The organism is Nonomuraea sp. NPDC003709, assembly GCF_040610775.1.
Classification (GTDB): domain Bacteria; phylum Actinomycetota; class Actinomycetes; order Streptosporangiales; family Streptosporangiaceae; genus Nonomuraea; species Nonomuraea angiospora_A.
The window spans coordinates 1-56511 of the sequence record NZ_JBEXMW010000026.1 but is presented as its reverse complement, the minus strand read 5'-3'; the positions used below and the strand labels follow the sequence as shown (position 1 = coordinate 56511).

At 68.8% G+C, this 56511-nt stretch carries 56 protein-coding genes and 1 pseudogene (1 of these 57 only partly in view); 29 read left to right on the top strand and 28 right to left on the bottom strand.

All coding sequences use genetic code 11. The features are described 5' to 3' along the window. A protein-coding gene (locus tag ABZX61_RS52095) for an erythromycin esterase family protein (protein ID WP_355207096.1) crosses the window boundary here: on the bottom strand, positions 1-1122 show its 5' portion. Its footprint begins 138 nt before the window's first position; the window shows 1122 of its 1260 coding nt (coding positions 1-1122); its start codon is at positions 1120-1122; its stop codon lies off the left edge, out of view. Between the two features lie 297 nt (positions 1123-1419). On the opposite strand from ABZX61_RS52095, the gene ABZX61_RS52090 reads away from it, so the two are divergent. Next, positions 1420-2829, top strand: coding sequence for a glycoside hydrolase family 6 protein (locus ABZX61_RS52090; RefSeq protein WP_355207093.1), 1410 nt, complete (start codon positions 1420-1422; stop codon positions 2827-2829). Between the two features lie 43 nt (positions 2830-2872). Here ABZX61_RS52090 and ABZX61_RS52085 read toward each other — a convergent pair whose 3' ends face one another. The 4 genes from ABZX61_RS52085 to ABZX61_RS52070 all read right to left on the bottom strand — a co-directional run bounded on the left by ABZX61_RS52085 (position 2873) and on the right by ABZX61_RS52070 (position 6765). Then, a complete protein-coding gene (locus ABZX61_RS52085; protein ID WP_355207090.1) occupies positions 2873-3601 on the bottom strand; it encodes a class I SAM-dependent methyltransferase in 729 nt (242 codons plus the stop codon). 31 nt (positions 3602-3632) lie between these two features. Beyond that, positions 3633-4511: a CoA ester lyase gene (locus ABZX61_RS52080; RefSeq protein ID WP_355207086.1), complete on the bottom strand. Its 879-nt coding sequence runs from the start codon at positions 4509-4511 to the stop codon at positions 3633-3635. Next, entirely contained in the window at positions 4501-5724 is a 1224-nt protein-coding gene (locus ABZX61_RS52075; RefSeq protein WP_355207083.1) for a CoA transferase, read from the bottom strand. Before ABZX61_RS52075 ends, ABZX61_RS52080 begins: the two co-directional genes overlap by 11 nt. A 111-nt stretch (positions 5725-5835) precedes the next feature. Then, positions 5836-6765: a LysR family transcriptional regulator gene (locus tag ABZX61_RS52070; protein ID WP_350730264.1), complete on the bottom strand. Its 930-nt coding sequence runs from the start codon at positions 6763-6765 to the stop codon at positions 5836-5838. Between the two features lie 149 nt (positions 6766-6914). On the opposite strand from ABZX61_RS52070, the gene ABZX61_RS52065 reads away from it, so the two are divergent. The 4 genes and pseudogenes from ABZX61_RS52065 (at position 6915) to ABZX61_RS52050 (ending at position 11935) form a co-directional block, all read left to right on the top strand. After that, a complete protein-coding gene (locus ABZX61_RS52065; protein ID WP_355207079.1) occupies positions 6915-8219 on the top strand; it encodes a citrate:proton symporter in 1305 nt (434 codons plus the stop codon). A gap of 17 nt (positions 8220-8236) precedes the next feature. After that, positions 8237-10200, top strand: a pseudogene (locus tag ABZX61_RS52060) (DUF6351 family protein). Between the two features lie 173 nt (positions 10201-10373). Next, complete coding sequence (locus tag ABZX61_RS52055) at positions 10374-10700, top strand: hypothetical protein (RefSeq protein ID WP_355207367.1); 327 nt, start codon at positions 10374-10376, stop codon at positions 10698-10700. Then, complete coding sequence (locus ABZX61_RS52050; protein WP_355207357.1) at positions 10607-11935, top strand: CocE/NonD family hydrolase; 1329 nt, start codon at positions 10607-10609, stop codon at positions 11933-11935. Before ABZX61_RS52055 ends, ABZX61_RS52050 begins: the two co-directional genes overlap by 94 nt. Before the next feature lie 138 nt (positions 11936-12073). Here ABZX61_RS52050 and ABZX61_RS52045 read toward each other — a convergent pair whose 3' ends face one another. The 8 genes from ABZX61_RS52045 to ABZX61_RS52010 form a co-directional block, all read right to left on the bottom strand. Continuing rightward, positions 12074-12904, bottom strand: coding sequence for a DUF4429 domain-containing protein (locus ABZX61_RS52045; RefSeq protein ID WP_355207077.1), 831 nt, complete (start codon positions 12902-12904; stop codon positions 12074-12076). A 68-nt stretch (positions 12905-12972) separates the two neighbouring features. Then, positions 12973-13371, bottom strand: coding sequence for a PIN domain-containing protein (locus ABZX61_RS52040; RefSeq protein WP_355207074.1), 399 nt, complete (start codon positions 13369-13371; stop codon positions 12973-12975). Further along, positions 13368-13646: a hypothetical protein gene (locus ABZX61_RS52035; RefSeq protein WP_355207071.1), complete on the bottom strand. Its 279-nt coding sequence runs from the start codon at positions 13644-13646 to the stop codon at positions 13368-13370. Before ABZX61_RS52035 ends, ABZX61_RS52040 begins: the two co-directional genes overlap by 4 nt. A 576-nt stretch (positions 13647-14222) precedes the next feature. Next, a complete protein-coding gene (locus ABZX61_RS52030) occupies positions 14223-14561 on the bottom strand; it encodes a hypothetical protein (protein WP_355207068.1) in 339 nt (112 codons plus the stop codon). A gap of 235 nt (positions 14562-14796) precedes the next feature. After that, the gene (locus tag ABZX61_RS52025; protein ID WP_355207066.1) at positions 14797-16869 is read right to left on the bottom strand and encodes a hypothetical protein; all 2073 of its coding nucleotides are present in this window, start codon (positions 16867-16869) and stop codon (positions 14797-14799) included. Between the two features lie 26 nt (positions 16870-16895). Further along, positions 16896-17147 carry a hypothetical protein gene (locus ABZX61_RS52020; protein ID WP_355207063.1) on the bottom strand — a complete coding sequence of 84 codons (252 nt, stop codon included), beginning with the start codon at positions 17145-17147 and terminating at the stop codon, positions 16896-16898. Between the two features lie 175 nt (positions 17148-17322). Beyond that, positions 17323-17574 (bottom strand): winged helix-turn-helix domain-containing protein, encoded by a 252-nt coding sequence (locus ABZX61_RS52015; RefSeq protein WP_355207061.1) that lies wholly within the window; start codon positions 17572-17574, stop codon positions 17323-17325. A gap of 189 nt (positions 17575-17763) precedes the next feature. Continuing rightward, positions 17764-18135, bottom strand: coding sequence for a hypothetical protein (locus tag ABZX61_RS52010; RefSeq protein ID WP_355207058.1), 372 nt, complete (start codon positions 18133-18135; stop codon positions 17764-17766). Between the two features lie 192 nt (positions 18136-18327). Between ABZX61_RS52010 and ABZX61_RS52005 the strand changes: the two genes are divergently transcribed. Beyond that, positions 18328-18600, top strand: a complete 273-nt coding sequence (locus ABZX61_RS52005; protein ID WP_355207055.1) for a hypothetical protein — start codon at positions 18328-18330, stop codon at positions 18598-18600. A 267-nt stretch (positions 18601-18867) separates the two neighbouring features. Here ABZX61_RS52005 and ABZX61_RS52000 read toward each other — a convergent pair whose 3' ends face one another. From ABZX61_RS52000 to ABZX61_RS51985, 4 genes are all read right to left on the bottom strand, one after another. After that, entirely contained in the window at positions 18868-19641 is a 774-nt protein-coding gene (locus tag ABZX61_RS52000; protein WP_350730292.1) for an ABC transporter ATP-binding protein, read from the bottom strand. Positions 19642-19738: 97 nt separating this feature from the next. Further along, a complete protein-coding gene (locus ABZX61_RS51995) occupies positions 19739-20545 on the bottom strand; it encodes an ABC transporter permease (protein ID WP_355207051.1) in 807 nt (268 codons plus the stop codon). After that, complete coding sequence (locus tag ABZX61_RS51990) at positions 20542-21357, bottom strand: ABC transporter permease (RefSeq protein ID WP_355207048.1); 816 nt, start codon at positions 21355-21357, stop codon at positions 20542-20544. The genes ABZX61_RS51995 and ABZX61_RS51990 overlap by 4 nt, the downstream gene beginning before the upstream one ends. After that, a complete protein-coding gene (locus tag ABZX61_RS51985; RefSeq protein ID WP_350730298.1) occupies positions 21354-22352 on the bottom strand; it encodes an ABC transporter substrate-binding protein in 999 nt (332 codons plus the stop codon). Before ABZX61_RS51985 ends, ABZX61_RS51990 begins: the two co-directional genes overlap by 4 nt. Before the next feature lie 625 nt (positions 22353-22977). Between ABZX61_RS51985 and ABZX61_RS51980 the strand changes: the two genes are divergently transcribed. From ABZX61_RS51980 to ABZX61_RS51955, 6 genes are all read left to right on the top strand, one after another. After that, positions 22978-25713: a nitrate- and nitrite sensing domain-containing protein gene (locus tag ABZX61_RS51980; RefSeq protein WP_355207044.1), complete on the top strand. Its 2736-nt coding sequence runs from the start codon at positions 22978-22980 to the stop codon at positions 25711-25713. Between the two features lie 67 nt (positions 25714-25780). Beyond that, entirely contained in the window at positions 25781-26203 is a 423-nt protein-coding gene (locus ABZX61_RS51975; RefSeq protein ID WP_350730302.1) for a roadblock/LC7 domain-containing protein, read from the top strand. Positions 26204-26253: 50 nt separating this feature from the next. Then, positions 26254-26622: a DUF742 domain-containing protein gene (locus ABZX61_RS51970; RefSeq protein WP_192790731.1), complete on the top strand. Its 369-nt coding sequence runs from the start codon at positions 26254-26256 to the stop codon at positions 26620-26622. Next, the gene (locus tag ABZX61_RS51965) at positions 26603-27190 is read left to right on the top strand and encodes an ATP/GTP-binding protein (RefSeq protein ID WP_350730304.1); all 588 of its coding nucleotides are present in this window, start codon (positions 26603-26605) and stop codon (positions 27188-27190) included. Before ABZX61_RS51970 ends, ABZX61_RS51965 begins: the two co-directional genes overlap by 20 nt. 121 nt (positions 27191-27311) lie before the next feature. Then, a complete protein-coding gene (locus ABZX61_RS51960) occupies positions 27312-28685 on the top strand; it encodes an aldehyde dehydrogenase family protein (RefSeq protein WP_355207039.1) in 1374 nt (457 codons plus the stop codon). 6 nt (positions 28686-28691) lie between these two features. Then, positions 28692-29135: a hypothetical protein gene (locus ABZX61_RS51955; protein WP_355207036.1), complete on the top strand. Its 444-nt coding sequence runs from the start codon at positions 28692-28694 to the stop codon at positions 29133-29135. A 1-nt stretch (position 29136) separates the two neighbouring features. Here ABZX61_RS51955 and ABZX61_RS51950 read toward each other — a convergent pair whose 3' ends face one another. From ABZX61_RS51950 to ABZX61_RS51905, 10 genes are all read right to left on the bottom strand, one after another. Then, on the bottom strand, positions 29137-29919 hold the full coding sequence (locus ABZX61_RS51950; RefSeq protein ID WP_350730310.1) for an ABC transporter permease: 783 nt from the start codon (positions 29917-29919) through the stop codon (positions 29137-29139). Further along, the gene (locus ABZX61_RS51945) at positions 29916-30695 is read right to left on the bottom strand and encodes an ABC transporter permease subunit (RefSeq protein ID WP_355207032.1); all 780 of its coding nucleotides are present in this window, start codon (positions 30693-30695) and stop codon (positions 29916-29918) included. The genes ABZX61_RS51950 and ABZX61_RS51945 overlap by 4 nt, the downstream gene beginning before the upstream one ends. After that, a complete protein-coding gene (locus tag ABZX61_RS51940; RefSeq protein WP_355207029.1) occupies positions 30692-31645 on the bottom strand; it encodes an ABC transporter substrate-binding protein in 954 nt (317 codons plus the stop codon). The genes ABZX61_RS51945 and ABZX61_RS51940 overlap by 4 nt, the downstream gene beginning before the upstream one ends. 58 nt (positions 31646-31703) lie before the next feature. Beyond that, positions 31704-32483 (bottom strand): ABC transporter permease, encoded by a 780-nt coding sequence (locus tag ABZX61_RS51935; RefSeq protein WP_350730315.1) that lies wholly within the window; start codon positions 32481-32483, stop codon positions 31704-31706. Continuing rightward, positions 32480-33253, bottom strand: coding sequence for an ABC transporter permease (locus ABZX61_RS51930; RefSeq protein ID WP_355207025.1), 774 nt, complete (start codon positions 33251-33253; stop codon positions 32480-32482). Before ABZX61_RS51930 ends, ABZX61_RS51935 begins: the two co-directional genes overlap by 4 nt. Continuing rightward, the gene (locus ABZX61_RS51925; protein ID WP_350730319.1) at positions 33250-34233 is read right to left on the bottom strand and encodes an ABC transporter substrate-binding protein; all 984 of its coding nucleotides are present in this window, start codon (positions 34231-34233) and stop codon (positions 33250-33252) included. The genes ABZX61_RS51930 and ABZX61_RS51925 overlap by 4 nt, the downstream gene beginning before the upstream one ends. 92 nt (positions 34234-34325) lie before the next feature. Then, a complete protein-coding gene (locus ABZX61_RS51920; RefSeq protein WP_355207021.1) occupies positions 34326-35774 on the bottom strand; it encodes a dihydroorotase family protein in 1449 nt (482 codons plus the stop codon). Positions 35775-35788: 14 nt separating this feature from the next. Next, complete coding sequence (locus ABZX61_RS51915; RefSeq protein WP_350730322.1) at positions 35789-36565, bottom strand: ABC transporter permease subunit; 777 nt, start codon at positions 36563-36565, stop codon at positions 35789-35791. Beyond that, a complete protein-coding gene (locus ABZX61_RS51910; RefSeq protein ID WP_350730324.1) occupies positions 36562-37371 on the bottom strand; it encodes an ABC transporter permease subunit in 810 nt (269 codons plus the stop codon). The genes ABZX61_RS51915 and ABZX61_RS51910 overlap by 4 nt, the downstream gene beginning before the upstream one ends. Further along, positions 37368-38249, bottom strand: a complete 882-nt coding sequence (locus ABZX61_RS51905) for an ABC transporter substrate-binding protein (RefSeq protein ID WP_355207017.1) — start codon at positions 38247-38249, stop codon at positions 37368-37370. Before ABZX61_RS51905 ends, ABZX61_RS51910 begins: the two co-directional genes overlap by 4 nt. A 656-nt stretch (positions 38250-38905) precedes the next feature. On the opposite strand from ABZX61_RS51905, the gene ABZX61_RS51900 reads away from it, so the two are divergent. The 16 genes from ABZX61_RS51900 to ABZX61_RS51825 all read left to right on the top strand — a co-directional run bounded on the left by ABZX61_RS51900 (position 38906) and on the right by ABZX61_RS51825 (position 53747). Then, the gene (locus tag ABZX61_RS51900; protein WP_355207014.1) at positions 38906-41644 is read left to right on the top strand and encodes a nitrate- and nitrite sensing domain-containing protein; all 2739 of its coding nucleotides are present in this window, start codon (positions 38906-38908) and stop codon (positions 41642-41644) included. Then, positions 41641-42063: a roadblock/LC7 domain-containing protein gene (locus tag ABZX61_RS51895; protein ID WP_185071550.1), complete on the top strand. Its 423-nt coding sequence runs from the start codon at positions 41641-41643 to the stop codon at positions 42061-42063. Before ABZX61_RS51900 ends, ABZX61_RS51895 begins: the two co-directional genes overlap by 4 nt. 146 nt (positions 42064-42209) lie before the next feature. Next, positions 42210-42518, top strand: coding sequence for a DUF742 domain-containing protein (locus tag ABZX61_RS51890; RefSeq protein WP_319719344.1), 309 nt, complete (start codon positions 42210-42212; stop codon positions 42516-42518). A gap of 7 nt (positions 42519-42525) precedes the next feature. Then, a complete protein-coding gene (locus ABZX61_RS51885; RefSeq protein WP_350730330.1) occupies positions 42526-43086 on the top strand; it encodes an ATP/GTP-binding protein in 561 nt (186 codons plus the stop codon). Positions 43087-43143: 57 nt separating this feature from the next. Next, complete coding sequence (gene ffh / locus ABZX61_RS51880; RefSeq protein WP_355207011.1) at positions 43144-44691, top strand: signal recognition particle protein; 1548 nt, start codon at positions 43144-43146, stop codon at positions 44689-44691. Positions 44692-45365: 674 nt separating this feature from the next. Continuing rightward, on the top strand, positions 45366-45806 hold the full coding sequence (gene rpsP / locus ABZX61_RS51875; RefSeq protein WP_350730334.1) for a 30S ribosomal protein S16: 441 nt from the start codon (positions 45366-45368) through the stop codon (positions 45804-45806). A 1-nt stretch (position 45807) separates the two neighbouring features. Beyond that, a complete protein-coding gene (locus ABZX61_RS51870) occupies positions 45808-46053 on the top strand; it encodes an RNA-binding protein (protein ID WP_113699978.1) in 246 nt (81 codons plus the stop codon). Between the two features lie 64 nt (positions 46054-46117). Continuing rightward, positions 46118-46618 (top strand): ribosome maturation factor RimM, encoded by a 501-nt coding sequence (gene rimM, locus ABZX61_RS51865; RefSeq protein WP_355207353.1) that lies wholly within the window; start codon positions 46118-46120, stop codon positions 46616-46618. Then, positions 46618-47397: a tRNA (guanosine(37)-N1)-methyltransferase TrmD gene (gene trmD, locus ABZX61_RS51860; RefSeq protein ID WP_350730336.1), complete on the top strand. Its 780-nt coding sequence runs from the start codon at positions 46618-46620 to the stop codon at positions 47395-47397. Before rimM ends, trmD begins: the two co-directional genes overlap by 1 nt. Before the next feature lie 137 nt (positions 47398-47534). Further along, positions 47535-47897 (top strand): 50S ribosomal protein L19, encoded by a 363-nt coding sequence (gene rplS, locus ABZX61_RS51855; protein WP_185071559.1) that lies wholly within the window; start codon positions 47535-47537, stop codon positions 47895-47897. Positions 47898-48090: 193 nt separating this feature from the next. Then, the gene (gene lepB, locus ABZX61_RS51850; RefSeq protein WP_350730338.1) at positions 48091-48897 is read left to right on the top strand and encodes a signal peptidase I; all 807 of its coding nucleotides are present in this window, start codon (positions 48091-48093) and stop codon (positions 48895-48897) included. After that, positions 48897-49493: a signal peptidase I gene (lepB, locus tag ABZX61_RS51845; protein WP_355207006.1), complete on the top strand. Its 597-nt coding sequence runs from the start codon at positions 48897-48899 to the stop codon at positions 49491-49493. Before lepB (ABZX61_RS51850) ends, lepB (ABZX61_RS51845) begins: the two co-directional genes overlap by 1 nt. Before the next feature lie 52 nt (positions 49494-49545). Then, entirely contained in the window at positions 49546-50214 is a 669-nt protein-coding gene (locus ABZX61_RS51840) for a ribonuclease HII (RefSeq protein ID WP_350730342.1), read from the top strand. 39 nt (positions 50215-50253) lie between these two features. Beyond that, positions 50254-50577, top strand: a complete 324-nt coding sequence (locus tag ABZX61_RS51835; protein ID WP_026215037.1) for a DUF2469 domain-containing protein — start codon at positions 50254-50256, stop codon at positions 50575-50577. 1274 nt (positions 50578-51851) lie between these two features. After that, on the top strand, positions 51852-52211 hold the full coding sequence (locus ABZX61_RS51830; protein WP_355207002.1) for a YraN family protein: 360 nt from the start codon (positions 51852-51854) through the stop codon (positions 52209-52211). Then, positions 52212-53747 (top strand): YifB family Mg chelatase-like AAA ATPase, encoded by a 1536-nt coding sequence (locus ABZX61_RS51825; RefSeq protein WP_355206999.1) that lies wholly within the window; start codon positions 52212-52214, stop codon positions 53745-53747. Between the two features lie 799 nt (positions 53748-54546). Here ABZX61_RS51825 and ABZX61_RS51820 read toward each other — a convergent pair. Continuing rightward, positions 54547-55185, bottom strand: coding sequence for a hypothetical protein (locus ABZX61_RS51820; protein WP_355206996.1), 639 nt, complete (start codon positions 55183-55185; stop codon positions 54547-54549). Between ABZX61_RS51820 and dprA the strand changes: the two genes are divergently transcribed. Beyond that, a complete protein-coding gene (dprA, locus tag ABZX61_RS51815; protein ID WP_355206993.1) occupies positions 55184-56443 on the top strand; it encodes a DNA-processing protein DprA in 1260 nt (419 codons plus the stop codon). The two genes, ABZX61_RS51820 and dprA, sit on opposite strands and share 2 nt — an antisense overlap. Positions 56444-56511 lie beyond the last annotated feature (68 nt).

The window sequence follows — 56511 nt, the reverse complement described above, 5'->3', positions numbered from 1 at the left end:
CAGGTCGGTCAGGGTGACGGCCCCGCCGAGCCCGGCGTCGACGAGGGCCCCTTCCACGCTCCCGGGAGCCGGGGCCTCGAGGCTGACGACGTCGAGCGTGAACCCGACAGGGGAGCCCTCGGCGGGGACGATCATCTCCGGCACCTGGCCGGCGGTGTGGGTCAGCGCCACGGCGCGGTAGCGCGGGCCGAGGTCGCGTGCCAGGTAGTGGCCCATCGGCAGGCCGGCCAGGTGGCCGCCGAAGGTGACGGGGGTTTTCTGTATGTGGTTGTTGTGGGCCACCAGCACGACTCGCGCGCCGTTGCCGGCCCTCTCCAGATGCCACTGCACGGCCGCGGCCATGTAGTGGTCGCGAGCCGACGTGTCGCCCGGCAGGCCCGCGCCGGAGAACAGGTCGTTCATCGCCCGGAGCATGTAGTCGGTGTGGCAGGCGGCATCCAGGTGGCGGCGGGCCGTGTCGTAACGGTGCCGGCCGGCGCGGGAGACGTAGAGCGGTTCGAGCGCCCGCAGCCGCAGCGACAGCCGGGACAGGCTCGCCGTGAGGGAGTCCCGGAACGCCGGGTCAAGAGCGCCCCACGCGGGCGCCGACACGGCGGCCGAGCCGCCGGTGATCTCGTCGGCCGCGCGCAGGACGCCGGCCACGAAGTCGTCGAGGTCCGGGTCGACCAGCCGCAGGTATTCGGCGACCGGGTCGAGGTCCGGTCGCAGGGTGAGGGTGTTGGGCAGGTCGATCCCCACGATCCGGACAGGCTGGGACCTGCTCCGGTTGTAGTGGCGCAGCCAGAGCAGCAGCTCTCCGAACACGCCGCGGGTCAGGGGCCCGGCAAGCCGGCGGAGGTCGGCCTCGTCGCCCTCGCCGGCGAGCCAGGCGTTGACGGCGGTGGCGTCCGCGGATCCGAGCTCGAACGCCACGTCGGTGAACCCGCAGCGTTCGAGGAGGAAGCGCAGCAGCCGCGCACGGGCGAGGTTGAACTCGCGGACGAAATGGGCGCCCTCGCCGACGGCCACGACCTGGGCGTCACCGACCACGCCGCGCAGCGGCTCGAGGTCGTCGAGGACGGGGTCGGCCGGGTCGAGGGTGTTGAGGACAGTCGTGTGCCCTGACAGGGAACGGGAAGTCATGGAAATGCACTCGTTTCTCGGTGGATGCCGGAAGCCGGCGGTCAACGCGTCGAAGAACGCGGAACAGAGCGCTCGGCCGGACCCGTGCCGACGGGTCGCCGGAGGCGCTGCGATGTCCGCTCAGGGACGCGGATCAGAGAAACAAGGTGCCAGGAACCATGCGGCCGATCATAGCGGAGCCGTAGCACGTACGCTCCGTCACCGCCGGTGCCGGTGCGTACGTTCATACTTCGCCTCTTGACCTTGTCAGACGGGGTCGGTAATGATCAACCGCGACTCCCGCCGAAAGGTGCACACGTGCGATTCATCGCAGCCAAGACCGCGGCTTTAGCCGCCGTCCTGACAGCAGTTCTCGTCGTCCCCCAGCCCGCCTCAGCCGCCGCCCAGCTCATCGGGAACGGCACCTTCGACAGCTCCACCGCCCCCTGGGCCGCGATCGGCCAGACGACCGTCGCGCTCGACGCCCAGCGGCTGCGGGTGGATGTGAAGGCCGTCGTCGCCAACCCCTGGGACGCCATGGTGGCCGCCCCCACCACCGCCGCCCTGAACCCGGGCAAGAGCTACACCCTCTCCTTCGACGCCTACTCCACCGTCGCCTTCAAGGCCACCGCCACGGTGCAGTACAAGGCCACGCCCAGCGCCAACCAGTCGCTGGCCACGGGCGTGCAGCTCACCACGTCGAGCAAGCGCTACAGCATCCCGTTCACGGCCGCGAGCGCCACGGACACGGCGGCAGAGGTGACGTTCCAGCTCGGCGGGTCCGGCGGGACGCCCGTGATCCGGTTCGACAACGTGTCGCTGATGGAGACGCAGACGACGCGCCCGACCGCCCTGTTCGTGTGGAACCAGTCCAACCCGGCCAAGTGGGTCACGGCCAATCCGAACGCGAGCCAGACCGCGGCCATCTCCGCGAACATCGCCAACAAGCCGATCTTCGAGTGGTTCGGCGGCTGGTTCAGTGACATCACCCAGGCCGTGGACACCTACGTCGGCGCGGCGCAGGCCCAGGACAAGCTGCCGATGCTGGTCGCGTACAACATCCCCAACCGGGACGCGTGCGCCAACCAATCGGGCGGCGGCGCGGGCGACGCGGCCGGCTATCACGCGTGGATCACCGAGTTCGCCAAGGCCATCGGCACCAGGCACGCGATCGTCGTGCTGGAGCCCGACGCGGTCGCCGCCGCCGGGTGCGTGACCAAGATCGGCAAGAACCCCGAGGACCAGTACGCGATGCTGCTGGACGCCACGCAGGTGCTGAAGACCCAGGCCCCCAACGCGTGGGTCTACCTGGACGCGGCCAACGCCACCTGGCTCGCGCCCGACGTCATCGCGCCGCTGCTGGTCAAGTCGGGCATCGCCAACACCCGCGGCTTCTCCGTGAACGTGTCGAACTACTTCTGGACCACCGACTCCGAGACGTACGCCGTCGGGGTCAACGGTCAGCTGTCGGGCACCGTGGGCGCCAAGAAGTACGTGATCGACACCAGCCGCAACGGCAACGGTCCCTACTCGGACAGCACGCCCGAGGACAACTGGTGCAACCCGCCCGGGCGCAAGCTCGGCGCCTCGCCGGTCAGGCAGTTGAGCGGCGCCGAGTACATCTTCTGGGTCAAGGTGCCCGGTGACTCCGACGGCGTGTGCAACGCCTCCACCAAGCCGGCCGGGCAGTTCGACCCCGACCTGGCCGTGGCCCTGATCAACGGCTAGTCCCCGCCGGCCGGGCCTCTCGGCGAGAGGTCCGGCCGCTCTCTCAGACCCGCGGGAGCAGGAGGGTGACGAAGCCGAGCGCCTCCCGGTAGCCGTTGAGCCACAGCTCGCGGTGCTCCCGCGCGACGGCGAGGGCCTGGTCGCCGTCGGGGCCCGGGTTGGCGGCGGCCCATCGGGCCAGGGTGCCGGTCCACGACCATTCGTACTCGTCCCACTCGGCGAGGGTGCTCACGTGGCCGTAGACCGCGAGCCAGCCCTCGGACTCGGCGGCGGCCACCGTGCCCGCCAGGTCGGGGTACGCGCCGATGGCCTCCACGACCTCGGGAGCAGGGGTCCGCTCCCAGAAGCCCTCCCCGATCAGCGCCAGCCCGCCCGGCCGGACGAACCTGGCGACCGCGTCCATCGTGCCCTTCAACCCCTGGAACGCGTGGGTCGAGCCCACACAGAGCACCAGGTCGTACGGCTGCTCCGAGGAGAACTCGGCCGCGGACATCTCGTGCAGCCTCAGCCGGTCGGACAGGCCACGCGCGGCCGCCGCCCGCCCCGCCGAGGACACGGCCTCCGCGGAGAGGTCCACGCCGTCGGCCGTGGCCGAGGGGACGAGTTCGAGCGCGCGGAGCGACCATTCGCCCTCGCCGCATCCCAGGTCGAGGACGCGGGCCCCCTCCGGCAGCGCGGCCCGGAGCAGCAGGCGGTCGAGGTTGCCGGGCGTGATGGGAGCGGCGATCGGATGGTCACGGTGGGCGATGGAGCTGATCAGCGTTCGTTCCATGCCGTCCAGTCTCGCGACGCCCGCAACCGGTTTATGGGCCGTATCGGTCCAGGACGGCCCGTGCCGTGGCGGCCATGGCCTCGTCCACCATCTCGCCCTCGAACGTCACCGCGCCCGACCCGCCGGCCTGGGCCGCCTCCACCGTCGCGATCAGCCGGGCGTAGCGGGCCAGCTCGTCGGGGGAGGGGGAGAAAGCAGCGTTGATGACGGGGACGTGGGAGGGATGGATGGCCATCATGCCTTCGTAGCCGAGCGAGCGGTTCTGCTCGGCGAAGGAGCGCAGCCCGTCCAGGTCGCCGATGCTCGTCCACAGGCCGGCGACCGGGTTGGGGATCCCGGCGGCGCGCACGTCGAGGAGCACGCGGGAGCGCAGGCCGAGCGTGCTCTCCGGGGTCCAGCGGTAGCCGACGGCGCGGGCGACGTCGCCGCCCGGCGCGGTGACGGCGCCGAGGTAGGCGATCCGGGACGGGGCCGCCATGGCTATGTCGTACGCCGCCCGCAGCGCGGAGGCCGTCTCCAGCAGCGGCACCAGGGCGATGTGCCCCCGAGGCAGGCCGCGTTCGCGCTCGCACCAGGCGAGCAGCCGGTCGGCCAGGCGCACGTCCTCCGGGCCGCTCACCTTGGGCAGCACGACCCCGGTGAGCCGCTCGTGCGCGACGGCCCGTAGTTCCTCGGCCCCCGCCCAGCCGTCCAGCGGGTTGACGCGGACGAACAGGGCCAGATGCCCCGCATATCCGGCCACCGCCGCGGCCACCGCGCGGCGGGCCTGCGACTTGCCGTCGGCGGGGACCGCGTCCTCGAGGTCGAGGATGACCGCGTCGGCCCCGGCCGCCTCCGCCTTGGCCAGCCACTCCGTCCTGGTGCCCGGGACGAAGAGCAGCGAACGGAGCAGGGGACGCTCAGATGACACCGTGCTGCTCCAGCTCCGCCAGCTCCTCCTCGGCGAGCCCCAGCCACTCGTGGTAGACGAGGTGGTTGTCCTGCCCGAGCGCGGGGCCGGTGCGCCAGACCTTCCCTGGCTGCCGGTGGAAGTGGGGGATCACGCCCTGCATGCGCACGGGGCCGAGGTCGGCGTCGTCGATGGTGATGATGTCGCCGCGCTCGGCGTAGACCGGGTCGGCGGCGATGTCGGCGGCGGTGAACACCCGCGAGGCCACCACCTCCGCCCGGGCGAACTCCGCCAGGCACTCGTCCGTGGTCCGCGCGGCCACCCACTCCCGCAGGCCCTTGTCCAGGGTCTCCCGGCCCTCGTGCTGCTGCGCGGACGTGGCGAAGTCCTCGTCGGGCAGGCCGAGGAGGCGGGCCACGTTGCGTACCGAGCGGAGGGTCGCGGACGTCACGGTGATCCACTCGCCGTCACCCGAGCGGTAGGTGTTGATCACCGCGGCGGGCGCGACGGCGAGCTGGTTGCCCGCCCGTTCGGGTACGACGCCGAGCTGGTCGTAGGCGATGATCTGCCACTCGATCAGCCGGTAGAGGGGCTCGAAGAGGGCCAGGTCGATCCACTCGCCGTCGAAGCCGGGGTCGCCCGCGCGGCGGTGGAGGGCGGCGAGCACGGCGTACGCGCCCATCAGCCCGGTGACCGCGTCCCCGTGCGAGAACCCCGTGTGCACGGGCGGCCCGTCGGGGAACCCGGTCAGGTTCACCACCCCGCTCCTGGCCTCGCCCATCTTGCCGAAGCCCGGCTCGTTCGCCCGCGAGGACGTCGCCCCGAACCCCGAGATCTGCAGCAGGATCGCCTTCGGGTTGAGCCGGTGCACGGCCTCCCAGTCCAGCTCCCAGTCGCGCAGCCGCCCGGCCCGCAGGGTGACGATCACGACGTCCGCCCAGGCGACCAGCCGGTGGGCGATCTCGCGTCCGGCGGCGTGGTGCAGGTCGAGGGTGACCGAACGCTTGTTGCGACCGGCGACCTTGAACCACAGGGGCACGCCGTCCCGTACCGGGCCCATCGCGCGGGCGGCGTCGCCGGCGCCGGGGGCCTCCACGTGCACCACGTCCGCACCCTGGTCGGCGAGCATGGAGCCGGCCATCGGCCCGGCCACCACGTGCGCGAACTCCACCACCTTCAGCCCGCGCAGCTGCCCCTGGCCGCTTCCGCCCGTTTCCTGACCCGTGCCTGTCACCCGCGCTCCTTCGCCTCCCGATCCGTTTCATCCTGCCGAGGCGGTGAAATGCGTGTCCAGCACAAGAAACCCATCATTCAATGCGCTTTGCGCATGAATCCCGGGGTGGCCTCAGTCGCGGTTCCAGGAGACGCCCGCGGGCAGGTCCCGCAGCTCGCGGCGGAACCCGTCCAGCAGGTCCAGGAACGCGCTCGTCGCCACCGGCAGCGTGCGGCGGGCCCGGACCACGACGTCCAGCCGGCGGTCCACGACGGGTTCGGCGAGCGGACGGTAGACCAGCCGCCCCGCCCCCATCAGCGGCAGCACCAGCGCGGGCATCGCCGAGACCCCCAGCCCGGCCGTCACCAGCCCGCCCACCGTCGCCACGCTCCCCGCCTCGGCCGCCAGCGTCGGGGCCGCCCCGGCCTGCGCGAACGCCGCGTCCGTGAGCCGCCGCACGCTCGACTCCGGCCCGATCGCGAGGAACGGCTCCCGGGCCAGCTCCTCCCAGGTGATCTCCGGGAGCTCGGTGAGCGGGTGGTCCTCGGGCAGCACGGCGTGGAAGCGGTCCTTGATCAGCGGGCGGTGTTCGAGCTGCTCGGGGGCGGCGCCGACGGTGGAGATCGCGAAGTCGGCGTCCCCCGAGAGCACTCGGCCGAGCACCACCTGCTCCAGGCCGTCCATGATCCGCAACCCGGCCATCGGCCGCCGCAGCCGGAACTCGGAGATCACCCGGGGCAGCAGCACCGCGGCCACCGACGGCAGCGTGGCCACGGCCACCACGCCCGACTCGCCGAGCAGGTAGCGCTCCAGCTCCTTCATGCCCGACCGGTGCGCGGACACGATCTGCTCGGCGACCCGCAGCGTCTCCACCCCGGCCGCCGTCAGCTGCACGTTGCGGGTGTCGCGCTCCAGCAACTGCGCGCCGAGCAGCCGTTCCAGCTCGGCCACCGCGCGGCTGAGCGACGACTGCGACACGTGCATCTCGGCCGCCGCCGCCGTGAAGCTCGCCGCTCTGGCCACGGCGGCGTACGCGGCCAGCAGCCGCAGGTTCGCCTCCATGGCGTGAGCATAGACCCGAACTTTTGCGCAGAACGCATGGATAAATGTTGCTTTGATGCTGGACCTGAGATTTCCTCGCTCGGAAACTCTTCCGTAACACTCCGGCACGTCACCCCCCGCGAGCCGGGCGAGGAAGAAGGCGAACACCGATGCTAGCGGCCCTGGGATTCACCACGATCGTTCTGTTCCTGCTGCTCACCATGACCAAACGCGTGTCGGTCCTGATCGCGCTGGTGCTGATCCCGGTCCTGGCGGCGCTGGCCGGGGGCTTCGGCGGCGAGCTGGGGAAGATGGTCCTCGACGGGCTGACCAAGGTCGCGCCGACCGGCATCATGATCGCGTTCGCGGTCCTGTACTTCAGCCTGATGATCGACGCCGGTCTCTTCGATCCGCTCATCCGCGGCATCCTGCGCGTGGCCAAGGGCGATCCGCTCCGCATCGCCGTCGGCACCGCCGTACTGACCATGTGCGTGGCCCTCGACGGCGACGGCGCCTCGACATTCCTCATCACGGTCTCGGCGCTGCTGCCGGTCTACCGGCGGCTCGGCATGAGCCCGCTCGTCCTGTCGGGCGTCGTCTGCCTGGGCGCCGGAGTCATGAACCTCATCCCCTGGGGCGGGCCCACCGCCCGCGCGATGGCGGCGCTGAAGCTGGACAGCTCCCAGGTGTTCACGCCTGTCCTGCCCGCGATGGCGGCGGGCATCGCGTGGGTGCTGGTGGCGTCGTACCTGATCGGGCTCAAGGAGCGCCGCCGCCTCGGCACGATCCCCACCCCCGAGATGGCTGAAGAGCGGCTGGTCGGCGAGGGCCCCGGCACCCAGCGGGCGCCCGTCCACCCGGCTCTGACCGCCTTCAACCTGGTCCTCACGGTCGCCCTGCTGGTCGGGCTCGTGCTGCAGGTGATGCCGCTGCCGGTGCTGTTCGTGGTCGGGTTCGCGATCGCGCTGCTGGTCAACCACCCGACCTGGGAACGCCAGCAGGAGCTCCTGGAGAAGCACGGCAAGAGCGTCGTCCTGGTCACCACGATGATCTTCGCGGCCGGCGTGTTCACCGGCGTCCTCACCGGCACCAAGATGATCAGCAGCATGGCGTCGGCGTTCGTGAGCGTCATCCCCGACTCCCTCGGCGGGCACCTGCCCGTGCTGGTGGCCCTCACCGGCATGCCGCTCAGCCTGGTCTTCACCCCCGACGCCTACTACTTCGGCGTCCTGCCCGTGCTCGCCGAGACCGTCAGCGGCTTCGGCGGCGCTCCGGCCGAGGTGGCCAGGGCGGCCATCCTCGGCCAGATGACCACCGGGTTCCCGCTGAGCCCGCTCACCGCGTCCACGTTCATCCTGGTCGGGATGAGCGGCGTGCAACTGGGCGAGCACCAGCGCTTCATCTTCAAGTGGGCCTTCGCCACCACCCTCGTGATGACCGTGGTCGCGCTGCTCACGGGCGCGTTCTCCCTCTGACCCCCCCGGAGAGTGACATGACCTGGCGCGAGCTTGCCCTCATACCGGCGCTGGTGGCGCTGCCGCTGTCCCCGCCGCAGCCGGATCTCGACATCCACGTGCTCTCGAACCGGGCCGACCTGGTCTCGGGAGGTGACGCGCTGGTCAGGGTCACCGGCTCCGCACGGGTACGGGTCGAGCTCAACGGCGCCGACGTCACCTCCCGCTTCGCGCCCGGGCCGGACGGCACGCTGACCGGGCTGGTCGACGGCCTCTCGCCCGGCGCGAACGTCCTGATCGTCCGGCCGCCGCGAGGACGGGCCGAGCGGCTGACCATCACCGACCACCCGCCGGGCGGCCCGGTGTTCTCGGGCCCGCAGGTGCGGCCGTGGCAGTGCCAGACCGCCGAGAACGGCCTCGGCCCCGCGCTGAACGACCGGTGCGACGCCGCCCCGGTCCGCAACGAGATCACCCTCGGCAACGGCGTCAAGGCCACCCTCGAACGCGGCACCGTCAACCGCGGGATCTACGACGTGCTCGTGCCGGCAAACTGGAACCACAAGCTGGTGTGGGTGTTCGGGGCGGGCACGGGCCAGCAGTACCGGCAGGGCGTCTCCCGCGGGCTGAGCATGCCGGAGGCGCAGGAGGCGGCCGTCAAGGGGTTCGCGGTGGCGTCGTCCACGATGACCGACAACTCCCTGCACAGCAACGACGTCACCTCCGCCGAGACCGTCATGATGGTCAAGGAGCACGTCGTCGAGACGTACGGCGAGGTCCGCTACACCATCGGCCGCGGCGGCTCGGGCGGGGCGCTCCAGCAGTACCTCGTCGCCGACGCCTACCCGGGCCTGCTGGACGGCCTCCTGCCGACCCAGGACTGGCCGGACCAGATCGTCGGGGCCTACCGCGAGTTCGGCGACTGCGCCGCGCTGGTCCGCGCCATCGACGCCTCGCCGCTGTGGAGCGACCCCGACGGCAGGACCGCCGTCTTCGGGCACGGCGGCACCGGCGTCTGCGCCACCTCCGCGGGCCGCGCCCCCGACTACATGAAGCCCGACGACGGCACGTCCTGCGCGGGCGAGGCGAGCTACGACCCGGCACGCAACCCCGGCGGCGTCCGCTGCACCCTCCAGGACTTCATGATCTCCATTTACGGCGCTCGTCCGCAGGGGTGCGCCGGGGTGCCGTGCGCCCGGCGGCCGTGGGACAACGTCGGCGTCCAGTACGGCCTGACCGCGCTGCGCGACGGCCGCATCAGCCCGAACAGTTCGTCGACCTCAACCAGCGGGTCGGCGGGTTCGACATCGACATGACCTGGACCCCGTCGCGGAGCGAGGCCGACGCCGCGGCCGTCGAGATCGCGCACCGCACCGGACGCGTCGTCTTCGGCCGGGGGCTGGCCCAGGTGCCGATCCTCGTGGTCCGCGGCACCGACAACAACGACTACCACTACCCCTGGCGCAGCCTCGTGCTCCGCAACCGGCTCGACCGGGCCAACGGCCACCACCGCAACCAGGTGCTCTGGACGAACGGCAGCGACGGCTCGCCCCTGGACGTCATGGACCGCTGGCTCGCCGCCGTCGAGGCCGACCGCCGGCCGATCCCGCTGCCCGCCAAGGTCGTACGCCACCGGCCCACCGAGGCCGTGGACGCCTGCTGGATCTCCGGCGCCAAGGTCACCGACCAGGCCGCCTGCGACCAGGCGTACCCGCACAAGGCCGACACCCGGGTCGCGGCCGGCGAGGGCCCGACCAGCGACCTGCTGAAATGCCGCCTCAAGCCGCTGCGGCGGGGGGACTACGACGGCGTCGCGTTCACGGGGGAGCAGTGGGCGCGGCTGCGCTCGGCCTTCCCCGCGGGCGTGTGCGACTACTCCCGCCCCGGAGTCGGCCAGACGGACCCGGCCACGGGCCGCCTCCGGCCGCCGCAGCCCTGGCTCACCTTCACCACCGGCCCCGGCGGCACCCCCCTCGGCCCCCCTCCGTCCTCCCACCCCCTCTAACCCACCCCCTCGCTCTTCCCCCGTCTCCCCTCCACTGCCCCGCAATCCCTTGCCCCAGCCCCCGCTCCGGCCCCAGCCCCAGCCCCCGCTCCGGCCCTTGCCCCAGCCCCAGCCCCAGCCCCCGCCTCCGACCCCGCCTCAGCCCTCTCGCCCGCCGCCTCAGAGGACCGAAGATGAAACCCCTCAAGATCATGGCCGCAATGTCCGCCGCCGCCCTGGGCCTGACCTGCGCCCCCACCCTCCCCGCAGCAGCCGAACCGGCCCCGGAGGCCGCGACCGCCGCCACGTCCCTCCCTCCCGACCGGTCCCTCCCTCCCGACCCGTTCTTCGCCTACGACCGCCCCGCCGAGTACGGCGTCCACCGGGAACGCGTCACCGTACCCCTGCGCGACGGCAGCCACCTGGCCTGCGACCTGCACCGTCCCGCCACCGCCGACGGCACCCCCGCCCCCGGCCGCTTCCCGGCATCGTCTACGACTACAACGCCTACAACCAGCTAGGCCCCCAGGGCCAGGCCGCCGCCTACTTCGTCACCCGGGGCTACGTCGCAGCCATGTGCAACGTCCGGGGCTCAGGCGACTCGCCCGGTTACCTCGACCCCTTCAGCGGCCAGGAGCAGCGCGACAACTACGACCTCATCGAGTGGCTGGCAGCCCAGCCCTGGTCGACGGGCCGGATCGGGCAGACGGGCGTCAGCTACGGCGGGCACTCGTCCCTGCTCGTCGCCGTCAACAAGCCACCCCACCTGGCCGCCATCATCCCCGTGGACGGCATCAGCGACTGGTACGAGAACACCATCTACCGGGGCGGCATCTACTCGGCCAGGATCCGCGACTGGCAGCGCTCCGTAGCCCCCGACACCCTCGTCACGTACGCCCAGCACCCCCTCTACGACGACTTCTGGCGCGAACGCAGCGTCAAGTCCCGCTGGAAGAACCTCGACGTCCCCGTCCTGGAGATCGCCGGCTGGTACGACCGCTACCGCCAGGGCATGGTGGAGAACCTCCAGGCGCGCGAGCGCAACGTCTGGCTGGTGTCCGGCCCCTGGGTGCACGGCTGGCCGGCCGGGCAGCCCGCCGACATCGGCAACGGCGCCTATCTCGCCTGGTGGGACCGCTGGCTGGCCCGCCGCCCCGGCACCCCGCTACCCGCCGCCAGGGTGACCTCCTATGAGGTGCCGGGCACGGGCTGGCAGCAGTTCGACAGCTGGCCCCCTGTCGGAGCGCGGCCGGTGAAGCTCGGCCTCGGGGCGGACAGCACCCTGGCCCCCGACCCCGGCAGGCCCGCCACCCGCACCTTCGAGGTCAACACCGAGCCGGTCGCGGGCGGGCCGGGTCAGCGGCTGTCGTTCGCGACCGGGCCGCTCCAGCGCGACCTGGTTCTTGCGGGGGAGGTCCAAGCCAAGGTACGGGCCTCGTTCACGGCGGCCGGCGGCAACCTCGCGGTCGTGGTGCAGGACGTCGCCCCCGACGGCACGTCCACCCGCATCACCCAGGGCTGGCTGAAGGCGAGCCACCGCTCCGGCCACGAGCGCGCGGTCCCGGTACGCCCCGGCAAGACATACGACCTGGACATCCGCACCTGGCCCACGCACTACCGCGTCGCGGCCGGGCACAGCATCAGCGTCACGGTGTCCAGCGACGACTACCCGGAGATCGACTCCGACGCCCCAGCGGGACAGGTGTCACTGAAGCTCGGCCACGGCGGCTCGACCATCCGCCTGACCACCCTCTGACCCATCGCCCGCCCCCACCCGCCCCCGCGCGTCCCCACCCGTCCTCACCCGGGCTCACATGGGTTCCGGGCCGCACCCGGACTCACATGCGGGCCCGTCCTCACCCGGACTCACATGCGGGCCCGTCCTCACCCGGACTCACATGCGGGACAACAGCTCAGCCTTCTTCGCCTGGAACTCCTCCTCGGAGAGCAGCCCGGCGTCCCGCAGGTCGCCCAGCTTGGCGATCAGCTCGGCCACCTCGGCACCTGACGGCGCCGGGCGCACCTCCGGGGCCGCCGGGACCGGAATCGACGCGAGAACGGCGGCCGCGAAGGGCAGGGACTTGTGCGTCGCCCCCCAACCGAGCCCGAAGACGACAGAGGCCGGATCCTTGTTCGGATCGGGATCCGGCCGCCCCCCGCGAACCCTCAACCGCAGACAGCCGCTCGCCCCCTCCGGCGCGTGCCACTCGACGCTCTCCAGATCCGAGACCGAGAACCGCTGGTCACCCGCGGAGTATTTGGCGGTCGACGCCCCCGACCAGAACCACGTGAACGTGATGGCCTCACCGTCGAACGTCGCCGCCCCGTCCCACCCCTTGAACGAACGGGGCACCGAAGGCGCCTCCACCATGAACCGCGTCACCGGCCCGGACTCGCCGATGGCCGCCCGCAACTCATCCGCGTAATAGTCGGCGAGCGTCTCCCGCCCGGAGGGCAGCACGAGCCGGTAGGGATCGGCCGCCTCCTGGAGCTGCCCGGCCGCCGCGGTCATGACCGGATCGGCACCCCGCCTGGGCACCACGCGCAGCACCACGGTGCCCCTCTTACCGGCCGCCACCGTCACCTCGGCGATCGCCGCATGGGGGATGACACGTTCACCAAGCTCGGAAACGAGTTTGGGGACCTTGGCGCCTTCGGGCCGTATCCGCAGCGCATCCGCCTCGAACACCCAAGCGCAACCCTGGCCCGCCAGGACATCATCCACGAAAACAGGCTAGGCGATCGAGGCCGTATATGGCATTCGTACCGTCGCTGGGCATAACCAGCGAGGCTTCAGACCTTCTCGGCTACTACTCGCGGATGATCGGCCATGAGCAGGCGGATGTCCTCGGCGTCGGAGGTCAGGATCGTCACCTGGCCCGGATGCTGGAGGGCAGTCGCGCACAGCATGGCATCGATGGCGTACTTGTGACCGTGCAACCCCGCGCTCCGCAGCAGAGTGGCGGCGGACTGGGCGACGGCCTGCGTGACAGGCTCCACGCGAAGGCGCGACAGTGTCCACTTCAACGCGACGTCGTTGATCTTTGGGTGAATCACCTCGACCAGCACTGCCGCCGAGGTCACAACCGGAAGGTCCGCGTCCCGGGCCGCCGCCAGCCACTCATGCACCTCCCGATCCCGCTGCACGGCCTTCGCCAAGCCCTCGCTGTCCAGGACCAGGGCACCGCTCACGCGGCGGCCCCTGCCCCGGGGGCATCGCCGGTGAGTCGGGCCCGCTTGGCCGCCACGGCCGCAGGATCGGCAGGGCCGTGAACCTCCTCGAAGTCGGCGATCAGCTCGTCCAGATTGTCTCGCTCGATTTGACGCTGAGCAGCCCTCTCCAGGTATGCGGACACGCCCCGCTTGCCGACCCGCTCGCGGATCGCTTGCAGAGTGCCGGCGGTGAGGGTGACGGAGATGCCGCTGGCGGGGCCATCACCAGGGAAAAAGTCAACGTCGTCAGCCATGGAACCATTATGGCATTGGAAATGCTATACGCGGAACATGCTCGTCGGCGGAAGCCGGGGGAAGTATTACGCCAGTGCACGATCACGCTGTCGTCCGATGCCGACGACCTGAGGAGCCGAGGTTCGGGGCGCGCCGGGTAGGCTGGGCCTATGGCGGCACAGGGAGATGTTCGAAGTCTGTGATCGACTCGGATCGTTCGGCGACTGAAAAGTCTGTGGGATGAACTCGGTGGGCTCGTCGAACGCGGAACCGCAGAAAGTGCTCTTGCTGATGTGGTGAGGCAGCTTCCACCGCCCGCCGGGTGCATCGAACCACGCCTCACCACGAGAGTGCGAACGTCATCGGAAGGTCGGCGGCCCCACCTGGACCGGTGCGGCCAAGCGAAGCTGATCCAGACGGCAGGGTGGGCGTCGGCAGGCCCGCCAAGACGGTCATGGAGCCGGCCCGACGGCGGGCGACACGGTGATGGCGATGTCAGGTGGATGAGCGGCCCAGGGAGAGCCGCGACCCCAGTCAGTCAGCATCGGGCCCTTTCCTTCCTCATATGTGGTCAATCGGTCGGCGTCGGCGATGTGTTAACCGGATGGCAGGGCGCCAAGCTTGCACTTGAACATCTCGGCGAACCGGCGCTGAGCGATCTGCATGAGCTGGACGAGGTCGTGGTCCTGGTCCCGAGCTGGATTTTTCTTAACGTAGATGGTGATGAGCGACTTCTCGTTCCCGCAATGGAACAAGGCGCCAGCCGCACGAAACGGATAGCCCCGGACCTCGTAGTTGTCCATTGATCCTATGCCCAGTTCCCGCGGGAGCTTGACTTGGCTGTTCACCTCCCCGCTCCGCATCCACTTCTCGATGACTTCCTGCTCGGTTGAGCGCTCGTAACTTGTGAGGAGGATGCTCTGCACGTCGTTCATAAGCGCGCAGCTATCCGCAATGGAGCGCTTGCTGGGGCCAGTCGTGTATTGGCCGGTGTAACCGGTCAACTCGGCCACTGCGGCCTGTGGGATGAAATTACACAGATAGGGAGGGCGGTCAGCGACGTCGGGCCGCGCAGGCGAGGGTATAGGAGTTGGGCCGACTGATTTGTTCGCCGTGCACGAGACAGTCGGCAGGACCATGACGGCCAGACAGAGCCACACTGCCTGCCGCCTAGTCATCGTCCCCTGCCTTCTGTTCAGGGCCACCGATGTTGATCTTGAATTCGTCCGCCCCCGTTTTGGCTTTCGTTTGGGCACTCCCGAAGTTGTCGGGCACTCTGGAATGACGGTCCAGCCAGCTCACGAAGTTGTCGTACTCGTATCTGGTCATCCGGTGCGGAGCTTTGACCTGTGGCGGGTCGTTCTCCACGAAAGGTTGCTCTTTCAGGCCGCCACGGTCGTAGTACCCGTGGGCGACAGAGGATGACTCGAGCATCTGTTTCACCATCTGCTCGGCGGCCTTCTGGTCAGACGCAGCCGCACCGAAACCCTTGGCCGTCTTCCCGCCGCCGTGTCCGGCCTGTTCCACCAGCCAGTTTCCGGCCTTCGCGTAGCCGTCCTTGACGAAGTTCTCGTAGATGGTGTCGGCCGCCTTGAGTCCCACTTTGCCCACCTGTCCGGCGAAGGGAATGGGGACGAGGCCGATGCCCTCCTCGACCATTTTCCGGAAGGCCGCGTCTGTGGCGTCGGCCTCCTTGCCTCGGCCGACCAGGGCCAACTTGCGTGCCTCGAGCAGGTGCCCCAGCGCCTTGGAGTCATTCGTGATCACGTTTTGCAGAAAAGTGTTGTCGTGCGCCGCGATCGCCTGGTCGATCCTGCCCCGCATGTGTGCGATCTGCCCGAAGAGCAGGGCCTGATACCCCTTCTCATCGGCGGCCACATCGAGCAGGACAAGATCGATGTCCGGCGGGCTGAATTCGGCGATCGGCCGCCCATCGACGATGCCCGTAAACTCCCCGTCCTTCGCCCGCGCGTAGTTCTTGTAGTACGAGCTGACGATGTCACCGGTGTGCTCCGCGAGGATGCGGCCCATGTTGTCGCGGATGCCGGAGAGGCGATCAAGCTCCGACGGGTTCTGGATCTCGAGCTCTCCGGCGTCGTTGAATGACACATGCGGCTGGACCTCGTCGGCGAGTATTTGCGTGGCCATGACCGCCAGCCGCTTGGAGTCGGCGTCGGCGCCCTTCATCGCCGCCTCCATGGCCTCCCCCAGCGATTCGCCGCGATCGCCCATCTCCCACTGCGGCCGGCGGTCGCTCATCAGATACTTCAGCAAGTCCTTGTTGTCGAGCAGCGCCTGCGCGCGCTCTCGCGACGTGCTCGCAACGGTCATCAACGCGGCGATCGGATCGGCGGCGCCGATGACGTCGGAATCCTGGAACGGCCGCGTGTCGATGGGCGCGGGCAGGTTGTAGACGTCGGTGTCCTTCGGCAGGAACCGCGTGCGATGCTCTTTCAGGTAGTCGCGGTCCCACCGGATCATGTCCTGGCCGATGGTCCTCATGAACCACTCGCTGTACGCCTCTTTCGGCGCCGCCGCGAGGATCTGGCCGAGTGACCAATATCCGGGGTTCGTCAGCCCGCCCATGTCAGGAGCCGCGATCTCCGTGCGCCCCTGCCGCTTGAACTCCTCGATGAACTTCCGGTTGAGATGCGCGTTCTTTGTCGGGTCGGTGGCTGCGGCGAGGGCCTTGCTCAGCATGGACAGCACGTCGCGATTCTGCCGCCGGATGGCCGCCGCCGAATCGCGATCGGCGTCGAGCGCCTTGCGTACCCGTGTTCCCATGGTGGCGGGTAGCGCCAAGAGACCCTGCGGGCCGAGTTGTTCGATGAGGGCGGTGGCGAACTGCGGGTCGGACAGTCGCCCCTTGAAGGCGGCGAGCTTTTCCAGCGCGCCCGCGTCCCCGCGCGCGGCGGCTGCGAACAGCGGGGCCGCCTGTGCCGCCTCGGCACGTACCCTGGCCGGGATTATCCTCGACTCGTCGATCTGCGCCATCCCGGCAGGGACGACCGCACCGGCGAGCGGGTTGCCGAACACGTCCACGTCGACTTTCTCGGCCTCGTACGCGAGATCGCGCCGCCGGTAGAGGTCGGGGGCCTGCTCGGTCAGCCACTGCCCGATCCGGGCGATCGCCGCCACTCCCGGGTGGGTGAGCTCGACCTCGTTCAGAATCGCCCGGAGCTGCGCCGCGCATTCGGCCAGGCCTTTTCCCGCATTCTGCACGCCGGAGCCGAGCTGGTGCATTTCTCTGGGGTCGATTGAGGAGAAAGTCATTCGTCTCTCGGCCCCATCACGGTCTGGTCGGAGATCGTTTCGTGGAGATGGTCGATGACCCCGCGAAGTCCGCGCCACAACTCCGCACGCTGCTGCGCCAGGTCACCGCCGAATCTATCGGCGACCGGCCCCGTCCACGTCCGCCCGCTCGACATTTGCGACAGCGGCTGGTTCAGTACGTGCCAGTGCTGGTCAGACAATTCCTGCGCACGGCGCAGCGCGTTCATCAACTCGGCACGAGTAGTCATGAAGACCTCCCACCGAAGTGGTACGCAAGCCGTGCCACCGAAGTCTCAAATTCGTTCCGATTCACTTTGCCACGCCGCCATTCCCGACGTCATGCCGCCGAACAAAACGGTATTTCTGTCAGCCGAGCGCGTCGATCTCCGCGACCAGAGCCGGCTCGGCACCCTGCCTTCGACGTCAGGCCTGTTGGGCGTCGTCGCGTTCGGTGACGAACAGTCCGCGACCGGGTGCGGTGATCAGAAGGCCCTCGTTCTTCAGCACGTCGAGTGCCTTCTTCACGGTGTTCCGGGACAGGCCAGATTCCTCTTCCAACTCCGTCTGAGACGGCACCTTGCGTCCAGGCGGAATCTCGCCGGCCTCGATGCGGGCACGAAGTGCGTCCGCCAGTTGGAGGTAGGGCGCACGCAGCCCATGGGGATCGATTCTCACGATGGGAAGGTTAGGCGGCCAGGATTATCCCGAGATAGGTAGGCCCGGCCACGGCCAGCCATGGCCTAGTTCGTTAAGATGCCTACATCCCTCGATCCTTGAAGTCCGGGCCTACGCCGGTGGAAGCGCTGGAGTGGGGTCCTAAAACGGACACTGGAGGTCCAGTCCATGGCAGGTCCAACCACAGATCTACGATTCGAACCCTTGGCGGCTGAGATCCATGCCCTGCTTGAGAAGCATGGATACCGGCTGCCTCCGGGCGGTGATCACATCCGCGAACTCGTCATGGCCCGTGTCGACCTCGCACTCAAGAACCTCGTCGAGATCTTCGAAGGAAGGGTGTGGTGACATGGCGCGCGAGGTTCCGACTTCCACGGCCCGCACGCCGCACCGCCCCAGCCGGGCCACCTGATATTGGCCTGGCACCAACCAGACCGCTGGGCTTTGCGCATCCGTGTCGTCTCGTGGACGTGCGAATGTCGGCCGACGACGTACGAGTTGCGCGCCGCCGCCGGTCAGGTTTTCGTCCGCCGTACCGACCGCGACAAGCGAACCGTCCACGAAACCGTGTGGACATTGACCGCGACCGCCAGGCACACCTTCGAGCAGATCCTGCGTGGTGAGGCCCGATGAGCAGCTCGATCGGCAAAGGTGATCCTGGTGTTTGCACGCAGGCGACCAGTCGATCCAGCTCGATTGACGTCGGTGCCAATCGGCCCTGTTCTGGAACGAAGCCGAGAGGAAGGAGTGACGATGAGTGCCATGTATGGCATGTCGCTTCCTGCTCGCCCGGATGATAGGCATCCCCTGCGGACCATTCGGGAGATCCGCGAGTCCCTGCCCGACGACCAGTTGGTCCACTTCGACGCCGAGCTCGCCGAGACCGACATCTCCGAGCTGGAGTCCACGCTCACTCGTTGGGCCACGCTCGCCAACGACGGTTTCATGGACTATCTTCTCTCGACTCCCTTCGAGGGTGTGGAGTTCGGCGCCCGCTCCTACGATGAGCGGCAAGGCGGCGAGTGATCTATCTGCTCTGCACCAATGTCGTCGCCGAGCTCACCACGAGGCCGAAGCCTGATCCCAACGCATCGCCTGGGCTCGATCGATCTTGCGGCCGGATCTCTACTTGAGCGTTCTCACTGTTGCCGAGATCGAAGCGGGTGTCGCAGCCGACAAGCATTGCTGATCCAGACGGCAGGGTGGGTATCAGTCGGCCCACCGCCTCTGTTCGGGGCGGGTGTCAGCAGGGCCACCACACAGATGGGCAACGTGTAGGTGAGCCCGGCCCACCTACACGGTGGCGTGGCTGCCGCGGACCAGGCGGCCGACCTCGGCGCGTAGGTGGACGAAGTCCGGGTGTTCGCGGGTCGTGATCTGGTCGCGCGGCCCGGGCAGTTCGACCTTGAGGTCGCCGACCACGTGGGCCGGGGCCTTGGAAAGGACCACCACGCGGTCGCCCACGTAGACGCTCTCGTCGATGTCGTGCGTGATGAGCACGATCGTCATCTGGTGGTGGCCGCGTACCTTGAGGACGAGGTCTTCCAGGTCCTCGCGGGTCTGCGCGTCGACCGAGCCGAAGGGCTCGTCCATGAGCATCAGCGCCGGACGGTAGGCCAGCGCCCGCGCGATCGCCACCCGCTGCTGCATGCCCCCCGACAGCTGGAACGGGTATTTGCGCTCCGCGCCTGCCAGGCCGACCGACTCCAGGGCCTCCTGGGCGGCCTCGCGGCGCTGGCGCTTGTCCATGTTCTTGCGGCGCAGCGGCAGCGCCACGTTGTCGGCCACCGACATCCACGGGAACAGGGAGCGGCTGTAGTCCTGGAAGACCACGGCGAGGTTGTCCGGCGTCTGGCGTACGAGGTTGCCCTCGATCTTGATCTGGCCGCCCGTCGGCGTGAGCAGCCCGGCGATCGAACGCAGCAGGGTCGACTTGCCCGCCCCGGAAGGGCCGACGATGCACAGCAGCTCACCCGCGGCGACGCTCAGGTTGAGGCCCTCGATGGCGTGGTGCGCGTTGGGGGTACCGCCGCCGTAGACGTGGGAGAGGTTGTCTATCTCGAGCAATGGAGTTCCTCAGGGGCGAGACCATGGACAACTCGGAGCCGGAAATACTCTATCCGAGCCGGAATCGGCATACTTGTAAACGCGTGTGATCTTACTCTTACGTGCTGGAAAGTTGCTGGGCGGCGTGGTGCCAGGCCAGCACCCGTCGTTCGACGATCAGGAAGAGCTTGTTGAGGGCGTAGCCCAGCACTCCGAGCAGCACGATCCCGCCCCACATGGCGGGCAGGTCGAAGGTCTGGTACGCGGCCGTGAGCTGGAACCCGATGCCGTTCACGGTGCCCGGCAGCAGTTCGGAGAAGACCATGACGATCAAGGAGAGCGACAGCGCGAGCCGCAGCCCCGCGAACATCTTGGGCAGCGCCGACGGCAGGATCACCCGGAACAGCCGCTCGGCCCTGGACAGCCGGAACGCCTGGGCAGTCTGGAGGTGCAGCGGTTCGACCGAGCGGGCGCCGTCGGCGGTGTTGAGCAGTACCGGCCAGACGATGCTGAAGACGATGAACGTCAGCTGCATCCGCAGCCCGAACCCGAACACCACCACGAAGACCGTGACCAGCGCGGGCGGCGGGATGGCCCGCAGGAACTGCAGCACCCCGTCGAGATAGTCGTACAACCGCGCGGACAGCCCCAGCGCGAGCCCGAGCACGACCCCGGCCAGCGCGCCCCCCGCGAACCCGGCGGCCATCCGGCCCAGGCTCGGCAGGATGTTCCCGATGGCGTCCTCGGTCAGGAACAGCGTGCCCGGCGGGCCCGAGAACCACATCGCGTGCATCCTGACCACGATCGCGCTGGGCGGCGGGAAGAACGTGCTGCCCGCCAGCCGGGTGGCCACCTCCCAGGCGAGGATCAGCCCGACCAGCACCAGCGACCGGAACGCCGCCCCGCGCATGCCCCTGGTCCTCATGCCGTCTCTCCCAGGCGCGCGTGGTGCCAGCGGAACGCCCGCCGTTCGGCGGCCACCAGGAGCGCGTTCACCAGCACCCCGAACAGCCCGACCCAGAACACCGCGGCCAGGATGTCGGTCATCCGCGCGGGTACGGCGATGCCGGCGAAGAAGATGAACACGCCGATGCCCTCGCCCCGCCCGGCCACGATCTCGGTGCTGACGATCAGGATGAGCGCCACTCCGGCGGCCAGCCGGAACCCGGTGGTGATGAAGGGCGCCGACGACGGCAGCGACACGCGCAGTAGCACCGCCAGGGGTCCGAAGCCGTACGACCGCAGCGACTCCTTGGCGAGCGGGTCGACGCCGCGCAGGCCGTACATCGTGTTGTAGAGGATCGGCCACAACGAGGCGTAGATCGCGAGCGTGACGCGTACCTGCAGACCCGTGCCGATCAGGAGGGACACCAGGGGGATCAACGCCACCGACGGGATCGGCCGCAGGAACTCCACGACCGAGCGCGTGGCGGCGTCGACGATCGGCACGCTGCCGAGCAGCAGCCCGAGCGGCACCGCGATCACCGCCGCGAGGCCGAGGCCGATCGCCCAGGCGAGCAGGCTCGTCAGGGCGTGGGCGCGGAAGGCGGGGTCGGCCATCAGCGTCGCAGCCCGCCCGAGTATCGCCGTCGCGGGCGGCAGGGTCTCCGGATCCACCAGCCCGGTCCGGCTGAGCAGTTCGATCAGGGCGGCGAAGGCGAGGGCTCCGCCCGCCCGGCGTGACCAGCGTGTCGCGGCGGACGCCGGGCGGGCGGGTGCCAGGGTCTGAGTGCTCACCCGGACGTGGTGGGCGACATCAGCGACTTGACGTCGATCGCCTTCGTGAGCCACTTGGCCTCCAGCATCCAGTCGGCCACCCGCTGGAGGCGGACCGGGTTGTCGTTGCTGGAGAAGTACGGGAACGTGACGGTGGCCGCGGTGGCCGCGTCGATCTGGGTGAAGTTCGGCAGCACCTTGGCCACCACTTCGCGGTTGTTCTCCATGAGCTTGGCCGCGTTGTGGATGGCCCGCTGGAACGCGGCCGCCGTCTTCGGGTTCTTGTCGTACCAGTCCTGCGTGCTGACGTACCCGGAGATCGGGAACTCGGCGGCCGGACCCGACGCCGGGTCGAGGATCTTGCGGGCGCCCATCGCGGACGTGGCCGCCGTGACCATGGGCTCGCCCAGGTACGCGGCGTCGATCTGCCCGCCCTTCCACGAGGGCATGATGTTCTGGAACGTCACCTGGACGTACTTGATCTTGGACGGGTCGACGTTGTTGGCCTTGAGCACCTGCGTCAGCGCCAGCTCCTGGAAGTTGTGCAGGACGTTCACGTTGATCGTCTTGCCTTCGAGGTCCTTGGCGGTCTTGATGGGGGAGTTCGGCAGGGCCATGATGCTCAGCGAGTCGGGGGCCGCGCGAGAGCCCTCGGCCAGGATGCGCAGCTTCAGCGCCTGCTTGTCGTGCGCCTGGAACATCGACACGTAGTTGCCGAACATCGCGTCGATCTCGCCCTTGACCAGCATGGGGATGGCCTCCGGCGCGGCCTGGACCACTTGCGGGGTGACCTCCAGCCCTTCCTTCTCGAAGAGCTTCTGGTCGATGGCGACGTAGATGGCGGCACTGTCGATGGCGGGCAGGGTGGCGACCTTGATCTTCGTCTTCTCCAGGCCGCCGGCGGATGCGGACGGTGCCGCGCTGGGTGTCGTGGAGCCGCCCGTGCTGCACGCAACGGCGCCGAGTGTCAAAGCTAACCCGATGATGGCGGCCCTGGCGGGACGGCCAAGCCTCATGTCAGGGACTCCCTTCAGATGGAGCCAGGCGGGGGGACCGGGTGGCTTCTGCTCCCGGGGGCTGTGTGCCTGACGCACAACAGGGATAGACCGTAACACCAAATCCGTAGTCATTATCGCGAAAACGACGCCTGTGGTTGCAATGTCGGGTTCTCGTTCTATCGTGAAAATTTGATGACCGGTAAGAGATCGGTGTTTGTCCGGTTTGTGAAAGGAGGGGATTGACGGGACGACTGTTACTGATGAGGCCAGTCAGTCGAATATTCCACGAGTCCCGAGGAGGCTCGCTGGGCACCCTTCCGTTGCCTGTTTCACCAGTTAGAGGGCAGCCTTACCGATTCTGCCGAAATATTTGGACAATCGGGGATAAACGCCTCAATGGGGCACTAGTAGTGGTTGGCTCGCGCCAACTGCTGTGCTCAAATGACGCCTATCTAGACGTAGATATTGCCCCACGTGCATTTACCTGCATGGTCACCGAGAATTCCCCTCCAGGGGCGAGAGGTTGCGAAGGCAAGTGAGAACGCAGAGCGCTGAAGCTTCCGCCGACCGCGAGCCGCACGGGCATCAGAAGCGACGGCTGCCCAACCCTCCTTCACGCAGGTTCGGGCTGGGCAACTGGCACGTGCGATCGCGCCTTGTCGCGCTGATCGTCGTCCCCACGGCCGTGGCCGTGGCTCTGGGCGGACTGAACGTGTTCACCTCGCTCAGGGACGCCAACACCTATCAGACCCTCAGAGAGGTGGCCGAGCTCAGCGAGCAGCTCGGCGCCGTCACCCATGAACTGTCCTTCGAACGCGACCAGACCGCTCTCTACATCGCCCAGGGCCGCCCGGGCAATCGAGAGGCCCAGCTCCGTACGACCTACAGCGGTGTGAACAACCTCATCGACGAGGCCAAACGGCGGGCGCGGGCGCTCACGGACACCCACGCCGACGCCGTACGACCCGTGCTCCGGCGACTGGAGGAGATCCCGACGCTGCGGGAGACGGCCGTCAAGGGGAAGATCCAGCCCCTCCCGATGATCCAGAAGTACTCGCAGATCATCGCGGCCCTGCTCCAGTTCCACGACCAGGTCGGCCAGGTGGCGGTGGACGACGAGGTCTCGCACAGCGCCAGCGCGATGGCCGCCATCGCCCGGGGCAAGGAGCAGGCCTCCAAACAGCGCGGCGTCCTGGCCAGCGCGCTGGACAAGAAGGGCTTCGACAGCGGCGAACTCGACGCGCTCACCGACGCCAAGTCGCGTGAGGAGAGCGAGGAGACGCTGTTCGCGACCCTGGCCACCCTCGACCAGCTCGAGCTCTACCGCAACACGGTCGTGGGCAGGGACGTCGACCAGACCGACCTGTTCAGGCTGCGGGCCATGGCGCAGTCCGCCGAGGGCAAGGAGCTGAGCATCGGTGTACGGCCGGACAAGGACGTCTCCACCTGGTTCGAGGTCAGCACCGGCAAGATCGACGCGCTGCGCAGCGTGGAGAAGGACCTGTCCTCCTCCGTCATCCTGCGCGCCCGCGCCCTGGAGGAAGCCGCCAACCGCTCGGCCCTGATCTCCGGCGGCCTCATCCTGCTCCTGATGATCGTGGTCACCGCGATCATCTCGCTCATCGCCCGTTCGCTCATCAGGCCGTTGCGCAAGCTGCGCGGCGAGGCCCTCGACATCGCCGGCCACCGCCTGCCGGAGACCGTGCAACAGCTGCGCGAGAGCGGCGAGGGCGCGGCCGGGCCCGTCATCCCCATCGGCGTGGACACGCACGACGAGATCGGCGAGGTCGCGCGGGCGTTCGACGAGGTGCACCGTGAGGCGGTCCGGCTGGCGGGTGAGGAGGCCCGCCTGCGGAGCAACGTCAACGCGATGTTCGTGAACCTGTCGCGGCGCAGCCAGACGCTGGTGGAGCGGCAGATCACCCTGATCGACGGGCTGGAGCAGGGCGAGCAGGACGAACTGCGGCTCGGCAACCTGTTCAAGCTGGACCACCTGGCCACCCGCATGCGGCGCAACAGCGAGAACCTGCTGGTCCTCGCGGGCCAGGACCCGCCGCGCCGCTGGAGCCAGCCGGTCAAGCTGGTGGACGTGGCCCGTGCCTCCCTCTCGGAGGTGGAGAACTACGAGCGGGTGGTGCTCCAGGTTCCGGACGGCGTCTCGGTGGCCGGCCAGGCCGTCAACGACGTCATCCACCTGCTGGCCGAGCTCGTCGAGAACGCCCTGTCGTTCTCGCCGCGCGAGACCAGGGTGACCGTTTCCGGCAGCCGGATCGACGGCGGCGGCGTGATGTTGTCGATCACCGACGCCGGCATCGGCATGACCCAGGAGGAGCTGGTCCAGGCCAACGACCGCCTCACGGACGCGCCGAGCGTGGACGTGTCGGTGTCGCGCCGCATGGGCCTGTTCGTGGTCGCGCGTCTGGCGCACCGGCATGGCATCCGGGTGCAGCTGCGCCCGCACGCCTCGGGCGGCCTGACCGCGATGGTGCTCATCCCGGAGAACATGCTCGGCTCCCAGGCCCCCAACTTCTCCGGCATGCCGTCCTTCTCGGGCAACCAGCCTCCGGCCCTCGCGGGCTCGGCCGCCGGCGGCCCGGGCGAGCAGCCGTACTCGGGGCCGCACCCCGCCCCTCCGGCCACGGACTGGCCGCAGCCGCCGCCGCCCACGTACCAGATGGGCCCCGGCCAGATGGGGCCCGGCCACCCGTCATTCCCGTCGCACCCGGAGATGAGCGGCAACTGGCCGCCGACGCAGCAGTGGCAGCCGGACGCGAACGCGTGGCCGTCGGAGCCGCGCATCGGCAGCGGCTACGACAGCTCCGACGTGTGGACCCCACCCCGCAGCCCGTCCTGGAACGGCGACCGCGCACTGCCCAGACGACCTGTCCCCGAGCCCCCGCCGGGCGGCTGGGGCCGCGACACCATGCCGCCGCAGCGGCCGGGGTTCGACTTCCCCGAGACCGAGTCGGCCAACCCGGGCTCCATCCCGGCCGCACCGCCCGCCTCGGCGGGAGACGACTACTTACCCATCTTCGCCGCGGTGGAGTCGGCCTGGTTCGGCCGCGACAGCGGGGCGAGCTGGGGTTCGAGCAAGGCGGACGAAGGATGGAGCGCGGCGGAGGCAGTGGTGGAACCGGTACGTGACGGCCAGACGGCGGCGGGGCTGCCGAAGCGGGTGCCCAAGGCCAACCTGGTGCCCGGCTCGGCCGAAACCTCGACCCCGAAGGGCGTGACACCGATGCCGTCGGTGTCGCCGGACCGTATACGCAACCGGCTCTCGAGCTTCCAGCAGGGCTTCCGGGCGGCGCGTGACGACATCACCGAGGGCAGGGCGTTCCCCTCTGGCCCCAGGAACAACGACAGGGAGGAGGGAGCATGAGTGAGCGAAGCGAGCGATCGATTAGACACAGCCGATTGTCGCTCATGCGACCGACGGAGGAGGGCGCATGAGCGATCTGAGCCATGCGGCACGTGGTGTCGACTGGCTGATCACTGACTTCGTCAGCACGGTCCCGGGCGTCGCGCACGCGGTGGTCGTCTCGTCCGACGGGCTGCCACTGGCGGCCTCGTCGGGCTTTCCGGCTGACCGGGCTGACCAGCTGGCCGCCATCGCGTCGGGTCTGGTGAGCCTGACGCAGGGTGCGGCCAGGGTGTTCGAGGGCGGTGCGGTCAATCAGACGATCGTGGAGATGCAGCGTGGGCTGATGCTGATCATGTCGGTCAGTGACGGTTCGTGCCTGGCGGTGCTGGCGGCTCCGGACTGTGACATGGGTCTGGTGGCGTATCAGATGACGCTTATGGTTGATCGCGCCGGCCAGGTGCTGACCCCGGCTGTGCGCGCAGAGTTGCGTGCCAGCCAGACCAGGTGATGTACGTGTCAGACCCGAGATGGAACAGCGGCGGTTGGGCGCCCCCGCCTGTGCCCCAGTCCCAGCCGCAGCTGAATCCCGACCCCGCGTCGCCCGTCCGTCCTTACGCCGTGACCGGTGGACGGACGGCGCCGCGGGTAAAACTGGCGATGGAGGCCCTGGTGTCCTCGGCGACCGCCGAGCACCGGGAGTTCTCGCACATCACGCCGGAGTACCAGGCGATCAGTCAACTGTGCCGGCAGGTGCGGTCCGTGGCAGAGGTGTCGGCCCTGCTGCGGATCCCCCTCGGCGTGGTGCGCGTGCTGATCGCTGACATGGCTGCCGAAGGTCTCGTCCGTGTGCATCAGCCACAGCTGGACGAGGGCAGGCCGGACGTCAATCTGCTCGAAAGGGTGCTCAGTGGACTTCGCAGGCTCTAGCCCCGGTCTCACCTCGACGAAGATCGTGGTGGCTGGAGGTTTCGGGGTGGGGAAGACGACCTTCGTCGGCGCGGTGTCGGAGATCATGCCGTTGACCACGGAGGCCGTCATGACCGACGCCTCCGTGGGGATCGACGATCTGGGCATGACGCCGCTGAAGTCGACCACCACCGTCGCCATGGACTTCGGCCGGGTCTCCCTGGACCGTGACCTGATCCTCTACCTGTTCGGAACGCCCGGACAGCACCGGTTCTGGTTCATGTGGGACGACCTGGTACGCGGCGCCATCGGCGCGGTCGTGCTCGTGGACACGCGTCGGCTTTCCGACAGTTTTCCGGCGATCGACTACTTCGAGGAGGCCCAGCTGCCGTTCGTGGTGGGCGTCAACGGCTGGGACGGTGAGTATCCGCACAGCGACGCCGAGGTGCGCGACGCCCTGACGCTGGCGCCGCACATCCCGTTGGTGCGGCTCGACGCCAGGTCCAAGGACTCGGTCAAGGTCGCGCTGATCAACCTGGTCGAACACGCGCTCTCGGTCCGCATGGCCGTACCGGGCTGGGGTGGTTAGCTCCGCTTTCGCGCCGCTTTCGCCCGCGTGGGCGCGTTGACAGCCGCGGCACTCTCCTGATCACAATGGCTCCCGCCGAGCATCGCAGGAGCATCATGTCCCGTGGCCGCACCACATGAACGTGAGGAACCCGATCACCGGGCAGGCCGACAGGCCGCTCGCCCCTGTGCCGCCCGACCGGCTCGCCGCCCTGGCGGCCGGTCTGCGCGAAAGGCAGCGGAGCTGGCTGGAGGCCGACCGCGGCGAGGTCCTCTCCCGGTTCGCCGCCGCGCTGGCCGCCGACGAGGAGCTGCTCGCCGCGCTGGTGGCCGACACCGGCAGGGTGGGGGAGTCGGTCCTGGAGCGGCAGATCGTCGCCGGTCTCATCGATCGGTGGGTACGCCAGGCGCCCGCCCTCCTCGCACCCCCGGCCGAGACCCCCGCCTCCCTGCCCGGCGTCTTCGTGGGCGGCGACGTGGTTCCGTACGAGCTGGTCGGGGTGATCAGCCCGTGGAACTTCCCGCTGCTGCTGGGCCTCATCGACGCCGTGCCCGCGCTGGCCGCGGGATGCGCGGTGCTGGTCAAGCCGAGCGAGGTGACCCCCAGGTTCATCGAGCCGCTGATGCGGCTGGTCCCGGACGGGCTGCCGCTGGAGATCGTCGAGGGCGACGGCGATACCGGCGCGGCCCTGGTGGACCTGGTGGACGCCGTGGTCTTCACCGGGAGCGTGGAGACAGGACAGGTGGTCGCCGAGGCGGCCGCCCGCGCGTTCGTGCCCGTGTTCCTGGAGCTGGGCGGCAAGGACCCCGCGATCGTGCTGGCCGGGGCCGACCTGGAGCGGGCCGCGTCGGCCGTCCTGTGGGGCGGCACCGCCAACGCCGGGCAGTCGTGCCAGTCGATCGAGCGCGTCTACGTCGCCCGTGAGGTCCACGACGAGTTCCTGGCGCTGCTGGTGGAGCGGGCCGCCAAGGTGGGCCTGACCTGCGAGGGCGGCCCGATCGGGCCGATCATCGGCCCGGGCCAGGAGGACGTCATCGCCGCGCATCTGGCCGACGCCGTCTTCAAGGGCGCGACCGTGCACACGGGAGGCCGGATCGAGCGGCACGGCGGCGGCCACTGGTGCCGCCCGACCGTGCTGTCCGGCGTCGACCACAGCATGCTGGTGATGACGGAGGAGACGTTCGGCCCGGTGCTGCCGGTCATGGCCGTGGCCGGGCCCGACGAGGCGGTCGCGATGGCCAACGACTCGGTCTACGGGCTGTCGGCGGCGGTCTTCGCCGCCACGGAGGAGCAGGCCATGGCGGTGGCGGCGCGGCTGAGGGCCGGCGCGATCAGCGTCAACGACGCCTCGCTGACCGCGCTCGTGCACGAGGGCGAGAAGCGCTCCTTCCGCCTGTCGGGGCTCGGCGGCTCGCGGATGGGCGCCGCCTCCATCCGCCGGTTCGTACGCCGCAGGGCCTTCCTGGTCAACCGTTCCGACGCCGCCGATCCCTGGTGGCACACGACGAAGGAGTAGCCGCGGATGGGACTTCGCGCGGACATGCCGCTGCTGGCCCGCCACGAGGGCGAGTGGGAGGGCGAGTACCTGCACCTCGACCGAGAGGGAAACCCGATCGACCGGCACCGCGTCCAGATGACCTGCGCGATCCTGGACGACACCGTCTACCACCAGACCAACCACTACATCTGGGACGACGGGCGTACCGAGGTGCACGAGTTCCCGGGCACGTACCTGGGCGGCGGGCGCTGCGGGTTCGACACCGAGCGGATCAAGGGTGAGTTCTGGGAGCTGGACGGCAGCACCATCTACCTCAGCTGGCAGTACAAGGCCGAGGACGAGGACCTGCGCCTCTACGAGATGATCGTGCTCAGCGAGGACGGCAAGTCCCGCAACCGCGTCTGGCAGTGGATCAAGGACGGCGTGTGCGTGAAGCGCACCCTGATCAACGAGCGCCGCGTGGGCTGACTCAGCCTCTCGCCCCTCGGTGCCACGACAGCACCACGCGCTCGAACCCCAGGAACCCGGCGTTGAGCAGGATGCCCAGCAGCCCGAGCAGCACGATCCCCGCCCACATGGCCGGGATGTCGAACTGGCTCTGCGCCTCCAGCATCCGGTGCCCGATGCCCTCGGTGCTGCCGACCAGCTCCGAGATGATCATCATGATCAGGGCCAGCGACACGCTCAGCCGCAGCCCGGCGAAGATCTTGGGGGAGGCGCCGGGCAGGATGATCCGGGTGAGCCGCTGCCAGGGGCCGAGCCGGTAGACGACCCCGGTCTCGATGTACTGCCGGTCCACGTTGCGGGCGCCGTCCATGGAGTTGATCAGTACGGGCCAGACGACGCCGTACACGATCGCGGCCAGCTGCATCGGGGTGCCGATCTTGAACAGCGCCAGGAAGACCGGCACCAGCGTGCTGGGCGGCACCGAGCGGCCGAAGTGCAGCAGCGGCTCCACCAGGGCCGACAACCAGCGCGAACGGCCGAGCGCGACCCCGATCGCCATCCCGGCCGCGCAGGCCACCGCCCAGCCCGCGAACAGCCTGGCCAGGCTGGGCAGCAGGTCGGCGACGGCCTCGTCGGTCAGGAACGCCCGCGTCCACGGCCCCGAGAACCACAGCTCGTGCAGCTTGGCCACGATCCGTGACGGCGGCGGGAAGTACGCCGCCTGCGCGGACCGCGTGGCCAGCTCCCAGCAGAGCACGGCCACGGGCAGCAGCCAGTACCACATGAGCCTGCGCAGAGAATTCACGAGGCGTCCCCCGTCCGTTCCCGGTGCCAGCGGAACACGCGCCGTTCGGCGGCCGTGAACAGCAGGTTGGCGGCCAGCCCGATCAGCCCCGCCCACAGCGGCGCCGCCAGCATGCGGTCGAGCCGGTTCGCGCTGCCGGCCAGCGACAGGAACGCGCCGATCCCGCCCCCGCCCGGCGCCAGCAGCTCCGCGCTGACGGCCACGATCAGGGTGACCGACACCGCGATCCGCACGCCGGTCGCGATGAAGGGCGCCGCGCTCGGCAGGCTCACCCGCAGCGCGACGGCGACCGGCCCGAAGCCGAAGCTCCGCAGCGTGTCCTTGGCCAGCGGGTCGACGTCGGTCAGGCCGTACAGCGTGTTGATCAGCACCGGCCACGTGCAGGTGTAGACGACCAGCGCCGTCTTGGCGTCCTGGCTCTCGGTCCACAGGAACATCGCGATAGGGATCAGCGATACCGACGGGATCGGCCGCAGGAACTCCACCAGCGGCCGCACCGACCGCTCCACGAACGGGACCGTGCCGAGCAGCAGCCCCGCGGGCACGGCGACCGCGACCGCGATCACCAGCCCGCTCGCGCACGCGCCCAGCGTGGCCAGCACGTCGGCCCTGAACTGCGGCTCCAGCGGCAGCTCCGCCGCCGTGGCCAGCACGGACGACACGTACGGCCATCCGGCCGGGACCAGCCCGAGCCGCCCGGCCAGCTCGGCGAGGGCGATGAACACGGCAAGTCCGAGGGCCCCGAGCGCCGCCCGCCCGATCCGGTGTTCGATCATCCGCTCACAGGCGCGAACAGCTGCGCCACGTCCACCTTGGACTTGAGGTAGCCATAGCCGTGCAGCAGGTCGGCCAGCTTCTGGACACCGGCCTTGTCGGCCTCCATCGAGAACTTGCCGAGCGTCATCGCCGCCGCCGCGTCCGCCGGGATCTGCGTGTACGTCGGCACCACCTCGTCGATCGCCTTCCTGTCGGAGCCCGCGATCTGCTGGGCCTTGGCCAGGGCGCGGTGGAAGGCGGCGGCCGTCTTCGGGTTCCTGGCCAGCCAGTCCTCCGTGACGCCCCACCCGTCGATCGGCACGCCGGCCGTCACGCCGTCGGTGGTGTCGATGATCTGCGTGGCGCCGCTCTTCTTCGCCGCCGTCAGGAACGGCTCGACCAGCCAGGCCGCGTCCACCTTGCCCGAGCCCAGCGCGGAGATCTGGTCGGCGAACGGCACCTGGACGTACTTGACGTCCTCGGGCTTGAGCCCGGCCTCCTGCAGGTGGGCGTTGGTCAGCGTCTGGCCGAGCGCCTTGAGCACGTTGACCGCGATGGTTTTGCCCTTGAGATCGGCCGGCGTCTTGACGGGGGAGCCCTTGGCGACGACGACGCCGGCGATGTTGGGGGCGGCCTCCTGGCTGTGCTGGAAGAGCTTGAGCTTGGCGGCGCCCGAGTCGTTGATGGCCATCAGCGACACGTAACTCGTGAGGAACGCGTCCATGCTGCCGTTGAGGATCTTCGGCATGACCGCCTGCGGCGCCTGGATGATCTCCGTCTTGACGGTCAGGCCCTCCTCCTTGAAGAAGCCGCGCTTCTCCGCGATGAACAGCGGCGCCGACGACGGGACCGGCACCACGCCGACCAGCAGCTGGGTCTTCTCCAGCCCACCTGCGGCCGAGGTGCTGCTCGTGCCCGTCTGGCTCCCTCCTCCGCCGCCGCACGCGCTGAGCGTCAGCGCGATCGTCATACCCGCGACTACGAACCTGGCCAGCTTCATCGCCAATGCCTTTCTCGGTCCTGAGAGTTCACGAATTACCGGTGGCCTGCCTGTGCCAGACGAGCACCCGGCGCTCGGCGAGCACGAACAGGGAATTAACGACGTAGCCGAGGACGCCCAGCAGGGCGATCGCCGCCCACACCCCGGCGCCGTCGAAGCTGCGCATGGCCGTCAGCAACTGGTAGCCGATGCCGTCCGTGCCGCCGACGAGCTCGGAGATCACCATGAGGATCAGCGCCAGCGACAGGCTCAGCCGCAGCCCGGCGAAGATCTTGGGAGCGGCGGCGGGGAGGACGACCAGGCCCAGGCGCTGCGGCCTCGACAGGTTGAAGACCGTGGCCGTGTCGGTGTAGGTGCGATCGACGGACCTGACACCGTCGATCGTGTTGAGCAGCACCGGCCAGATCACTCCGAACACGATAGTGGCCAGCTGAGTGGTCAGGCCCGCCTTGAACAACACCAGGAACAGCGGCAGCAGCAGCGGAGGCGGGATGGCCCGGCCGAACTCGATCAGCGGGTCCACGTAGTCGGTCGCCGAGCGCGAACGCCCGAGCAGCATGCCCGCCGCGATCCCGATCAGCGCGGCCAGCAGCCAGCCGCCGAACATGCGGCCGAGGCTGGGCAGGATGTTCGCGATCGCGTCGTTCGTCAGGAAGCCACGAGCGGGCGGGCCGGAGAACCACAGCTCGTGCATGCGCGCCAGGATCGTCGTGGGCGGCGGGAAATCGGTGTCCCCGATCGCGCGCCCGGCGATCTCCCAGACGGCCAGCACCACGGGGACCACCCAGAGCCGGGCCGGCGCCTTCACGAAACCGCCCCGGTCCGCGCGTGGTGCCAGCGGAACAGGCGGCGCTCGGCGGCGAGCAGCGCCATGTTCGCGATCACGCCGAAGAGACCGGCCCAGAACGTCGCGGCCATCATGAGGTCGGTCCGGTTGCCGTTGCCGGCCACCGTCACGTAGACGCCGATCCCGTTCACGCCGCCGGCCACGAGTTCGGCGCTGACGGCCAGGACGAGCGCGATCCCGGCGGCGATCCTGACGCCGGTCGCCACGAACGGGGCCGCGCTGGGCAGGCTCACCCTGGCGAGCACGGCCAGCGGGCCGAACCCGAAACTGCGCAGGGACTCCTTGGCCAGCGGGTCCACGTCGCGCATGCCGTACAGGGTGTTGATGAGGATCGGCCAGACGGACGCGTACACGATGACGGAGACCTTCATCAGCTCGTCCACCGGGACCAGCAGGATCGCGAGCGGGATGATGGCCACGGAGGGGATCGGGCGCATGAACTCCAGCACGGGCCTGATCGCCCGCTCCACCGGCGTCAGCGCGCCGAGCAGCACGCCCGCGGGCACGGCCACCGCGACGGCGGTCAGCAGGCCGAGCACCCAGTTCGCGAGGGTGGCGCCCACCCCGGCCAGGAACGTGGCGTCGGCCGGGAGGCGCACGGCTTCGTACAGGACGGTCGAAGGCGGTGGAAAGAGGAGGTTCTCGCCCAGGCCGAAGCGGATGAACAGCTCTCCGGCCAGGAGGAACCCCGCGGCGCCGACGGCGCCGCGGAGCAGGCGGGCACCCGTCATCCGCCCGGGCTCGCCGCGATGAGCGACTTCACGTCGATCGGGCCGTTGATGTACTTGTACTCGAGCATGAGGTCGGCCACCTTCTGCAGCCGGGCCGCCTCCAGGGTGCTCGGGTAGGTGCCCAGGGTGATCGCCGCGGCGGTCTTGGCGTCGATCTTCGTGTACGTCGGCAGCGTCGCCTCGATCTCCTTGCGGTCACCGGAGGCGAGCTGCTGCGCCTTGGAGATCGCCCGCTGGAAGGCGGCCAGCGTCTTGGGGTTCTGCCGCACCCATTCGTCGGTGGCCATCCAGCCCGCGATGGGCAGGTCGGCGGTCTGGCCCGTCATGGTGTCGGCGATCGTGCGGAAGCCGAGCGCGTTCTTGTTGGCCGTGATGAACGGCTCGGTGATCCAGCCCGCGTCGCCCTGCCCCGCGGTGATCGCGTTGCCCATCTCGGGGAACGGCTTCTCGGCGAACTTGACGTCCGTCTCGCTGAGCCCGGCCGCCTTGAGCTGGGTCGTGACCGCCAGCGTGGCGATGTTCCTGAGGTTGTTGACCAGGACCGTCTTGCCCTTCAGGTCCGCGACCTGCTGGATCGGCGAGTCCTTGGGAACCATGATCTCGAAGGTGTTGGGGGCCGCCCGGTACATGTCGGCCACCAGCTTGATCTTCTTGCCCTGGCCGGCGGCCAGGATCGAGGACACGTAGTTGGTCTGCGTGATGTCCAGGGCGCCGCTCTCGATCTGCGGCAGCGCGGCGGCGCCGCCGGTGATCGTGACCGGCTCCACCGTCAGGCCCTCTTCCTTGAAGAAGCCCTTGGCCTGGGCGATGTAGAGCGCGACCGGGTCGGGAATCGGCAGCGCCCCGACCTTGATGGTGGCCTTCTCCAGGCCGTTGGGTCCCGTCGAGGCCGGGGACGCGCCGCCCCCGCTGCAGCCGGTGAGTGCGAGGACGGCGACGGAGCCGAGCGCGAGTACGTGACAGCGCAGAGTGCGTGCCATGGGGGGTCTCCTACTGGGATTTGGGAGAGCGAGACACGTTACTTTGCGTGAGCGTACCCGAGGAATGATCGTCTTTGCAGGCGCACGCGCTTTCAGGCGGGCCGGGACACGTAGCGGCCCACCGGCCGGCCCACGATCTTGCCTGCGTCGAGCACGTGGTTGCCGCGTACGAACGTGTCGGTGACCTTGGCGGTCAGCTCGAACCCCTCGAACGGCGTGTACTCCTGCGTCGACTCCGAGTCCTGCGCGCGAACCGTCCAGGTCTGCCCGGGGTCGACCAGGCAGATGTCGGCGTCGAAACCGGGGGCGATGGTCCCCTTGGTGCGCAGGCCGTACCGCTTGGCGGGGTTCCACGAGGTCAGCGCGGCGATCCTGCCGTACGGCAGGCCCCTGCGGCGGCCTTCGGTGACCAGGCCGGGCAGCAGGTACTCGGCGCCGCCGAACCCGGCCTTGGCCACGAAGACGTTGTCGTTCGGCTCGCCGAACTTGAGCTCCTCGCGGCAGCAGGCGTGGTCGCTGACCACCCAGTCCACGGTGCCTTCAAGCACGTGGCCCCACAGCGCCTCGACGTCCTCGCGGGGCCTGATCGGCGGGTTGACCTTGGCCCCGATGCCGCTGGCCGTGTCGATGTCGGCGAGCAGGTGACCGATCGTGACCTCGCGGCGGAAGTCGATGTGGGGGAACGTCGCCGCCATGCGGACAGCGGCGTCCAGGGCCTTGGCGGAGGACAGGTGCAGCAGGTTGATGTTGGCCAGGCCCGTCTCGTGGGCGAGGTAGGAGGCGATGAAGACGGCCAGCCCCTCGGAGTGCGGCGGGCGCGAGGCGCTGTAGGCGGCCAGGCCGCTCAGGTCCCCGGCCTCCTCCACGAGCTTGGTGTACGCGGTCATGATCTCGGCCGTCTCGCAGTGCAGCGACAACGAGATCTCGCCCGCCAGCTCGGGCAGCCGCTCCCGGGCCGCCTGCACGCCGCGCATCACGAACTCGAAGTGCGCGTAGTCGTAGCGCTCGCCCTCCGGCAGCATGAGGAACGCCCGCTGGTCGTCGGAGCGCCCGTGCAGCCCGTGCCCGCCGTAGAACATGAAGATCTTGAACGACGGCACCCCGAACCGCTCGACCAGGTCGGGCAGCTCGCCGATGTGCCCGCTCGACATGGGCGCCAGGTGGAAGCCGTAGTCGACGTAGGCCCGGCCCTCGGCCTGCCTGAGCACCTCCGGGAAGAACTCGGCGTAGGAGCCGCCCCTGTTGAGGTAGTACTGGCCGGTCCGCATGTAGGTGAGCGCCGTCGTCACGCCGCCCTGGGCGCTGGCCCGGCTCTCCGACTCGGTGTCCTCGGGCAGCGGGTTGTAGATGCCCCAGTGCTGGTGGGCGTCGACGACTCCAGGGAAGGCCAGCTTGCCGCCGCCGTCGATCACCTCGCCGGCGGCGGTCTGGCCCGGCTCCACCCGTACGATGCGGCCGTCCGCGATGGCGATGTCCGCCTCCACGGGGTCGTCGTGTTCGTGGGTGACAACCTTCACGTTCTTCAACAACAGGTCGGTCACAGCAGTGGTCTTTCCTATGCGAGGCGGTAGGCGTGGCGGTGCCAGGACAGCACGCGCCGCTCCACCGTGAGGAACAGTGAGTTGAATGCGAAGCCCAGCACGCCGAGCAGCACCACGTTGGCCCAGATGGCGGGCATGTCGGCGGCGCTGACGGCCATGTTGAGGAGATAGCCGAATCCCTCGGTGCTGGCCTTGAGCTCGGAGATGACCATGAGGATCAGCGCCAGGGAGACGCTCAGGCGCAGGCCCGCGAAGATCTTCGGTGCCGCGGCGGGCAGGATGATCCGGAAGAACCGCAGGTGGGCGGGCACGCCGAAGACCGCCGCGGTCTCGACCTTCAGCATGTCGAGGTTGCGGGCGCCGTCGATGGAGTTGAGCAGGATCGGCCAGACGATGCCGAACACGATGGTCGCGACCTGCACCTGCGGGCCGATCTGGAAGAGCACGAGGAAGATCGGCAGCATCACGGGAGGCGGTACGGCCCGGCCGAACTCGATCAGCGGTTCGACGATGTCGGCCAGCCAGGGGGTCCTGCCGATCGCCACGCCGAGACCCACGCCCACGACCACGGCGATGGCCCAGGAACCGACCACCCTGATCAGGCTGGGCAGGAAGTTGTGGACCGCCTCTTCGGTGAAGATGTAAGGCCCGGAGAGCCACATCTCGTACATCCGAGACAGGATCAGGCTCGGTCCGGGGAGAAACGGAGTGGCGAGCGCCCCCGCGAGCAGTTCCCAGCCGAAGAACATGACCGGGACCAGCCACAGGCGCTTGACCAGGGTGAGAATCATGTGTTCCGCCACCTGAACAGCCGGCGCTCGGCGCGCGCGAGCAGGATGTTGACGACGAGCCCGATCACGCCGGCCCAGATCAGGACCGCGACGACATCGATCAGCGCGTCCATGCCGATGCCGGTGCTCGCCTCGATGAGGAAGCCTCCGACGCCGACCGAACCGCCCACGATGTACTCCACGCTGATGGCCAGGATGAGCGTGATGGAGGCGGCCAGCCGGACGCCCGTCGCGATGAACGGCGCCGCGCTCGGCAGGGCGACCCGCCAGATCACCGCGCCGGGGCCGAACCCGAACGAGCGCAGCGTCTCCTTGCCCAGCGGGTCCACGTCACGCACGCCGTACAGGGTGTTGATCAGGATCGGCCAGGAGGCGGCGAACACGATGAGCGCCACCTTGGCGTTGATCTCCGGCTGGAAGAAGAACAGCGCCAGCGGGATCAGCGCCACCGAGGGGATGGGCCGCAGGAACTCCACGAACACCCGGGTCATCTCCTCGACCACCGGGACCGTTCCCAGCAGCAGCCCGATCGGGACGGCGATCAGGACGGCCAGCGGCAACCCGATGACCGCGGCCGTGAGCGTGCCCCCGATGTCCCCGAGGAACTCCGGGTCCACGGCCAGGGAGAACGTCCTGGCCAGGGTTTCCGCGGCCGGAGGCATCCACTTGAACAGGCCCGTCATGCCGAGAAGCTGCCAGGCAAGCAGAAAACCCGCCACGCCGATGGCGTGGCGGGTGTATTTGGCCAGCTTGGCGCGGGCGAGCGGGTGCTGCCCGCGCCGCGCCGGGTTGATCGTGGTCATCATCCCTGAGGTGCTGCGTAGATCATCGAGTTGACGTCCATCTTCTGCTTGAGCAGGCCGGAGTCGAACATCAGGTCGGCCACCCGCTGGATGCGCTGGGAGTTCAGCGAGGTCGGGTAGGCGCCGAGGTTGATCGTGGCGGCGGTCTCAGCCGGGATCTTGGTGAAGGTCGGCAGGACCTTGGTGACCGCGCTCCGGTCGGTGGCGGCGATCTGCTGCGCCTTGGCCATGGCCCGCTGGAAGGCGGCCAGGGTCTTGGGGTTGTTCTGCGTCCACTTCTCCGTGGCCGCCCAGCCGGTGATGGGCAGACCGTCGGTCGGGCCGGACATGGTGTCCAGCAGCATGGTGGCGCCGATCTCCTTCTTCGCCTGGCTGACGTACGGGTCCGTCATCCACACGGCGTCGACGCTGCCCTTGTCCAGCGAGGAGATCCACTCCGTCGTCGGGATCACGACGTAGGTGATGTCCTTGCCGGGGGTGGGGTCGAGGCCGGCGATCTTGAAGTGAGGGCTCATCGTGAGCGTGCCCAGACCACCGACGATGTTGACGCCGATCTTCTTGCCCTTCAGGTCGGCGACCTGCTTGATCGGGGAGTCCTTCTTGACCATGATGCCGAAGGCCCCGGGCGCGCCCTGGTAGGAGTCCGCGATGTACTTGAACTTCTCAGTGCCGGCCTGCTGGATGGTCAGGATGGTGGCGTAGCTGCCCAGCACCACGTCCATCTGGCCGTTGGCGAGCTTGGGGAGCACCGCCTGGGGAGCCTGGATGGGCTCCTGCTTGACGTTGAGGCCCTCTTCCTTGAAGAAGCCGCGCTCCATGGCGATGAACAGTGGCGCAGAGTCCGCACCCGGATACTGTCCGACCAACAGGTCGGTTTTCATGCCGCCGCCGGCGGAACTCGCGCTTTCTGGTTTGTCGCCGGAACTTGAACAGCCGGTGATGACGAGGGTGCTCACAAGCCCAATCAGGGCACTACGCCCTAATGCACCGAACCGCATTACGCGTCTCCTTATGAACCCATGGGGGTGGGGGTGTTGGTAACTGAGGGTGTCAGCGACGGTCGAACCCTAGCGCAGGCCGTAGTTCCCGATGCACCGGGAACTCCTAAAATTAACAAGATATATCACCATATGTGGCGATATATCCCTTTTGTCCGATTAATATCTCGGGCCTGGCTTGACTTCTAGGGCCTGTGGCAGGTGTTGTGATTTGCGTAAAATGTGCAGCTGTGTGTCGACCGTGATCTTTGCGCTATTGGCCGATCTCGTGTTGATGTGCTCCAATAAGCTCTCGCCCCAAGGGTGCGTCGGCGTCACACCGCAAACACCTGCATAACGTGATCTTCGTGCACCAACCGTCCGAGGAGAGGTTGCGGAGGCAAGTGAAGAGTGTTGTCCCCTCTGTGGGCGGGGATCCGGGCTTAATAGAGGAAGCCCCCCGACATGCGTCCGGTGGACCGCAGCCGGTCGCCCCTGGCGTTGCGGGCGAAGCCGGGAAGGCCCGGACGGGATCACGTTTCTCCCTGCGCAACTGGCGTGTGCGCTCCAAGCTGCTGGTCCTGGTCGTCATCCCGACCCTCGCCGCGCTCGTGCTCGGTGGCCTCCGTGTCACCACCTCGATCGCGAGCGCCAGCGACTACGCGCAGGTCAACGAGGTCGCCGTGCTGGCGAGCCGGTTGACCGCGCTCGCGCACGAGGTCGAGGTGGAGCGCGACTACACCGCGCGCTTCGTCGCCCTCGGGCGCAAGGCCGGCCGGACCGAAGTGACCGATCAGTACGAGCCGGTCAACAAGCTCGTCGCCGAGGTCAAGGGCAGCGTCGACGCCCTGGCGACCTCCGACAGCCCTCAGGCGCCCGAGGCCCTGCGCATCAAGAACCGTCTCAACGAGCTCGACACCGCGCGTAAGAACGCGATGGACTCCCAGCTCGACGTGAACTCCGTCATCGAGCTCTACGACCGGTTCATCACAGACCTCCTCTCCCTGAACGACACCATCGACCAAGGTGCGGTCGACAAGGAGCTCTCGGCGAGCGTCTCCGGCTTCGCCGCCCTCTCCCGGGCCAAGCAGTACGTCTCCACGCAGCGCGCGCTGCTCGTGGCGGCCCTGGCCACCCGGGAATTCGGTCGGGTGGAGCTTGACTCCTTCATCGCCGCGCGCGCCCAGAAAAACAGCGAGCTGGCCACTTTCCGGGCGCAGGTCCCCCTTGAGCTGCGCCAGGCGTACGACGACACCGTCAGCGGCAAGGCCAACGACCGCGCGGAGATCCTGGCCGCCCGAGCCCTGTTCCTGCAGAGCCTGGGGCAACCACGGAACGTGTCGGACCCGAAGCTCGGGCTCACCCGTGACGGCAAGGACTGGTTCGCCGCCATCAGCGAGACCGTCGACGGGATGCGCAAGGTCGAGCAGCGCGTGGCCGACTCGATCGTGCTCCGCAGCCGCACCCTGGAAGGGTCCGAGCAGCAGAGCGCCGTCATCGTCGCAGTCGGCATCCTGATCCTGCTCATCCTCGTGCTGCTGGTCACCGTCTTCATGGCGCGCTCGCTGAGCGGCCCCCTGCGCAGGCTGCGCAGGGAGGCACTGTTCATCGCCGGTCGCCGCCTGCCCGACACCGTGCGCCAGCTCCGTGAGTCCGAGTCGGTCGAGAGCGTCGACGTCCAGCCCATCGGCGTCGCCTCTCAGGACGAGATCGGTGAAGTCGCGCGGGCGTTCGACGAGATCCACCGCGAAGCGGTCCGGCTGGCGGGTGAGGAGGCCCGCCTGCGAAGCAACGTCAACGCGATGTTCGTGAACCTGTCCCGCCGAAGCCAGACGCTGGTGGAGCGGCAGATCACCCTGATCGACGGGCTGGAGCAGGGCGAGCAGGACGAGCAGCGGCTCGGCAACCTGTTCAGGCTGGACCACCTGGCCACCCGTATGCGGCGTAACAGCGAGAACCTGCTGGTCCTCGCCGGCCAGGAACCGCCCCGCCGCTGGAGCAAGCCCGTCAAGCTGGTCGACGTCGCCCGCGCCTCGCTGTCCGAGGTCGAGAACTACGAGCGGGTCGTCCTCCAGGTGCCCGACGGCGTCGCCGTGGCCGGCCAGGCCGTCAACGACGTCATCCACCTGCTGGCCGAGTTGATCGAGAACGCCCTGTCGTTCTCGCCGCGCGAGACCAGGGTGACCGTCTCCGGCAGCCGGATCGACGGCGGCGGCGTCATGCTGTCGATCAGCGACTCCGGCATCGGCATGACTCCGGACGAGCTCACCATCGCCAACGACCGCCTCATGGACGCCCCCACCGTGGACGTGTCCGTGTCGCGTCGCATGGGCCTGTTCGTGGTCGCGCGTCTGGCCCACCGCCACGGCATCCGGGTGCAGCTGCGCCCCCACGGCACCGGCGGTCTGACCGCCATGGTCCTGATGCCGGAAGCGCTGCTCGGCTCGCAGGCTCCCGCCTACGCGACCCCCGGCGGCACCGGCATGGGGACGCTGGACTCGTTCGACGAGAGCTTCGGCGCCCGTTCACCCATGCCTCCCATGCCTCCGATGCAGCAGCCCCCCATGCCGCCCGTGCCGCCGCCGCCCACCCCCCAGTGGGGTCCGGGAGGCTACCAGCCCGGGCCGGGGCACCCGTCGTTCCCCTCACAGCCGTCCTTCTCGGCCCAGCCGAGCGTGGACGTGGGCTGGCCGTCCGACCCGCGCAGCAGCAGCGGCGGTTACGACACCTCTGACGTCTGGGTGCCGGCGCGTAACTCCAACAGCCGGCCGGGCGAGTGGGGCCAGGACAACGGCAACTCCCTGCCGAGGCGGCCTTTCGGCGGCGACCAGATGGACATGGGGCAGCCGAGGTACGACTTCCCCGAAACGGAGTCGGCGGCGACCGGTCCCATCCCGGCCGTGAAGCCCGCCTCTTCGGGCGACGAATACCTGCCGATCTTCGCCTCGGTCGAGTCGGCCTGGTTCGAGCACGGCAACGAGGGCGCCGCCACCTGGGGTTCCGCCAAGGCCGACGCGGGCTGGAGCGCCGCGGAGGCGGTCGTCGAGCCGGTACGCGACGGTGCGACCGCGGCGGGGCTGCCCAAGCGGGTGCCCAAGGCCAACCTGGTGCCCGGCTCGGCCGACACCGTCTCGGCGCCCAAGGGCGTCGCTCCCATGCCGGCGGTCTCGCCGGACCGGGTGCGCAGCCGCCTTTCGAGCTTCCAGCAGGGGTTCAGGGCGGCACGTGACGACATCAGCGAGGGCAGGACGTACCCCTCCGGTCCGAGAAGTGTTGAAAGCAGGGATGAGCGCGCATGAATGACTTGAGCCAGTCGGCACGTGGGGTGGACTGGTTAATCACCGATTTCGTCAGCACCGTTCCTGGCGTCGCGCACGCGGTGGTCGTCTCCTCAGACGGGCTGCCGCTCGCGGCCTCCGCGGGATTCCCGGCTGACCGGGCTGACCAGCTGGCCGCCATCGCATCGGGTCTGGTGAGCCTGACGCAGGGCGCGGCCAGGGTGTTCGAGGGCGGGCCGGTCAACCAGACGATCGTGGAGATGCAGCGTGGGCTGATGCTGATCATGTCGATCAGTGACGGCTCGTGCCTGGCGGTGCTGGCGGCTCCGGACTGTGACATGGGTCTGGTGGCGTATCAGATGACGCTTATGGTTGATCGCGCCGGCCAGGTGCTTACCCCGGCTGTGCGCGCAGAGTTGCGCGCCAGCCAGACCAGGTGATGTAGGTGACAGACCCCAGATGGAACAGCGGCGGCTGGGACTCCCATAACAGCGGTGCGTGGGATTCCCAGAACAGTGGGAGCTGGCAGCCTCCCCCTCAGCCGCCGCCCAGCAACGACCCCGCCTCGCCGGTACGGCCCTATGCCGTGACCGGCGGGCGTACCGCGCCCAAGGTCAAGCTGGCCATGGAGGCCCTGGTGTCCTCGGCGACCGCCGAGCACCGGGAGTTCTCGCACATCACCCCCGAATACAAGGCGATCAGCCAGCTGTGCCTGCAGGTCAGGTCGGTGGCTGAGGTCTCGGCGCTGCTGCGGATCCCGCTCGGTGTGGTGCGTGTTCTGATCGCGGACATGGCGGCAGAGGGTTTGGTTCGGGTGCATCAGCCGCAGCTGGAAGCGGGTAGGCCGGACGTCAACCTGCTGGAAAGGGTGCTCAGTGGACTTCGCAGGCTCTAGCCCCGGTTTGACCTCGACGAAGATCGTGGTCGCCGGTGGGTTCGGGGTGGGCAAGACGACCTTCGTCGGCGCGGTGTCGGAGATCATGCCGTTGACCACGGAGGCCGTCATGACCGACGCCTCCAAGGGCATCGACGATCTGGGCATGACGCCGCTCAAGTCGACCACCACCGTCGCCATGGACTTCGGTCGCGTCTCGCTCGATCGCGACCTGATCCTGTACCTGTTCGGCACGCCCGGACAGCACCGGTTCTGGTTCATGTGGGACGACCTGGTACGTGGCGCCATCGGCGCAGTGGTGCTCGTGGACACGCGCCGCCTGGCGGACAGCTTCCCCGCGATCGACTACTTCGAGGAGGCGCAGCTGCCGTTCATCGTGGGGGTGAACGGCTGGGACGGCCAGTACGCCCACAGCGACACCGAAGTGCGTGACGCCCTGACCCTGGCGCCGCACATCCCGATGGTGCGCCTCGACGCCAGGTCCAAGGACTCGGTCAAGACCGCGCTGATCAACCTGGTCGAGCACGCGCTCTCGGTCCGCATGGCCGTGCCAGGCTGGAGCGGCTAGCGGAGCGGATAGGCTGGAGTCTTAGACGTTCATTCGCTTCGAGGACTGGCCAACCACGTGTTCGAGACGCTATCCGACCGGTTGACATCGGTCTTCTCCTCCCTCCGGTCCAAAGGCCGGCTGTCCGATGCCGACATCGACGCCACCACCCGCGAGATCCGCATCGCCCTGCTGGAGGCCGATGTCGCGCTCCCGGTGGTCAAGGCGTTCGTCGCCCAGGTCAAGGAGCGCGCCCGCGGGGCCGAGGTCTCCCAGGCGCTCAACCCGGCGCAGCAGGTCGTCAAGATCGTCAACGACGAGCTGATCGGGATCCTCGGCGGCGAGACGCGCAGGCTCCGCCTCGCCAAGACGCCGCCGACCGTCATCATGCTGGCGGGTCTGCAGGGCGCCGGTAAGACCACCCTGGCCGGCAAGCTGGCCAAGTGGCTGCGCGAGCAGGGCCACACGCCCCTGCTCGTCGCCGCCGACCTGCAGCGCCCCAACGCCGTCCAGCAGCTCCAGGTCGTGGGCGAGCGCGCCGGGGTCGCGGTCTACGCCCCCGAGCCGGGCAACGGCGCCGGCGACCCGATCGAGGTCGCCCGCACGTCGATCGACGAGGCCAAGCGCCTGCTGCACGACATCGTCATCATCGACACCGCCGGCCGCCTGGGCATCGACCAGGAGATGATGAAGCAGGCCGCCGACATCCGCGACGCGGTCTCGCCCGACGAGGTCCTGTTCGTGGTCGACGCCATGATCGGCCAGGACGCCGTCACGACGGCGCAGGCGTTCATGGAGGGCGTCGGCTTCGACGGGGTCGTGCTGACCAAGCTCGACGGCGACGCCCGCGGTGGCGCCGCCCTGTCGGTGCGGCACATCACGGGCCGGCCGATCATGTTCGCCTCCACGGGTGAGAAGCTCGAAGACTTCGACGCCTTCCACCCCGACCGGATGGCCTCCCGCATCCTCGACATGGGTGACATCCTCACCCTGATCGAGCAGGCCCAGAAGACGTTCGACGAGGAGCAGGCCGCCAAGATGGCGGGCAAGCTCACGTCGGGCGAAAACTTCACGCTCGAGGACTTCCTCGAGCAGATGACGATGGTCCAGAAGATGGGGCCCATCAAAAACCTGCTGGGCATGATGCCCGGCATGGGGCAGATGCGCGACCAGCTCAACTCCATCGACGACCGCGACCTCGACCGCATCGCCGCCATCATCCGCTCGATGACGCCCGGGGAGCGCCAGGACCCCAAGATCATCAACGGATCGCGCCGGGCCCGCATCGCGGCCGGCTCCGGCGTCACGGTCACCGCCGTCAGCAACCTCGTCACCCGCTTCTTCGAGGCGCAGAAGATGATGAAGCGGATGGCGGGCGGGATGGGCATTCCCGGCATGCCGGGCGGTCGCGGCAAGGCGGGCAAGGCTCAGAAGAAGGCCAAGGGGCGGCGCGTCAGCGGCGACCCGCGCAAGGCGGCTCTCGGCAAGGCCTCTTCCGCCGAGGCTCCGGAGGCGGAGCCCAAGAGCGGTGGCCTGCTGGGCAACCTCGGGGGCAAGCTGCCTCCGGGCGTGGAGCTGCCGCCCGGCTTCGACCCCTCCAAGTTCCGCCTGCCCGGCCAGAAGTAGCCACCGCGGGGGCCCTGCTCTCCCGGCGGCCAACTCCGGCCGACCTGCACTCCGGTTTCCGGTTTCCGCAGGTGGCGTGCGTCGGGCTTTTGGCGCCGACGCACCCCGGGCGGCTTCGCTTCGGCTCCCGGCGGTGGCGTGCCCAGGTATCCGGCGATCTCGGGTTTCCGTGGCATGGGCGTCGGCGCACCCTGGCGCTCCGGCCATCCGCGGTCCGCGCCATGGCTCTCCAGCGGCGCGTGCCCCGGGCCCCGCCTTCCCGCTGGTGGACTCCCGGCAGCCCCGTCTCCCTGAGCGCCTGCGTCCGCTCCCTCGTACGGCTGCTCGCCTCGACTTGCCGCACGCCCACCCGGAACCGGTCGCTCCCCGTTCGCGCGGCCGGAGATCATGCGCCGGCGGGATACCATGAGCGGGTTGCTCGTCGTACATGCGGCCAGGTCGCAAGCAGTGCCGAGCCTTCGGGCGCCGATCGGGCGCGGATGGAGGCGACGCGCCGTGACGGAACGTCGATGGCAGTGCCGTGGATCTGGCACAATGGCATGTTGGAACATCGTGGCCATGCGGGTGCCCTCTCACCTCCCGCCGGACGCGCCTGTCCCTGGAGCGTCGTCCCGTCGTGCCCCACTCGGCGAGATGCCGTTCACCCACGCTCGAATGCAGGAGAGACCACACCCGTGGCAGTCAAGATCAAGCTCAAGCGGCTCGGCATGATCCGCAACGCTCAATACCGCATCGTCGTCGCCGACAGCCGCACCAAGCGTGACGGCCGGGCGATCGAGGAGATCGGCCTGTACCACCCGAAGGACGACCCTTCGCGCATCGAGGTCAACGCCGAGCGTGCGGCCTACTGGCTGGGGGTCGGCGCGCAGCCGACCGAGCCCGTCCTCAAGCTGCTCAAGCTCACCGGCGACTGGCAGAAGTTCAAGGGCGAGCCCGCCCCTGCGCCGATGAAGGTCGCCGAGCCCGCGCCTGACCGTCACGCCCTCTACGAGGCCGCGGCCAAGGAGGCGCTGTCCGGTGGCGACACCGGCACGGCCGCCACCACGCCGAAGAAGGCCAAGAAGAAGGAAGAGGCTGAGGCCCCCGCCGAGACCCAGGCCGAGGGCGAGGCCTGACGTGCTCGAGGAGGCTCTCGAGCACCTCGTCAAGGGCATCGTCGAACATCCAGACGATGTCCGGGTCCGCGCACGCCGCATTCGCAGCGGGCGCGTCCTGGAGGTCCGGGTGCACCCCGAGGACCTGGGCAAGGTCATCGGACGCGGCGGGCGCACCGCCAAGGCGCTGCGCACCGTTGTGAACGCCCTGGCCGACGGGAAGTACGTGCGGGTCGACCTGCTCGACCTGCACGAAACAGTCCGTTAGCGTCAGGTTTCCGCGCCCTCATCGGCTTTGCGGCCGATGGGGGCGCTTGCGTTAGGAGTTCATGTTGCAGCTGGTCGTCGGCCGGATCGGCCGTCCGCACGGGGTGCGCGGTGAAGTGTCCGTGGAGGTACGCACCGACGATCCCGAGCTGCGTTTCGCCGTGGGCACATCCATCGCCACGGACCCCGCCGACAGGGGGCCGCTCGTCGTCGCGGCCCGCCGCTGGCACAAGGGCTTCCTGCTGCTGACCCTCGAGGGGGTCACCGACCGCGACGTGGCGGAGGGGCTGCGGGGCACCATGCTGGTCATCGACTCGGCTGAGGTGGCGCCGTCCGACGACCCCGACGAGTTCCACGATCATCAGCTCATCGGCCTGACGGTGGAGACCGCCGCGGGGGAGCCCGTGGGCGAGATCACCGACGTTCTCCACCACGGCCAGGACCTCCTGGTGGTACGCAGGATCGGGGCGGACGAGGCGCTCATCCCGTTCGTCAAGGAACTGGTGCCCGAGATCGACCTGGAGGGCGGTCGGCTGGTCGTCGACCCGCCAGAGGGCCTGCTGTGATGCGGCTCGACATCATCTCGATCTTCCCCGAATACTTCGCGCCGCTCGACGTCTCGCTGATCGGCAAGGCCCGCGAGCGCGGCACGCTCGACGTACGCGTACACCAGCTCCGTGACTGGACCCACGACGTGCACAAGACCGTGGACGACACCCCCTACGGCGGGGGGCCGGGCATGGTCATGAAGCCCGAGGTGTGGGGCGAGGCCATCGACGACGTGGCCGGGGACGGCGCGCCGCGGCTGATCGTTCCGACGCCGAGCGGGCGGCCGTTCACCCAGGAGCTGGCGCAGGAGCTGGCGGGGGAGCCGTGGCTGCTGTTCGCGTGCGGGCGGTACGAGGGCATCGACTCGCGGGTCATGGAGGAGTACGGCTCCCGGCTGCGGGTCGACGAGGTCGGCATCGGTGACTATGTGCTGGCCGGGGGTGAGGTGGCGGTGCTGGTCATGGTCGAGGCCATCGGACGGCTGCTGCCCGGTGTGCTGGGCAACGCCCAGTCGGCCGTGGACGACTCGTTCGCGCCCGGTTCCATGCAGAATCTGGTCGAGGGCCCCGTCTACACCAAGCCGCCCGTCTGGCGGGGGCATGAAGTGCCTGAGGTGCTGCTGTCCGGGCATCACGGAAAAGTCGCCAGATGGCGGCGTGACCAGGCGCTGCGCCGTACCGTACGGAACAGGCCGGAGCTGGCCGCGGCGCTCGACCCCGACACGCTCGACAAGCACGACAGGAAGCTCCTTGAGGAGCTGTCGTTTCGCGTCGAGCGCGAAGATATGGCAAACTGAATCGCTGCCGACCGTCATTTGGTTGGTCTGTCATGCCCGGGAAACGATCCCGGGTTCATCACATCAGCAGGCGTGTCCGCCGCGAGCCACGGCCGGGTGGACCTCCGCGTGCTCGCGAGGACTTGAGGACAGCTCTCATGCACACGAAGATCCAGGAGCTCGAGAAGGCGACGCTGCGCAGCGACGTGCCGAGCTTCCGCCCCGGTGACACGCTCGAGGTTCACGTACGAGTCGTCGAAGGAAACCGCTCCCGTATCCAGGTCTTCAAGGGCTTCGTGCTGCGCAGGCAGGGCAGCGGCGCCCGTGAGACCTTCACGGTCCGCAAGGTCAGCTACGGCGTCGGCGTCGAGCGCACCTTCCCCGTGCACAGCCCGGTCATCGAGAAGATCGTGCTCGTGACCCGCGGCGACGTGCGCCGGGCCAAGCTCTACTACATGCGCGACCTGCGCGGCAAGGCCGCCCGTATCCGCGAGAAGCGCGAGACGACGGCCGCCAAGTAGCCCGGTCTTTTCGTGGCCCGCGCACTCGCGCGGGCCATTCGGCTTTACAGGGCCGTTTCCTTTATGTGGAGCGACTCGTGCATGGGTGTAACGTCGGTCGAGGCTTGTCGAGCCGAAGCATCATCTAGGCTCGTCAGCGATGACTAGCGAGAGCCAGGAGCACGGCGCGGCGCGCCGCCCTGTCGAGGACGAGGTGGACGTGGTCGCCGAAGAGACTCAGAAGCCAGCAAAAGGCGAGAAAAAGGAGAAGAAGGGGTCGTTCTGGAAAGAGCTGCCCGTTCTTGTCGTAGTCGCCTTGGTGCTGGCCCTGATCATCAAGACGTTTGTGGTCCAGGCCTTCTACATTCCGTCGGAGTCGATGGAGAACACCCTGTTGAAAAACGACAGGGTTCTGGTCAACAAGCTCGTCTACCACACGCGTGACATCGAGCGCGGAGACGTGGTGGTCTTCTCGGGAGTCGACTCCTGGGACGGTGAGTTCCAGATGGAGGAGCCGTCCAACCCGGCCGCGGCCTTCTTCCGCTGGGTCGGCACGGCGTTCGGCATCGTGCCCGGCGAGAAGGACTACATCAAGCGGGTCATCGGCGTCGGTGGCGACCACGTGAAGTGCTGCGACTCCAAGAATCGCATCACGGTCAACGGCACGCCCATCGACGAGGAGAGCTATCTCTATCCGGGCAACGTGCCGTCCGACAAGTTCTTCAACATCACGGTGCCTGAGGGGCGGCTGTGGGTGATGGGCGACCACCGGTCGGTCTCGCTCGACTCCCGATCCCACACCGGTGACGCGGGCGGTGGCTCCATTCCCGTGAGCCAGGTCATCGGGCGGGCCTTCGTGATCGTCTGGCCGTTCAACCGGGCGACCTCGATCGACATTCCGGACACGTTCTCGCAACCGGCGCTTCAGGCGCTCGGCGGCTCCGTACCGCTGGTCGCCGGGTTCGGGCTGGCCCTACCCTTGGTCCTGGTTCGTCGCCGCTGGAAGGGGAAGAGGCGCTGATGGCCGTCACCAAGAAGGCGGAGGGCGTGGGGAAAGAGAAGAAGAAGGGCGGCTTCCGCGAGACGGTGCTGCTGCTGGTCCTGGGCGTGGGCATCGCGCTGCTGCTGCAGGCGTTCGTGGTCGGCTCGTTCTACATCCCGTCCATCTCGATGGAGAACACTCTGCTGGTCAACGACCGGGTCTTCGTCAACAAGCTGGCTGGCAAGCCCGAGCGCGGCGACATCGTGGTCTTCAAGGGCTGGAACACCGGCGAGGACACCATCAAGCGGGTCATCGGCGTCGGCGGCGACAAGGTGGTGTGCTGCGACTCCAAGAAGCGCATCACGGTCAACGGCACGCCGCTGGAAGAGACTTCCTACCTCTACCCCGGCGATTACGCTTCCGGCGATAAGTTCAACGTCACCGTGCCGCCCGGAAAGCTCTGGCTGATGGGCGACCACCGCAGCGCCTCGGCCGACTCGCGGGCTCACATGGACGAGGCCGGAGGCGGGTTCATCTCGGAGAACGACGTGATCGGCAAGGCCGTGGTGCGCTACTGGCCGCTGTCCCGGGGGTATCTCTTCTCCCGTCCTGACACTTTCGACAAGGTCAAATAGCGGTCGCTTTCGGTCGCGGTTCGCGGCGTTTGGGGCGTACGCTGCCTCTGTCATGACAGTTGCGTTCCGCCCTCGGCCAAGCGTCGTCCGGCGCGATTCCGGACTCTACGCCTATGAGCGGGCGCTCGCCCGCCGCGGCCTCACCCCCATCGCGGGCGTCGACGAGGCCGGCCGCGGCGCCTGCGCGGGGCCCCTCGTCGTCGCGGCCGTGATCCTGCGCAGGCAGATCGACGGCCTCGGCGACTCGAAGCTGCTGTCCCCGGCGGTGCGCGAACGGCTGTACGACCAGATCGTCCGCGTCTCCCACATCGGATTGGTGATCATCCCGCCGGGGGAGATCGACGCTAAAGGTCTTCACAAATGCAACGTTTCAGGAATGCGGCGGGCTGTCGCACAGTTGCCTTGTGACCCGGAGTACATCCTGACGGACGGCTTCCCGGTGCCGGGCCTCCCGGCGCCGTCGCTGGCCGTGTGGAAGGGGGACCAGGTGGCCGCATGCGTGGCGGCGGCGTCGATCGTGGCCAAGGTGACTCGAGACCGCCTCATGGTCGCGCTCGACGGGCGCTACCCGCAGTACGGTTTCGCCGTGCACAAGGGGTATGTCACACCAGGACACCGGCTGGCGCTGGAAACGCACGGGCCGTGTCCTGATCACCGATACTCCTTCGTCACGGTGGCGAGGGGGATGGGTGAAAATGAAATGGGGGCCGGGGTTGCCTGACCAGGCGAACCGGGGGACCGGTACGACAGGAGGACCGCGATGAGCGCAGAAGATCTCGAAAAGTACGAAACCGAGATGGAGCTGCAGCTTTACCGCGAATACCGGGATGTCGTCGGTTTGTTCACATACGTGGTCGAGACTGAGCGTCGGTTCTATCTGACCAACTCGGTCGACCTCGACGTCCGTACCGCGGAGAACGGCGACGTCTTCTTCGACGTGAAGATGCAGGACGCCTGGGTGTGGGACATGTACCGGCCGGCGCGGTTCGTGAAGAACGTTCGGGTAGTCACGTTTAAAGATGTGAACGTGGAAGAACTGGCCAAGGCGGACCTCGAGATGCCCAAGGAGGGGTTCTCGGGGTGACGAGGCGGGGGCCGTACCCTCTCGCAGCTTGACCGGCCGCCGGCGGCACGGCCCTGGACGGACTCAGCCAGCACGCGCCCCACAACCTCACCACCAGGCGCCACAGACACCCCTCGCGGGCCACACGCGTGCTTCCCACCCGGGAACTGCCGCCGTGGACTGTACCCGCGAGCCGTCACGATGGGACTGCAACGGCGAACCACCACCGTGGACTGCAACGGCGAACCACCACCGTGGACTGCAACGGTCAGCCACCACCGTGGACTGGAACCGGTCAGCCGCTACTGAGGACTGGAACCGGTCAGCCGCTACTGTGCACTGCCCCGGCAAGCCGTCACCGTGCGCCATGCGGGGCGGTCAGCGCCGCGTACCCACGCTCATGAGCCCACCGCGCCCTATGGCGTCCCAGGGCGCCTCATGTCGGCGCTGTGGCGCCCGGATGGCTCAACGCGGCGTACAGCCCCCAAACCGCCGCCGCATCGACCCCTGTGAGCCAGCCGCCAACCCTGGTGCGCCGGTCAGGTCGACTGACGCCGCGGACCACTCCCACGAGCGTCATCACTCAGGTCCCCAAGCTGCCATCTTGCATCGGCCGTTGCGAGCCAGGGCTGAGGCCCCTCGCCGCTCGATGAGCGACGCAATCCACCGCCACAAGCCGCGATAACGCACAGCCGCAGCAACCCACGCATACCCGCAGGCCTGCCCACACCACCCACGGCGCGCATCACCCACGGCGCGCGTCACCCACGGCGCGCGTCACCCACGGCACCCCGCTGCCCCACTGCACCACACCGCCCCCCGGCACCGCGTCGAGCCATGGCACCGCGCCCACAGTCACACCACCTATGCCCACATGCGATCAACTGGCCGAAACGCCAGACACCACAGCCATCGGCACAGCAAATCCTCACCCGACGAACCGGACCCACGGCCCCAGACCGCTGGCCAGGACCGCTGGCCCTCAGACCGTCGGCCCCTGCCTGACCCGAGCCTCGTCCACGGACCCGTTGCCCCCACCGCGTGAGACCCGTGCGACCGAGCCACCCGCCGAACCGCAGCCCTCACCCATCCCCGGACCCAGAACCGCGCCATCCAATACCGCGAATCGCAACCTCGCCCGTCCGCAACCTCGCCCGTCCGCAACCCCGCTATCCACAACCGGGCCCTGACCCACCCCCACCATCCCCAGAACCCCGTTCGGCCCCACCCCTACCACCCCTCATCCACGAAAGTCGGTGCCTGGACCAGCACCAGACCGACGACGGAGGTGGCATATGGCCGCGAAACACGACCAAGACCTCGGCAAACAAGGCGAACAGGTAGCGGTGACCTACCTGGAGGCCGAGGGGATGCAGATAATCGCCCGCAACTGGCGCTGCCGCCACGGCGAGATCGACATCATCGCCGAAGAAGGCGCCACCCTGGTCGTCGTCGAGGTCAAAACCCGATCGGGCAGATCTCACGGCACAGCCCTGGAATCCGTGAGCCCGGTCAAGCTGGCCAGGCTGAGGATGCTCGCGGCCACGTGGCTGGCCGCGCAGCCGCGCACGTTCCGAACCGTACGGGTGGACGTGGTCGCCCTCGAGCGTTTCGCCGGTGACTTCGCCCTGAGTCACGTACGGGGGGCGATCTAGATGGCCGTGGCCCGCACGCGCAGCGTGGCCGTGATCGGAGTCGCCGGCCGCACCGTCGAGGTCGAGGCGGACGTGGGCAACGGCCTGGCCGGCATCCACCTCATCGGCCTCCCCGACACGGCGCTCAGCGAGGCCCGAGATCGGGTCAGGTCCGCGATGGTCAACAGCGCCTATCCCTGGCCCGACGCCCGCATCATCGTCAGCCTCTTCCCGGCCAGCCTCCCCAAGCGCGGTTCCCAGTTCGATCTCGCCATAGCCGTGGCCATTCTGGGCGCCGCTGGCGTGATCCCGGCCGAGCGCATCGCGGAGCCGTTCTTCCTGGGTGAGCTCGGCCTCGACGGCCGCATCAGACCTGTACGCGGCGTGCTGCCCTCCATCCTCGGTGCGGCCAAACACGGTGACGTCACAGTCGTCGTCCCCGCCGCGAACTCAGCCGAGGCCGCCCTGGTGCCCAACGTCAAAGTGATCCCGGTTTCACACCTCCGCCAGCTCGTGGAGTGGCTGCGCAGGGGAGACGACGAGCCCGAGCCCCGGGTCGAGGAGTACGCCGAGTTGCCCAAGTCCACCGACGGCCCGACGGTGGATCTTGCGGACGTCGTGGGCCAGCCGGTCGCCCGACGGGCTCTGGAGGTGTGCGCGGCAGGCGGCCACAACCTCTGGATGCTCGGCCCGCCGGGCACCGGCAAGACCATGCTGGCCGAACGCCTCCCCACCCTCCTGCCGGACCTGGAGCTCGACCACGCCCTGGAGGTCACGGCCATCCACTCCGTCGCGGGCGCCCTGCCGCCGAACGCTCCCATGATGAGCAGACCCCCGTTCGTCAGCCCTCATCACACGGCGACGTCTGCCGCGATCATCGGCGGAGGCAGCGCGATCGTACGTCCAGGAGCGGTCTCCCTCGCCCACAGAGGCGTCCTCTTCCTGGACGAGGCTCCCGAGTTCCCCCGCCACGTGCTCGACGCCCTCCGGCAGCCTCTGGAGTCCGGCCGCGTGACGGTGTCGAGGTCTGCGGGCTCGGTCACGTTCCCGGCCAGGTTCATGCTCGTCATGGCCGCCAACCCCTGCCCGTGCGCCCAGGCCGAGGACCAAGGGGATACCTGCAAGTGCACCCCCACGATCAAGCGCCGCTACCTGGGCAGGCTCTCCGGCCCGCTCCTGGACCGCATAGACATGAAGGTCACCGTGGTCCGCTCGTCCAGACGCGAACTCCTGGCCGACCGCCAGTTCGTAGAAACGAGCAAGACAGTGGCCAAACGCGTCCTCCTGGCCCGCGAACGCGCCGCCAAACGCCTGACCGGCACGCCCTGGCGCACGAATGCCGAAATCCCCTCCTCCCTGCTCCACTCCGACTACCGCCCGTCCAACGAAGCCATGAAACCCATGACGTCCTGCCTCGACTCCGGCACCCTCACCGCCCGCGGCCTGGACCGCGTCGTACGCGTCGCATGGACCCTCGCCGACCTGGCCGACAAGGACACCCCGGAGGAGGACGAAACCAATGCCGCCCTCAGCTTCTGGCTAGGAGTGAAGTCCTAACACCCACCCCGAACCCAACCCCCACCACCCCACACCGCGCCCCATGCAGCACCGCGACGTGCTTTTGGCACTACGACGTGCTCTGGCACCGCGACGTGCTTCGGCACTACGACGTGCTTCGGCACCGCGAGGTGCTTCGGCACTACGACGTGCTTCGGCACCGCGACCTGCTCCGGCGCCATGACCTGCTCCCGCACTACGACCAGGTCCTCATCCCGTTCAGCTCTCGCCACCGCCCCCCCATCCCTCCAGGAGCCCTCATGCCCAGCTCAATCCCGGAAGCTGACACACCCCTCACACCCCCACCAGCCGCTACCCCTGGCCTACCGCGGTCAGACGCTTCACAAAGCCTCCATCCGGACCACGGCATGACCCATGCGCCTACCGAAACAGCCTTGACCAACACCCTTCCAGCAGCCACCGCCGCTCCAGCCGCCAACACGGGTACCGCCACGGCCGCGACCACCTGCACAAGCCCCGATACGCTCGGCGAACTGGGTACCGCCGCTGTCGCCTGCACGAGCCTCCCCACCTCCGCCGAAACGGGTGTCACCCCCGCCATCAGCGCAGGCAATGGCACCGCCACAGTCGCCTACACAAGCCGCGCCAGCGCTGGCACTGCCACAGAAACCGCCGTCGGCATGGGCGAGGGCGTCGCCGTCGACGCCGGCATTACTCCCGTCGATCAGCTGCGGGAAACGCCTGAGCCCACCAGCACCACCCCAACGGTCAGCGATACGCAGCATGAGCCCGCAACCAAGCCCGAAAGCGAAACCAAGCATCAGCCCGCGATCATGCCTCAGACGGGGACCACCACCCAGCCCACATCCACAACTTCGCCCCGACCTTCGGCCGCGCCGTCGCCGCCGCCGTTGTCCTCGCCCACAACCACCACCGCCACGCCATCCACTACCGCCACCCCGACCTCCACCCCAGTCACGACGTCCACGCCATCCACTACCGCCACCCCGGCCTCCACCCCAGTCACGACGTCCACGCCATCCACTACCGCCACCCCGGCCTCCACCCCAGTCACGACGTCCACGCCATCCACTACCGCCACCCCGGCCTCCACCCCAGTCACGACGTCCACGCCATCCACTACCGCCACTGCATCCACCACCGCCGCCTCAGCCACGATCTCCACCCCATCCACCGCTCCCGCTCCAGCCACCACCTCCCCCGCTCCAGCCACCGTCGCCACCACACCGTCCACGATCGTCATCCCGGCCACCACCGCTAACACCGCCACGATCGCAACCTCGGCCACGATCACCACCTTGCCCACGACCACTACCTCGGCTGCGGTCGCCACCTCGCCCGCCGTCACCCCCTCGGCTACGGTTGCCCCCTCGGCCAGGGTCGCTGCATCGGCCGCTACATCGACCTCGGCCTCAATCTCGGCCAGGAGCGAAACTGAGGCCAGAGCCGCGCTCATGAGGGCGGCGGACGTCGGCGACCCCATCATGGGCCGTCTAGTGATGCAGTACGGGGCCTCATCGGTGGTGGAGGCGATCCGCGCCCGCACTCTGCCGCCAGAGTTCGTAGCCCAGGAAGTCAAGCGGGCTCAGGAAGCTCACCAAGATCGTCCCCCCGACCTCACCGCCCGTCTCAATGCCTGGCACGCCCGCCTGGCAGCGGCCAACCCAGCAGCAGACCTCGAAAACGGAGAAAAGTCCGGAGCCCGATTGGTCACCCCGGGAAGCCCGGAATGGCCCACCCAACTCGATCAACTAGGCCCCGGCCGCCCCCTCGGTCTGTGGCTCCATGGCACGGCCGACCTGCGCTTCTCCTGTCTCAAGTCGGTGGCGATCGTAGGGGCGCGAGCCGCCACGTCGTACGGCACCCACATCGCAGCCGAGTTCGGCGTCGGTCTCGGCGAGTCGGGCTGGACCGTCGTGTCGGGCGGCGCCCACGGTGTGGACGGTGCGGCTCACCGAGGAGCCCTGGCCGCCAACGCACCAACGGTCGTAGTCCTGGCCTGCGGTGTGGACATCTGTTACCCGGCGAGCCACGAAGTCCTGTTCGCCGCCGTTAGAGATCGGGGCGTCGTGATCAGTGAATGCCCGCCCGGCGTCCACCCCACCCGAGCCCGCTTCCTCATCAGAAATCGCCTGATAGCCGCCCTGTCGAGGGGGACGGTAGTGGTCGAGGCAGCCCTACGCAGCGGAGCCCTCAACACAGCCGCCCACGCCGTATCGCTCAACAGACACCTGGCGGCAGTCCCTGGCCCGGTCACCTCGAGCATGTCGGCCGGCTGCCACAAGCTTCTCCGCGACCGCAAAGCCGTATGCGTAACCTCTCCGGAGGAGATGATCGACCTGGTCGGCGTAATAGGCGACGACCTGGCCTCTCAATCCCGAGCTCCTGCAGTCCCCAGAGACAAACTTAACGAACCCACCCGAAAAGTCCTCGACGCGATCCCCAGCCGAGGCGGCGCAGGCCCTGCGTCCATAGCGGTCGCCGCAGGGCTAAGCCTGGACGCCACCCTGAGCGCCTTGGGCGGCCTAGCAGCCGCGGGCTACATAGAACGAACCACAAACGGCTGGCGCCTCCGCAAACAGTTCGCCTCTTACCCCAAAGCCCCCGATTCCGCAGCCCCAGAACCCCCAGCCACCCCCGAGCCCGACGCATCCGACGACCCCCCGTTCCCGGACGACGACTTCCCCCTAAAGGGTGTTGCAGAAAGTAGTTGAGCGGGCATCTTCTGTGTATGAGTGGGGTGTTACGGGCTGATCCTTTGTGGGTGGAGACGTTCACTGGG

What these genes read in the sequence shown, in the direction of transcription:
- ABZX61_RS52085 (WP_355207090.1), bottom strand. Translation starts at nt 3,601, where the DNA reads ATGGAACGAACGCTGATCAGCTCCATCGCCCACCGTGACCATCCGATC.
- ABZX61_RS52070 (WP_350730264.1), bottom strand. Translation starts at nt 6,765, where the DNA reads ATGGAGGCGAACCTGCGGCTGCTGGCCGCGTACGCCGCCGTGGCCAGA.
- ABZX61_RS52065 (WP_355207079.1), top strand. Translation starts at nt 6,915, where the DNA reads ATGCTAGCGGCCCTGGGATTCACCACGATCGTTCTGTTCCTGCTGCTC.
- ABZX61_RS52055 (WP_355207367.1), top strand. Translation starts at nt 10,374, where the DNA reads ATGAAACCCCTCAAGATCATGGCCGCAATGTCCGCCGCCGCCCTGGGC.
- ABZX61_RS52035 (WP_355207071.1), bottom strand. Translation starts at nt 13,646, where the DNA reads ATGGCTGACGACGTTGACTTTTTCCCTGGTGATGGCCCCGCCAGCGGC.
- ABZX61_RS52030 (WP_355207068.1), bottom strand. Translation starts at nt 14,561, where the DNA reads ATGAACGACGTGCAGAGCATCCTCCTCACAAGTTACGAGCGCTCAACC.
- ABZX61_RS52025 (WP_355207066.1), bottom strand. Translation starts at nt 16,869, where the DNA reads ATGCACCAGCTCGGCTCCGGCGTGCAGAATGCGGGAAAAGGCCTGGCC.
- ABZX61_RS52020 (WP_355207063.1), bottom strand. Translation starts at nt 17,147, where the DNA reads ATGACTACTCGTGCCGAGTTGATGAACGCGCTGCGCCGTGCGCAGGAA.
- ABZX61_RS52005 (WP_355207055.1), top strand. Translation starts at nt 18,328, where the DNA reads ATGAGTGCCATGTATGGCATGTCGCTTCCTGCTCGCCCGGATGATAGG.
- ABZX61_RS51995 (WP_355207051.1), bottom strand. Translation starts at nt 20,545, where the DNA reads ATGAGGACCAGGGGCATGCGCGGGGCGGCGTTCCGGTCGCTGGTGCTG.
- ABZX61_RS51985 (WP_350730298.1), bottom strand. Translation starts at nt 22,352, where the DNA reads ATGAGGCTTGGCCGTCCCGCCAGGGCCGCCATCATCGGGTTAGCTTTG.
- ABZX61_RS51975 (WP_350730302.1), top strand. Translation starts at nt 25,781, where the DNA reads ATGAGCGATCTGAGCCATGCGGCACGTGGTGTCGACTGGCTGATCACT.
- ABZX61_RS51955 (WP_355207036.1), top strand. Translation starts at nt 28,692, where the DNA reads ATGGGACTTCGCGCGGACATGCCGCTGCTGGCCCGCCACGAGGGCGAG.
- ABZX61_RS51945 (WP_355207032.1), bottom strand. Translation starts at nt 30,695, where the DNA reads ATGATCGAACACCGGATCGGGCGGGCGGCGCTCGGGGCCCTCGGACTT.
- ABZX61_RS51940 (WP_355207029.1), bottom strand. Translation starts at nt 31,645, where the DNA reads ATGACGATCGCGCTGACGCTCAGCGCGTGCGGCGGCGGAGGAGGGAGC.
- ABZX61_RS51930 (WP_355207025.1), bottom strand. Translation starts at nt 33,253, where the DNA reads ATGACGGGTGCCCGCCTGCTCCGCGGCGCCGTCGGCGCCGCGGGGTTC.
- ABZX61_RS51925 (WP_350730319.1), bottom strand. Translation starts at nt 34,233, where the DNA reads ATGGCACGCACTCTGCGCTGTCACGTACTCGCGCTCGGCTCCGTCGCC.
- ABZX61_RS51915 (WP_350730322.1), bottom strand. Translation starts at nt 36,565, where the DNA reads ATGATTCTCACCCTGGTCAAGCGCCTGTGGCTGGTCCCGGTCATGTTC.
- ABZX61_RS51910 (WP_350730324.1), bottom strand. Translation starts at nt 37,371, where the DNA reads ATGATGACCACGATCAACCCGGCGCGGCGCGGGCAGCACCCGCTCGCC.
- ABZX61_RS51905 (WP_355207017.1), bottom strand. Translation starts at nt 38,249, where the DNA reads ATGAAAACCGACCTGTTGGTCGGACAGTATCCGGGTGCGGACTCTGCG.
- ABZX61_RS51895 (WP_185071550.1), top strand. Translation starts at nt 41,641, where the DNA reads ATGAATGACTTGAGCCAGTCGGCACGTGGGGTGGACTGGTTAATCACC.
- trmD (WP_350730336.1), top strand. Translation starts at nt 46,618, where the DNA reads ATGCGGCTCGACATCATCTCGATCTTCCCCGAATACTTCGCGCCGCTC.
- rplS (WP_185071559.1), top strand. Translation starts at nt 47,535, where the DNA reads ATGCACACGAAGATCCAGGAGCTCGAGAAGGCGACGCTGCGCAGCGAC.
- lepB (WP_355207006.1), top strand. Translation starts at nt 48,897, where the DNA reads ATGGCCGTCACCAAGAAGGCGGAGGGCGTGGGGAAAGAGAAGAAGAAG.
- ABZX61_RS51840 (WP_350730342.1), top strand. Translation starts at nt 49,546, where the DNA reads ATGACAGTTGCGTTCCGCCCTCGGCCAAGCGTCGTCCGGCGCGATTCC.
- ABZX61_RS51835 (WP_026215037.1), top strand. Translation starts at nt 50,254, where the DNA reads ATGAGCGCAGAAGATCTCGAAAAGTACGAAACCGAGATGGAGCTGCAG.
- ABZX61_RS51830 (WP_355207002.1), top strand. Translation starts at nt 51,852, where the DNA reads ATGGCCGCGAAACACGACCAAGACCTCGGCAAACAAGGCGAACAGGTA.
- ABZX61_RS51825 (WP_355206999.1), top strand. Translation starts at nt 52,212, where the DNA reads ATGGCCGTGGCCCGCACGCGCAGCGTGGCCGTGATCGGAGTCGCCGGC.
- dprA (WP_355206993.1), top strand. Translation starts at nt 55,184, where the DNA reads ATGAGGGCGGCGGACGTCGGCGACCCCATCATGGGCCGTCTAGTGATG.
- ABZX61_RS51820 (WP_355206996.1), bottom strand. Translation starts at nt 55,185, where the DNA reads ATGAGCGCGGCTCTGGCCTCAGTTTCGCTCCTGGCCGAGATTGAGGCC.